Below are 57,671 nucleotides of genomic sequence, written 5' to 3' on the forward strand. Positions count from 1 at the left end.
TGTCGACCAGCCAGCGCACCGGGGAGCCCGCGTCGCTCCCACCGGCCAGCGTGCCCACCGGCGGGCCGGCGGCGAGCCGGTCGAGCACCGCCCGGGCGGGCGGCGGCGCGGCGAGCACCGTGCGGCGCAGCCGGGCCGGATCGGCGACCAGCTCGGCGGCGCCCGCGTCCAGCAGGCTCGCGGGCCGGCCGAGCCCGGCCGGGTACGGGGAGGACACCTCGTCGACCCCGACGGCGATCGACAGCGCGTTCTCGGGGCCGTAGAGCACGAACCGGGCGCGCAGCCGGTCGATGGCCGCCCGGGCGGTGTCCCGGTCGACCCCGGAGGCCAGCGTGAAGATCGTTTCCAGATCGGTGGTGTCCTCCGGCCCACCCCGGCTCAGCCGGGCGGCGTCGAGGATCTCCAGCGTGAACCGGTCGAAGCCGTCGAGCACCCGGGCGATCGACGCGCGGGTCTGGGCGCGCAGCGCCAACGCGGACAGGTCGGACGGCACGGGAACGACCAGATCCGGACGCATGCGCAGCAACGCCGCGAGCGCCTCGTCTGGGAGTGACCGGAGTTGGTCGACGAGCATGTTCATCGCCTTACCACGCTATCCGGCCGACGGCTCCGGTGCGGGCGGGGTGTGGGAGGCTCGTTCAGGTGATCACGGAACTGGCAGTCGGGTTCGACTTCGACATGACCCTGGCCGACACCCGCGCCGGCATCGCGGCGGCCTTCCGCGAGCTGACCGCCGTCACCGGCACCTATGTGGACGAACAGCTCGCGATCTCCCGGCTGGGCCCGCCGCTGCGCACCGAGCTGGGCTACTGGTTCCCGCCGGACGAGCTCGAGGCTGCGGTCAAGACCTATCGCGAGTTGTACGAGCACCACGCGATCGAGCCGACGGTCCTGTTGCCGGGCGCCCGCGCGGCCGTCGAGGCCGTACACGAGCTCGGCGGTCGTGTGGTGGTCGTCACGTCGAAGCTGGGCCGGCTGGCCGAGCTCCACCTCCGGCACCTGGGCCTGCCTGTGGACGCGGTCGCCGGCGACCTGTTCGCGGAGGGCAAGGCGACGGCGCTGACCACGTACGGCTGCGGCATCTACGTCGGTGACCACGTCGCGGACATGGTCGCCGCGCGAACCGCCGACGTGCCGGGCGTCGCGGTGACGACCGGGCCGTGCTCCGCCGAAGAGCTGAGTGCGGCCGGCGCACGGCTGGTTCTGCCCGATCTCCGGGAATTCCCGGCGGCGCTTCCGGGGTTGGTCCGGCTAGCCTTGTGACGTCAGCAATTCCGGCGCGACGTTCAGTGAGGTTGCAGTGCCGACCGGGCGAGTGAAGTGGTTCGACGCGACCAAGGGATACGGGTTCGTCACCAGTGACGAGGGTGGCGACGTGTTCCTGCCCAAGGGCGCCTTGCCTGCCGGCGTAACCGAGCTGAAAGGTGGCCAGCGCATCGAGTTCGGCGTGGTCGACAGCCGCAAGGGCGCGCAGGCGCTCGGCGTCAAGCTGCTCGACGCGCCGCCGTCCATGGCAGAGCTGCGCCGCCGTCCCGCCGAAGAGCTCCAGAGCATGGTCGAAGACATGATCAAGGTGCTCGAGGCCCGGGTCCAGCCTGACCTGCGCCGGGGCCGGTTCCCTGACAAGAAGACCGCCGCCCAGGTGGCTCAGCTACTCCACGCGGTGGCCCGCGAGCTGGAGATCTGAGGGGTCAGCCCGGCCTCTGCCGCGCGGCCGAGCAGGGCCTCGATCGCCTTGCGGCCCTCGGCGCCCAGGTCGGCGGTGAACTCGTTGACGTACAGCGCGATGTGCTGGTCGACGACCGCCTGCTCCATCTCCTGGGCGTGCGCGAGCACGTAGTCGCGGCTGGCCGCGGGGTCGGCCCAGGCCTGGCGCACCGAGTCGCGGATCCATTCGGTGGCCGCGGCCGGGTCGACCGTGCCCCGCTTGGCCAGGATCGCGCCCAGCGGGATCGGCAGGCCGGTGTCGCCCTCCCACCACTCGCCGAGGTCGACCAGCGCGGTCAGGCCGTGCCTCGGGTAGGTGAACCGGGCTTCGTGGATCACCAGGCCCGCGTCGTACCGGCCGGCCGCGACCGCGGGCATGATCTCGTGGAACGGCACGACGTCGATCGCCGCCGGCTGCTGGCCCTGCGCCCAGAGGCGGAACAGCAGGTACGCGGTGGTGCGGTCACCGGGCACCGCGACGCGGGCGCCGTCGAGGTCGCGGGGGCCGTCCTGCCTGGTCAGCACCAGCGGGCCGCAGCCCCGACCGAGCGCGCCGCCGCACGGCAGCAGCTCGTAGTCGTCCAACAGCCAGGGCAGCGCCGCGTAGCTGACCTTGACCAGGTCGAACTCGCCCTGCTCGGCCGCCGTGTTGGTCACGTCGACGTCCGCGAACGTCACCTCGACCGGCGGCGCGCCTTTCACCAGACCGTGCGCGAGGGCGTGGAAGACGAACGTGTCGTTGGGGCACGGCGAGAAAGCCAGCTTGAGCGCCATGCCTGTCACGCTAACCCCAGTGATTTCCCTGCCCTGGTGAGGGCGGCCAGGGCCGCCGGGATGCGCCAGCTCGACCGGTCGCGTGGGCCGATCACGTTGGAGATCGTTCTGACCTCGGCGAACGGGAGGCCGGCCGCCGCGCAGGCGACGCCGTAGCCCTCCATGCCCTCGGCCACCGCGTCGGGGAACCGCGTGGCGAGCATCTCGGTCGACGCGGCCGTGCCCGTGACGGTGCTCACCGTCAGCACGGTGCCGACGGCCGCGTCCGGCAGCGCCGCGCGCAGCCTCGCGACCACGTCCGGGTCGGCATCGAACCGGGCCGAGCCGAAGCCGAGGTCGTCGATCGGCAGGAAGCCGTCGGGGCTCTCCGCACCGAGGTCGGCGGCGATGGCGCGGGTGGCGATGGCGATCTCGCCGATCTCGACGCGGCCCGCGAACCCACCGCCGATGCCCAGGCAGACCACGCCCTGGTACGGGTGGCCGGCCGCCTCTGCCCGGGCGAGCAGCCGTGCGGTGCCCGCCGCGGCCGCGGCTGGACCCACACCGACGGCGGCCACGGTGAGGCCGCCGTCGAGCCCGGCCCGGACCGCCTCGGCTTCCACCTCGACGGCCGTCACGAGGAGCAGCCCGGTCACGCCGGCGGTCCCGCGGTGTCCCGCCACGGGTCCTCGGGCGGTGCGTCGACCGGGTTGCTCGGCCGGTAGACGTGGTAGCCAGGCGGCGCGACGACCGTGTCCTGCTTGGTCGTGCCTCCGGGGTCGGGGTCGACCGCCGGCATCGGCAGCGTGGGGTTGGTCTGGTCCGGGCGGGATCGGCGCCACCACCGCCGGCCCGCCTTCGGTAGCTCGGCGGTGGACGCGTCCGTCCGGGGCCGGGGCGCCCCGGACGAGCCCGGGCGCGGTGCGGAGGCACTCGATCGCTGCGCACCGGCAGCCGAGGCATCGGTCTGCGGCCTGCCTCCGGTCTGCGGCCTGTCTCCCGCGGAGGTGCCGGTCTGCGACCCGCCTCCGGCGGAGGTGCCGGGCCACGGCGTGCCACCGGTTGACGCGCCGGCCCGCGGCTCGGTCGGCGGCTCCTCGCCTGGCGGGTCGCCGACGTCGAACCGGCCGTGCAGCCGCTCCTTGCGTAGCTGGCCGGCGACGATCACCGCGCGGATCGCGGCCAGCGCCGCCACGACCCCGAGCAACCCGACCCCGACCCGGCCGGTCACCGGGATCAGGCCGAGCCCGCCACCGGCCACGAAGGCCAGCACCAGCACGGTCTCGGAGTGGGCGAACGCGCTGGCCCGCATCCGCTCCGGCACCCGTTCCTGGATCGTGGCGTCGACGGAGAGCTTGGCGATGCCGCTCATCACGGCGGTGACCAGGCAGAGCAGCGCCACCATGGCCAGCGAGTAGCCGATCGTGGTCAACACAGCCAGGCCGGCCGTGATGATCAGACCGCTGGACTGCAGGGCCACCGGGCGGTGTATTCGCAGTCGGGTGCCGATGGCGGTCGCCAGGAAGGTGCCGACACCGAGCGCGGCGCCGAGGACGCTGAGCGCGAGCCCGTCGCTCAACTCGCGGCCGAACAGGGTGGTGCCCAGGTGGCCACCCTTGATCGCGAACGCCAGGAAGAGCAGCAGGAAGCCGTAGAACGCGCGGAGCGTGGCGCTGCCGATCAACGCGGAGATCACCAGCCGCCCGGACAACGGCCGGTCGCCGTTGCGGCCGAACGCGCCGAAGATGGCCGCTATCGGCCTGGGCACGGTCTCCGGTGGGTCGGAGTCGGCCCGGCCGGGCAGCCGGAGCGAGATCACCATGCCGACGAAGAAGACCAGGGCGGCGATCCGCAGGGGCCACTCCGGGCCGATGGCGAAGGCCGCGACGCCGATCGGCGCGGCTATCGCACCGGCGACCGTGCCGTAGATGCTGGCTCTCGCGCCGGCCTGAGACAGGCCGAGCCCTTCCGGCAACAGCCGAGGTACGGCCGCCGATCTGGCCACGCCGTACGCCCGGGAAAGGGCGAGCACGCCGAACGCGGCCGGGTAGAGCCAGATCGAGTCGGTGTTGTCGGCGACGGCCCAGACCAGGAACGCGCGGCCGAGGAAGGTCGCCGCCAGCGCCCAGCGCCGGCCGTGCCGGAAGTGGTCGAGCAGCGGGCCGACCACCGGCGCCAGCAGGGCGAACGGGACCATCGTGATCAACAGGTAGAGCGCGACCTTGCTGCGGGCCTCGCCGAGCGGCACGTCGAAGAAGATCGTGCCGGCCAGCCCGATGGTGATCAAGGTGTCGCCGGCACACGAAGCGGCATGCAGGTCGAACAGGCGCATCATGCCCGTTTCGCCCCGTGCGCCCTTGGACCGGGCGGTGCCGACGCCCCGGCGGACTCCGCGGCTGACCAGGCGGCCACCCTTGACGGTCGTGCCGATGAAACGGCCGATCGTCGAGCCCGTGCGGCGTATCAACGGCATGCGCCCCATCCTCTCCCATCCCGGTGTCGGCGGCCCACACGCGTAGTGAAGAATGTCAGGGTGACCAGGAGTGCCGCCGTGCGATCCGCGAAGCTCGACCAGGTCTGTGCCTCAGCAGTCGACCTGGCGCGAGAGGCGATCACCGAGGTCGACTCCGCTGAGGTCGGCGCCCACCTCGACGTGGTTGCCGAGGGCGAGCGACTGGTCACCCACTACTTTGCCTGCGAAATGCCCGGATATCGGGGTTGGCGCTGGGCGGTCACAGTGACGCGGGTCTCCCGCAGCAAGCACGTGACGGTTTGCGAGACCGTGCTGCTGCCCGGCCCCGACGCCCTCCTCGCGCCCGGCTGGGTGCCCTGGCAGGACCGCCTGCAGCCCGGTGACCTGGGCGTCGGCGACCTGCTGCTGACTCCGGCCGACGACGACCGGCTGGTGCCGGGCTACACGCTCGCGGACGACCCCGCGGTCGACGAGGTCGCCTGGGAGCTCGGCCTGGGCCGCCCCCGGGTGATGTCGAAAGAGGGACGCGAGGAGACCGCGCAGCGCTGGTACGACGGCGACCACGGTCCCGATGCCGCGATCTCGTCTGCCGCGCCGTCCGCCGCCCGCTGCGTGACCTGCGGGTTCTACCTTCCGCTGGCCGGCGCGATGCGCCAGGCGTTCGGGGTGTGCGGCAACATGTTCGCGCCCGACGACGGCCGCGCGGTCAGCTCCGACCACGGCTGCGGAGCGCACTCCGAGGCGCTGGCCGAGAGCGCGTCGGCCGAAGAGCTGCCGACCGTCTACGACGACGGCGAAGTCGAGTCGGTCGACGACTGACCCGCGGCCAGCCGGCGGCGCCGGTTGGCATCGTGCCTGATCATGACCGCTAGGCCGGGGAATCCGAGCACGAATCCGGCCAGGCAGGTCCACAGCCAGTTTTCGCGCCCGTCGCGGAAAAAGGCGAGCACGACTAGGCCGACGGCGGCCCAGATGACGATGCCAGCCACGGCGAACGGCACCATGGGCGGGTCGAGCGGTGCCACCCGAGGTTGTTGCTGCTGCTCAGCCACTCGAAAAGGGTAACCAGGAAGATCTTTCGGTGTAACACCGGCTGTGGCAATATGCGCAGGTCAATCGATGATCTCCGCTTGGGAGCCGGCACCATGACCGAGGCACCGACCACACCGCGGCCCACGGCCGACGACCGCCCGGTGAGTGGCTTCGACCGCTACTTCTCGATCAGCGCCCGCGGTTCGAGCATCGGCCAGGAGGTCCGCGGCGGCTTCGCGACCTTCTTCACGATGGCCTACATCGTGGTGCTCAACCCGTTGATCCTGGGCAGCGCGACCGACGCCAGCGGAGTCCACCTCGCGATCGCCGCGATCGCGGCGGCCACCGCACTGGTCGCCGGCGTGATGACGATCCTGATGGGCGTGGTCGCCCGGTTCCCGCTGGCCCTCGCCGCCGGGCTCGGCGTCAACGCGATGGTGGCCTACGAGATCGCACCCCAGATGACCTGGGCCGACGCGATGGGCTTGGTGGTCATCGAGGGCGTGCTGATCGCGATCCTGGTGCTCACCGGGCTGCGCGAGAGCATCTTCCGCTCCGTGCCGACCCAGCTCAAGGCCGCGATCGGCGTGGGCATCGGCCTGTTCCTGACGATCATCGGTCTCGTCGACGCCGGCTTCGTGCGCCGGATCCCGGACGCCGCCGGCACCACCGTCCCGGTCGGGCTGGGGATCAACGGGCGGCTGGTCACCTGGCCCGCGCTGATCTTCGTGTTCGCGCTGCTCCTGACGATCATCCTGTTCGTGCGGAAGGTCCGCGGCGCCATCCTGATCGGCATCCTGTCGGCGACCGTGCTGGCGGTGATCGTCGAGGCGATCGGCAAGATCGGCCCGTCCTTCGTCGACGGCAAGCCGAACCCGAGCGGCTGGTCGCTCAACGTGCCGAAGCTGTCGGACACCATCGTCGACCTGCCCGACCTGTCGCTGTTGGGCAAGTTCAACGTGTTCCACTCCTGGCAGACGGCCGGCTGGCTCGTCGTCCTGATGTTCGTCTTCACCCTGTTGATCACGGACTTCTTCGACACGATGGGCACGATGGTCGCGGTCGGCCAGGAGGGCGGCCTGCTCGACGAGAACGGCATGCCGCCGCGTACGCGGGAGATCCTGCTCGTCGACTCGATCGCCGCGGCGGCCGGTGGCGCGGCCAGCGTCTCCAGCAACACGTCGTACATCGAAAGCGCCTCGGGTGTTGCCGAGGGGGCCCGCACCGGCGTGGCCAACCTGGTCACCGGCGGCCTGTTCCTGCTCGCGATGTTCATCGCCCCGCTGGTCACGGTGGTGCCGTTCGAGGCCGCCTCGGCCGCGCTGGTGATCGTCGGCTTCCTGATGATGACCGCGGTGCGGAGCATCGACTGGACCGACTACGAGATCGGCGTGCCGGCGTTCCTGACCATCGTGCTGATGCCGTTCACCTACTCGATCTCCAACGGCATCGGGGCAGGCATCATCGCGTACGCGGTGATCAAGCTGGCCTGCGGCAAGGCGCGCCAGGTTCACCCGTTGTTGTACGCCGTGGCCGCCCTGTTCGTGGTCTACTTCCTGCGTGGGCCGATCGAGACGTTGATCTCGTGAGGCCGTGACCGGGGCCATACTCGCTGGTTGTTAGCCGGGCTCATTAGTTAAGCTAACTACTGTGACGGAGCGGACGGTGACGGCAAAGCGCGTCTCGGTGGCGCAACTGGCCTCGTCGCTGCGCGATGCGATCACCCGGTTCAACCGGCGGGTCAGGCAGACCCGCCCGGTCGGCGATCTCACGGTTACCCAGCTGTCCGCCCTGACCAGCCTTCAGCTGGGCGGGGCGCTGTCTCCCCGGGAGCTAGCCGACGTCGAACGTGTCCAGCCACCGACGATGACCAAGATCGTCGCCAAGCTGGAAGAGCGCGGGTTGGTGCAACGAACCCCGCACCCGACCGACGGGCGCCAGGTGATCCTGGCTGCCACGGAGGCGGGTCGGGCGATCCTTGCCCAGCACGAGCGGGCCCGTGACGAGTGGCTGGCCCCTCGACTCGCCGCGCTCACCCCGGAGGAGCGCGAGACGCTCCGCCGGGCGGCGGAGATCCTGCAGAAGGTCGCGCGCGCCTGAGCTCGCGCCGCTTCGTCCTTTGTGGATGACGCGTACCTTCGGCGATCTCTTTGGGAGGCGCAACAGCCTTGCGGGCCCGGCTCAACACCACGTTCCAGTCCCTCCAGGTGAGGAACTACCGGCTCTTCGCGCTCGGTCAGCTGGTGAAGCTGATCGGCGTCTGGATGATGTTCACGACCCAGGACTGGCTCGTCTTCCTGTTGGGCGGCACCGCCGCGCAGCTCGGCATCGTCACCGCCCTGCAGTTCACCCCCGTGCTGGCGCTGACGCTGCTCTCCGGCCGGCTGGCCGACCGCTACGACAAGCGCAAGATCCTCTTTGTCGCCAACCTGGCCTGGACGCTCCTATCGGTGCTGTTCAGCATCCTGGTGGTGAGCGGTGCGGCGGAGCTCTGGCACGTGTACGTGTTCGCCCTGCTACTCGGTGTCTCCAGTGCGGTCGAGACTCCGGTGCGCCAGTCGTTCGTCTCCGAGCTCGTCGAGATCCGGCTGCTGCCGAACGCGCTGGGCCTGTCCGCGGCCACCTTCAACAGCGCGCGGGTGATCGGCCCGTCGATCGCCGGCATCGCGATCGCCCTGTTCGACGTCGGCCCCGTGTTCGTGTTCAGCGCCGTCCTCGCCGTGGCGCCGCTGATCTGCCTGGTCCGGATGCGGCCGGCCGAGCTGTACCGCGCCGAGCTGCCCGTGGCCGCCGCCCGTGAGCCGGCCCGGGTCGTCGACGGCCTGCGCTACGTCCGGCGGCGGCCCGACCTGATGTTGCCGATGGTGCTGATGAGCGTGCTCGCGTTCACGCTCTTCAACTTCCCGGTCACGCTGCAGGCGCTGGCCAAGACCGGCTTCAACACCGGCGCGGCGTCGTTCGGCCTGTTCACCACCGCCGTCGGCCTGGGAGCGCTGGTCGGCGCCCTGGTCGGTGGCACCCGCCGGGCCCGGCCCTCGGTCTACACGGTGATCGCGTCGGCGATGGTGTTCAGCGCGTTCGGCATCCTGGTCGGCATCCTGCCGGTGTACTGGCTGGTCGTCGCCGCCCTCGTACCCACCGGGTTCTTCATGGTCTTCTTCGCCCAGGCCGCCAACCAGCGGGTCCAGCTCGGCACCGATGCCGCGTACCGCGGTCGGGTCATGGCCCTCTGGGTGTTCGTCTTCATGGGCCTCAACCCGGTCTCGGGCCCGCTGGTCGGCTGGCTGGCCGACCACGCCGGCGCCGGCACCGCGATCTGGCTGGGCGGCTCGATCGCGCTGGCCGCGACCACGCTGGCGCTGGTGGTGCAGCTCCGGCACAGCGGCAGCCGGCTGTCGATGCACCTGCGTCCGGTGCCGCGGGTGCGGGTCGTGCCCGCGGTCGTCGCCGCCGAACGGGCCTGATTCTGTCGTACCTATCTGGTTTGCTTCCCACATGACTCGCGACGTGTTCCTCCGGTGCCTGGAGGCCGACTTCGCCGACCTGCGGGCGGCGGCGGTCGATCTCACCGCGCCGGTGCCGTCCTGTCCGGGTTGGACGGTCGACGACCTGGTCAGCCACGTGGCACACGTCTACCTGCACAAGGTCGAGACCATGCGGCACGGTGAGCTGCCAAAGGCCTGGCCGCCGGAGCCGACGGGGGAGAAGTCTGGCGCGCTGCTCGACCGGGCTTACGCGGAGCTGGTCGCCGAGTTCGCCGCGCGTTCTGATTCGCAAGCCTGCCCCACGTGGTACGAGCCGGATCAGACCGTCGGTTTCTGGGTCCGCCGGATGGCCCAGGAGACGGTGATCCACCGGGTCGACGCCCAGCTCGCCGCGGGTTTCGCCATCTCGCCGATTCCCGCCGAGCTGGCCGGCGACGGCATCGCCGAGGTGCTCGAGGTGTTCCTGTCCTATGCCACCCGGCAGTGGCCGGAAGACTTCGGCGACCTGCTGCGCGCCAACGGCAACCGGGCGGTGCTGGTCAGCGCGGGTGGTGCCCGCTGGTTGGTCCGCCTCGACCACGGCAGTGTCGAGATCGCGCCCGACACGGCGGGCCAGGCGGTGGCCCAGGTCTCGGGCGCGCCGCATGACGTGCTGCTGTGGCTCTGGCGGCGAGTGGGCGACAGCGCGGTCCGGGTGGAGGGAGATGCCACTGCGGTCTCCCGACTACGAGCCATGTTGGAGGCGGCGACACAGTGATCATCACGAATGCGCCATCCGTGGATTTTGACCGGTCGGTGCACCAAATGAAACCCAAATCGGTGGCGGTCGCTGCCAGAGCCGCATAGCGTCGAAGAGTGGCGATCCCGCACACACTCGTGCTGGCGGTGGCGATCCTGACGCTCCTGTGTCTGCCTGCCATCGTCGCCGCGATCGTATGCGCGGACGAGCTCATCGAACGCGCCACCCGCGCCGTGCGACAGGCGCGCCTGGAGCGCCGCGAGCGGCGGGCGATCAGCCGCCTCGACCGCTCGATCGGTGAGGTGGAGATCGAGCTGGAGCTGCCCGGTGTCGACGACGAGCAGGACCGCCCGACGATCGAGCAGATCGCCGCCGACCTGCAGCGCCTGGGCCGCCAGCGACTCGGCATCGCGCAGCGTTCGGCGATCTGGCAGACCGCTGTGCTCCGGGCCTACGACGAGCAGCTCGGCCTGGCCTGCGCCTGCCTGGGAGTAACCCAACACCTGAGCGAGCTGGTCGGCGTAGACCTGGAGATCGAACGCGTCCGGGTAGAGGGCGAGCTACAGGCGTGCGGCATGACTCTCCCGACAGCCGAAGCCGAACGCCGAGAGCAGCGTTGAGGCTGTTCGTAGCCGTCTACCCGCCAGCACCCGCGGTCGCGGACCTGGCCACCTTCGTGTCCTCCCTCCACGTAGGCCGCGCGGCAGCCGAGGGCGTCAACACCCGCCTGGCCAAGCCGGAGACCTACCACCTGACGCTGGCCTTCCTGGGCGAGGTCCCCGACGACCGCCTGCCCGACGTGAAGGAAGCGGTCGGTTCGGCGATCGACCGCTACCACGCCCGCGCGGCAACAGCGGCCCGCCGCGCGACCCGGACCCGCATCCGAGCGGAAGCAGACCTCAAATCCGACCCTGCGACTGGACCGAACCTGCGAGGGTCGGGCGGCGCCGACGGAGTTGGCGAGTCTGGACCTGATGTTCGATCCGATGCTCGGGAGCCAGGCGGCGCCGAGTCCGGACGCGAGGAAGGACCTGGTGTTCAGTCGGATGCTCGGGAGTTGGGCGGCGCCGAGTCTGGACGCGAGGGCGGACCTGGTGTTTGGTCGGATGCTCGGGCGTCGGGTGGTGTGCGGGCCGGTGGCGAGGCTCGGGGTGGGGCTTCGCGGAACGTTGGCGGGTCTGCGGGCGCTGAAGGTGATCGCGGGCATGGACATGCCGCGCGGCTTGATGCTCGGGCGTCGGGTGGTGTGCGGGCCGGTGGCGAGGCTGGCGGTGGAGCTTCGCGTGATGCGGGCGGGTCCGGCGACGCGGACGCCGGTCGCGAGTCGGGAGCTACCGCTCTGCGTGACGCGCGCCGGTCCGCGGGCGCGGAGGCCGATGGCGAGTCCGCGGCGGGTCGCGGCGCGGCTGCTGATGCGAGTGCCGACCTTCCGGCCCGTCGATCGGGCGCATTGGTCGGGGCCGGGGGTGGGCCGTGGCCGGAGGTGCCGGAGCTTTCGCTCTCTGGTGGTGGGCGGTTCGGGCGTGGGGCTTTCACGTTGATGTGGGTTGGGGTCGCGGGCGACCTCGAACCCATGCGGGAGCTGCACAAAGCCTTGCGGCGCGAGCTGAAGCGGGCACGCTTCCCCTACGACGAGCGGCCGTGGAAGCCGCATCTGACCCTCGCGCGGCCCGGAGACCGGATCCCCAGGGCCGACGTCGATGCCGACCGGGCTGCGCTGGACGCCTATGTCGGTCCGAGGTGGGCGGCCCGTGAGGTGCTCCTCATGCGGAGCAACCTCGGCCCCGAGCCCACGTACGAGCGGTTGGCGGGCTGGCTTCTCTGATCCGCCATAGTGGAGCGCTGACTGCGGGTATTTTGCGGGGGTGACGAGTGTTTTGCCCCCTTTGCCCCCGAGCCCGTCGTCTCGGCCGGGCAAGCAGAACTTCTGGATCACGGTGCCTGGGTTGGTGACCATTGTCGTCGTGCTCGCGATGGCCGCGGTCAGCGTGTGGGCCGGCGCCAAGCAGAGTCGGGCTCGGGCCGCCGAGATGCTCGTCGACGTCGTGTCCTGCGACTACGCGGGTGACAAGGTCACGGTCGAGTTGAGTGTCAAGAACACCGGGGCTACGGCGCGGTCGGCGCACATCGAGGTCGAGTACCTCGACGAAGACGGCAACCGAATCGACCGCGCCTCGGTCACAGCCCGAGACGTCGCCCCCGGCGACACCGCCAGCCTCCAGGAGAACACGCAACTCGACGCCCCGGCCACGACGGGCACCTGCCGCGTCGCAGCGGTCCGGTAACGCGCCTGGAGACACGACCGGGTCGTCTGCCGCGTGGGGGTTGGCTCGAGCAAGCAAGCAGCTCGGCGTCCTGGCGGCGACCGGTACCTTGCGGTCGCGGCAGTCCGGTGATGCGTCCGGAGAGGCGCCACCGGGTTGCCTGCCGCGTAGGGGTTGGGTCGAAAGTAGGCGGCTCGGCGTTTCGGCCGTGACCGGTCGCTGCGTGTCGCGGCGGTCGGCTAATACGTCTGGAGAGATACCACCGGTCGCCCCCGCGTGGCGGATAGCCCAAATAGAAACGCAGCTGCCTCTCGGCTGCGGTCCGGGCCCTGCCGGTCGCGGCTGTTCGGGGTGGTACGTCCGGAGAGGAACGGTGCTGCCGCGTGCCGCGTGGCGGTCAGCTCAGGTAGGCGTGGTGCTTGGTGTCTCGGCCCTACCGGTAGCGGCCGGGTCCCGGCCTGGAGAGACACCACCGGGTCGCGCCTCGGCGTAGCGGATGCCTCCAGATAGGTACGCAGCTTGGCTACCGGCCGCGACCTGGGGCCTCGCGTGTGGCGGCGGTCTGGTCTCCCCGGCTGTACATGTTCGGGCATGTGCCTACATGCTCGAACATGTACGCGCCCGAGAGACACCTACCAGGCCCAGGCCTCTGGGGCCGGCCCGCCCTTGCCTTGCGGCGGGAAAAGTTCGTCGAGTCGGCCCAGAGTGGCCTTGGAGAGCTCGATGTCCACCGCAGCCGCAGCGCCGTCCAACTGGGTCATTGTGCGTGGGCCGATGATCGGGGCCGTTACGCCTGGGCGGGAGAGCAGCCACGCCAGAGCGACGCTGCTCGGGTCTTCGCCCAGGTCCGCGCAGAGCTTCTCGTATGCCTCGATCGACTCGCGGTAGGTGGCCAGGTCGTCGGCCGCTCGGCCGGTGCGGCCCCGGCCCGCTTCGCCTGCCGCGAGTTTGCGCAGCACGCCCGACAACAGACCGCCGTGCAGCGGGGACCACGGGATGATCCCGATCCCATAATGCTGCGCCGCCGGGATCAGTTCTAGCTCCGGGCCGCGCGCCACCAGGTTGTACAGGCACTGCTCCGAGACCAGGCCCAGGAAGTTGCGGCGGGCCGCCGACTCCTGCGCCTGGGCCAGGTGCCAACCCGCGAAGTTGGACGACCCGACATAGACGACCTTGCCCTGGGTCACCAGCTGCTCCATCGCCTGCCAGATCTCCTCCCACGGCGTCGTACGAGAGATGTGGTGCATCTGGTACAGGTCGATGGTGTCCGTCTGGAGCCGGCGCAGCGAATCCTCACACGCCCGGACGATGTGGCGGGCCGACAAGCCCCGCTCGTTGGGCCAGTCGCCCATCCGGCCGTACACCTTGGTGGCCAGCACGACCTTGTCGCGACGGCCGCCGCCCTGGGCGAACCACCGGCCGATGATCTGCTCGGTGACGCCTTCGCCCACCTTGCGGCCGTACACGTTGGCGGTGTCGAAGAAGTTGATGCCGTGCTCGAGCGCCTGGTCCATGATCGCGTGACTGTCGGCTTCGTTCGTCTCCGGGCCGAAGTTCATTGTGCCCAGACACAGCCGACTGACGCTCAGGCCGGTGCGGCCCAGGTTCGTGAATTCCATGCCCTCACATTGCCACCGGCAACGAGAAGCGGAAACTCAGGAGGACTCGCGCTGCGGTGCGCTGCCGAAGAGCACGTCGTCCCAACTGGGCAGGCGCTTGCGCGGCTTGCCCGCCGGGTCGGTCTGCTCCGTGTTGCTCTCGCCCGTGGTGCGCCGCGGCCTGAGGACCGCGAGCGACGGGACCGCCGGCACCTCCTTGGGCAGGTCGGCGTCGTCGTCGAAAGCCGAACCCGGCGAACCGAGCAGCGCGGCGGCGCCACCCCGGCGCGGCTCGGACGGGCCCGCGTCGAGGCCGCGGCCGGGCGGCGTGAGCGGGCGGTCGAGTGAGGCGAGCAGGGCGTCGCGGCCGGCGCGGATCGCGTCGCGCGGCGCGCGCTGCTCGGTGGTGGCAGCGGCGGGCAAGCCGTGGCCGCCGCGGGTCGGCTCGCCCCGCGAGCGGCCGGGGAGCGCGTGGCCGCCGCGTTCGGGTGTGACCGGCTCCTGGCCGAGCAGTGGCTGCGGGCGCTCGGTGCACAGGTATTGGGCCATGTCGTCGTGCGGGGTGACGACCTGGCGTGCCCGGTCGAGATCCCACATGGCCTGGGCGGTCGCCTTGCCGGACGGCCACGTGGCGACGATGCGCCAGGTGCCGTCGTCGCGGCGGTAGGCGTCCCAGGAGATCTTCTCGCCGTCGATGCCGTGCTGGGCCAGCCGGGCGTCGACCACCTCGGCCAGCGGCGCGCCCTTCTCGGACGTCTTCAGCCGGGTGCGTCGGGCGTGCTGGGCCAGCATCGCCCGCTCCTGGAGCACCGGGCCGGCGTAGCGGAGCACCCGGTCGACGGGCACGCCGGCGATGCGGGCGACCTCGTCGGCGGAGTCACCGCTGCGGATGCGGGCCTGGATGTCGCGCGGGGACAGGGACGGCGCCTGGTCACCGAAGTGGCCGGCCCCGCTGACCGCGGCCGAGGCGGGGTCGCCGTGCAGGACGCCGTTGATCCGCTCGTCGAGTGGCAGCGCCAGGAGGCGGCCCACCTCGTCGGCGAGCACCATGGCCTGGCCGTCCTCGGAGAGGGCGACGAAGCGTACAGGCCGCATCGCGTTGCCTCCGTCCCGCTGTGGCCGACGATCCCGACCACAGTCGAGACGCTTCCGACACGGTAGCCCACTAGCACCCCGGCGCACCGCTAGGCACGCCGGGGTGTCGAGATGGAAAAGCTAGAGCCGCTCGAGTACGTAGTCGATCGAAGCGGTCAGCGCCTCCACGTCGGAGGGCTCGATCGCCGGGAACAGCGCCACCCGGAGCTGGTTGCGACCGAGCTTGCGGTACGGCTCGGTGTCGACGATGCCGTTGGCGCGCAGTGCCTTGGCGATGGCGGACGCGTCGACCGAGTCGACGAAGTCGATGGTGGCGACCACGTTGGACCGCAGGCCCGGGTCGGACACGAACGGGGTGGCCACCGACGAGCGCTCGGCCCAGCCGTAGATCACGCCGGCGCTCTCCTGCGTGCGCTTGGCGGCCCAGGAGAGTCCACCGTGCGCGTTCATCCAGTCGGTCTGCTCGGCCGCCAGGAAGATGGTCGACAGCGCCGGGGTGTTGTAGGTCTGCTCCAGGCGCGAGTTCTCCACCGCGGTCATCAGGTCGAGGAACGCCGGGATGTAGCGGCCGCTCGCCTTGATCTCGGCCGCGCGGGCCAGCGCCGCCGGCGACATCAGCGCGATCCACAGCCCACCGTCGGAGGCGAACGCCTTCTGCGGCGCGAAGTAGTAGACGTCGGTCTCGCGCAGGTCGACCTCGAGCCCACCAGCACCGGAAGTGGCGTCGACCAGCAGCAACGCGTCGGGGTCGGCGCCGGCCACGCGCTTGATCGGCACCGCGACACCGGTCGAGGTCTCGTTGTGCGGCGTGCCGTAGACGTCGACACCGGCCTCGGCGACCAGGCCGGGCGCGCTGCCCGGGTCGGCCTTGCGCACGGTCGGGTCGGCCAGGAACGGCGCGGCCTTGACCGAAGACGCGAACTTGGCGCCGAACTCGCCGAAGCTGGCGAACTGGGCCTTGTCGCGCACCAGTCCGAACGTGGCCACCTCCCAGAACGCCGTCGTGCCGCCGTTCGAGAGGATCACCTCGTACCCGGAAGGGAGGGTGAAGAACTCGGCGAGGCCCTCGCGGAGGCGCTTGACCTCGTCGCGGACCGTCTTCTGGCGGTGGGAGGTGCCCAGGTAGCTCGTCGCCACCCGGTTGAGCGCGGAGACCGCCTCCGGGCGAACCTTGGACGGCCCGCAGCCGAATCGTCCGTCAGCGGGCTTGATCTCGTCAGGAATCCGGATGCTGGTCACTTCAGCCACGAGGAAGATCCTTAGGTCGCGCTCGGGAAAGGAAGCCGGCAGCGCTGCCGAACTTTCATACTTCCATCCCAACGAGGGCGCGGGCCGGACGGTCCCACGACTGGGGGCGTGAGCCCACCCACACCTACTCGGCGTGGGGAATCTGGTTCCAGCCCTCCACGTCGGCGGGTTTGCGCTCGCCCGGGCCGACGTATTTGGCCGACGGGCGGACCAGCCGCTGCAGCGCCTTCTGCTCCATGATGTGCGCGCTCCAGCCCGCGGTGCGGGCGCAGGTGAACATCGACGTGAACATGTGCGGCGGCACCTCGGCGAAGTCGAGCACCACGGCCGACCAGAACTCGACGTTGGTGGCCAGCACCCGGTCGGGGCGGCGGGCCTGCAGCTCGTCGAGGGCGGCCTTCTCCAGCGCCTCGGCCACCTCGAAGCGGGGCGCGCCGAGCTCCTTGGCGGTGCGCCGCAGCACCCGGGCGCGCGGGTCCTCGGCCCGGTAGACCCGGTGGCCGAAGCCCATCAGCCGCTCGCCCCGGTCGAGCACGCCCTTGACGTAGCCCTCGGCGTCGCCGCTGCGCTCGACCGCTTCGATCATGCCGAGCACCCGGGACGGGGCACCGCCGTGCAGAGGGCCCGAGAGCGCGCCGATGCCGGAGGAGATGCAGGCAGCCGCGTCGGCGCCGGTCGAGGCGACCACCCGGCAGGTGAACGTGGACGCGTTCATGCCGTGCTCGGCGGCCGAGATGAAGTAGGCGTCGACGGCCTTCACGTGCCGCGGGTCCGGGTCGCCGCGCCAGCGCTTCATGAACCGCTCGACGATCGTCGCGGCCTTGTCGATCTCTTTCTGCGGCACCGCCGGCAGGCCGAGACCACGGGCCGACTGCGCGACGAAGGACAGCGCGGTCACCGAGACCCGGGCGAGGTCTTCGCGGGCCTGCGCGTCGTTGATGTCGAGGAGCTGGGAGAGACCCCAGTAGGGCGCGAGCATCGCCACGGCCGACTGCACGTCGACGCGGATGTCGCCGGAGTGCACCGGCACCGGGAACGGCTCGGCGGGCGGGAGCCCGGGCCCGAACCGGCCGTCGACGAGGAGCGCCCAGACGTTGCCGAAGCTGACCTGACCGATCAGGTCCTCGATGTCAACCCCGCGGTAGCGGAGCGCGCCGCCTTCTTTGTCGGGCTCGGCGATCGTGGTCTCGAAGGCGACCACGCCCTCCAACCCCGGTTTGAAGTCGGACATTTCGCCCTCCCGCCTATGCGCCTCGCAACATTCGGCGCCTTAGCCACGACTCAGGTTTCGTATTCGTGTCATCTTGCCTGCTGGGTCTCCGAATACGCGAGCACAGCGAGCGAGTCGGAGTCCCGCCAAACATCGCATATCACCGCTTAACGCGTGCACGAGGATGAGGACGTGACCGGAGACACACCCGACTTGGCCAACCTGCGCCGGGACTACGCGACAGACCACGGGCTGGACGTCGCCGATCTGGCGCCGAGCTGGCTCGAACAGTTCGACAGGTGGTTCGCCGACGCTCAGGCAGCCGGGCTGCCCGAGCCGAACGCCATGGTCCTCTCGACCGCCGACCCGGCCGGCTGGCCGAGCGCGCGGACCGTCCTCCTCAAGGGGACCGACGAGCGCGGCTTCGTGTTCTACACCAACTACGAGTCCCGCAAGGGCGGTGAGCTGCGGGCCAATCCGCACGCCGCGCTGCTCTTCCCGTGGCACCCGATGATGCGGCAGGTCGGCGTCCGCGGCGAGGTCGTCGAGGTCGACCGGGTGGAGACCGAGACCTACTTCGCCAGCCGACCCCGGCCGTCGCAGGTCGCGGCGTGGGCCAGCCCGCAGTCCCGGGTGCTGCCCGACCGGGCCACGCTGGACGAGCGGTACGCCGCGACGGCGCGGCGGTTCCCGGACGAGTCGGCGATCCCGGCCCCGCCGCACTGGGGCGGCCTGCGGGTGGTGCCCGAGACGGTCGAGTTCTGGCAGGGCCGCGCCGGGCGGCTGCACGACCGGCTGCGTTACCGTCGGACCGAACAGGGAGAGTGGATCATCGAACGCCTAGCACCGTGAGTCGTCGCCGTTGGGCGATCGACCTGAGGCCGCTCGCCACCCCCAGCTACCGGCGGATGTGGATCGGCACCGCGTTCTCCAACTACGGCTACCAGTTCACCGCGGTGGCCGTGCCGGTCGAGATGTTCGCGCTGACCGACAATTCCCTCTGGGTCGGCCTGCTGGGCATCGCGGCCCTCGTACCCCTGCTGGTCTTCGGTCTCTGGGGTGGCGCCCTGGCCGACGCGATGGATCGCCGCAAGCTGCTCGTCATCGGCTCGCTGGTGATGTGGCTGGGCACCCTGGGCTTCCTGGTCCAGTCGCTGGCCGGCTGGGAGGAGCCCTGGCTGCTGCTGGTGTTCACCGCCGTGCAGTCGTGCGCGTTCGCGGTGACCAACCCGACCCGCAGCGCGATCATCCCGCGCCTGGTGCCAACCAACCTGGTGCCCGCGGCGAACACGCTCTCCTTCACCACCGGCGAGGCCGCGGTCGTGCTCGGCCCGCTGACGGTTGGTGTGATCCTCGCGACCTGGGACCAGCACATCGCACTGCCCATCGCGTACGGCGCCGACGCGCTGCTGTTCACGGTCGGTCTGTGGTCGACGCTGCGGCTGCCGCCGATCCCGCCGGCCGAGCAGGCCGTGCGGGCCGGGCTGCGCAGCGTCGTCGAGGGGTTCCGCTACCTGGCCGGCGCGCCCGTGCTGCTGCTCTCCTTCGCCATCGACATCATCGCGATGACCATCGCCATGCCCCGCGCGCTGTTCCCGGAGATCGCGGACGAGCGGTTCGGCGGCGGGGCCGCGGTCGGCTTCCTGTTCAGCGCGATCGCCATCGGCTCCGTCCTGGGCGGGCTGACCTCGGGCTGGATCGGCCGCGTACGCCGGCAGGGGCTGGCGCTGGTCGGCGCGGTGGTCGCCTGGGGTGTGCTGGTCGGTCTCGCCGGCTTCGCGCACAGCCTCGCTCTGATGGTGGTCGTGCTGGCCCTGGCCGGAGCCGCCGACCTGGTCAGCGCCGTGTTCCGGCATTCGATCCTGCTGGTGTACGCGCCGGACCAGATGCGCGGGCGGCTCCAGGGCGTGATGACCGTCGTGGTCGCCGGCGGGCCCCGCCTCGGCGACCTGCGGGCGGGCGGCACGGCCGCGCTCTGGGGCGCCGGTGCCGCGTTCAGCGTCGGCGGGTTCGCCGCCGCCGGCCTGGCCATCGCCCTCGCGCTGGTCTTCCCGGCGCTGACCCGCTACCGCCACGCGGATCCGCAGGTCGAACCGGACCCGCGGCCCGCCGCCAAGCCGGAACCGATATCGTCCGGCCCATGAGCAACAGCACCGTCGCGCCCCTTTCCGGAACACAGTGGACGATCGCCGCCCACGGCCAGGAGGCCGTCGTCGTGGAGGTCGGCGGTGGGCTGCGCGCCTACCGGGTCGGCGGGGTCGACTACCTCGACGGCTACGCCACGGACGAGCTGCCGCCGGGCAGCTCCGGGCAGGTGCTGGCGCCGTGGCCGAGCCGGATCCGGGACGGCCGCTACAGCTTCGGCGGCTCGACCTACCAGCTCCCGCTCACCGAGCCGGCCAAGCACAACGCGATCCACGGCCTGGTCGCCTGGCAGCGCTGGCGTCTGGTGGAACAGGCGGAAGACTCGGTCACCATCGAGCTCGACCTGCCGGCCCAGGTCGGCTACCCGTGGCAGCTCACCCTGCGCACCCGCTACACGCTGGGCGCCGACGGGCTCCGGGTCGACCACGAGGTGACCAACATCGGCGCGGAGGCGGCGCCGTTCGGGCTGGCCGCGCACCCGTACTTCCGGCTGCCCGGCACTCCCGTCGACGACCTGACGCTGACCGTGCCCGCGCGCAGCCGGGTGCTGTTCGACGCCCGCCTGCTGCCGATCGGCGCGGCCAAGGTCAGCGGCGGCGAGCACGACTTCACCGTGCCCCGGCGGATCGGCGCGCAGGTGCTGGACAACGCGTTCGGTGACATCGACCGGGACCCCGACGGCACCTCGTCCGTGCGCATCTCGGACGGCACCCGCACGCTGTCGGTCTGGGCCGGCGAGGCGTTCAAGTGGTGGGTCGTCTTCACCTCCGACACGCTGCACGGCGACCGGCAGCGCCGGGCGGTGGCGATCGAGCCGCAGACCTGCCCGCCGGACGCGTTCCGCTCGGGCCACGACGTGATCGTCATCGAGCCCGGCTCCTCCTGGACGGCCACCTGGGGCGTACGGGTCTCGCTGGACGGATAGCCCGCGCGGCCGATAGGTTGCGAGACCAGCCAGCGGGGAGGCTAGTGATGGAGTTCGGCGAGGTCGTCCGCAGACGGCGGATGGTCCGCGACTACGACCCCGACCGCCCGGTGCCGGAGGCGGTGGTCGAGCGCCTGTTGCGCCACGCGACCCACGCGCCGTCGGCCGGTTTCGCGCAGGGCTGGGGCTTCCTGGTCCTCGATGACGCCGAAGGCCGCGACGCGTTCTGGTCCGCGACGACGCCGGCGGGAAACAAGCCGACCGGCTGGCTCGCGGGCATGCGCCGAGCGCCGCTGGTGGTGGTGCCGCACTCCAACCGGTCGGCCTACCTCGACCGCTACGCGGAGCCCGACAAGGGCTGGACCGACCGCGACCCGGGCCGCTGGCCGGTGCCGTACTGGGACATCGACACCGGCATGGCTTCGCTGCTGATGCTGCTCACGGCCGTCGACGAGGGGTTGGGCGCGTGCTTCTTCGGCATCCCCGGAGAGCGCGTCGAGCACTACCGCCAAGCGTTCGGGGTGCCGGCGGAGTTCACCCCGATCGGGGCCTTGACGATCGGCTACCGGGCACCCGATCGGCTGTCACCGTCGCTGAGAAGAGGCCGGCGTTCAGTTGATCAGGTGGTGCATCGCGGGCGATGGTCCCAATCGATAGGCTGAGCCAGCTGGCGGTGAGCCACCTAGCCAAGAGAGGAGCGGCGCGTGATCTTCAAGTCGGTGCGTGACGGCCGCCCCTACCCCGACCACAACTTGACGCTCAAGCAGTGGTCCGAGATCCCGCCGCGGCCGCTGCGGCTCGACCAGCTCATCACGACCAAGCGGGAGCTGGCGCTCGACAAGCTGCTGGCCGAGGACTCGACCTTCTACGGCGACCTGTTCCCGCACGTCGTGCAGTGGCAGGGCGGCCTCTACCTCGAAGACGGCCTGCACCGTGCGCTGCGGGCCGCGCTCCAGCAGCGCAACCAGATCCACGCCCGGGTGTTGGTGCTGCCCACCGAATAAGGTGAGCGGCATGGACCGCGTCGCCCCGCTGGAACTGCTCGACCTCGACGGAAACCTCTCGCCCGAAGACCGGGACATGCGCGCCGTGGTGCGCCAGGTCGTCGACGACCGGGTCCGACCGCACGTCGCCACCTGGTACGAGGAGGGCCGCGTGCCGGTCCGCGAGCTCGCGGCGGAGTTCGGCAAGCTCGGCCTGCTCGGCATGCACCTGAGCGGCTACGGCTGCGCCGGGGCCAGCGCGACGGCATACGGTCTGGCCTGCCTGGAGCTGGAGGCCGGCGACTCGGGCGTGCGCTCCCTGGTCTCCGTGCAGGGCTCGCTGGCGATGTTCGCCATCCACCGGTACGGGTCGGAGGAGCAGAAGCAGCGCTGGCTGCCGCGGATGGCGGCCGGCGAGGCCATCGGCTGTTTCGGGCTGACCGAGCCCGACCACGGCTCCGACCCGGCCGGCATGGCCACCCGGGCCCGCCGCGACGGGGGCGACTGGGTGCTCACCGGCGGCAAGATGTGGATCACCAACGCGCCGGTCGCCGACGTCGCGGTGATCTGGGCGCGCACCGACGACGGCGTACGCGGGTTCGCGGTGCCGATGGACACGCCGGGCGTGACGGCCCGCGAGATCAAGCACAAGATGTCGCTGCGGGCCTCGTCGACCGGCGAGATCGTGCTCGACGACGTGCGGCTGCCCGAGACGGCCCGGCTGCCCGGCGTCGAGGGGCTCAAGGCCCCGCTGTCGTGCCTGACCGAGGCGCGGTTCGGCATCGTCTGGGGCGCGCTCGGCGCCGCCCGGGAGTGCCTGGAGACGGCGATCGACTACGCCTGCTCCCGGGAGCAGTTCGGCCGCCCGATCGCCGGCTTCCAGCTCACCCAGGCCAAGCTCGCCGACATGGCGCTCGAGCTCCAGAAGGGCTACCTGCTGGCCACGCACCTGGGCGCGCTGGCCGACGCCGGCCGGTTGCGACCCGAGCAGGTCAGCGTCGGCAAGCTCAACAACGTACGCGAGGCGATCGCGATCGCCCGGCAGTGCCGCACCATCCTCGGCGCCAACGGGATCAGCGCCGAATACCCGGTGATGCGGCACGCCAACAACCTGGAGAGCGTGCTGACGTACGAGGGCACGAGCGAGGTGCACCAGTTGGTCGTCGGCCAGAAGCTCACCGGAGTGTCGGCCTTCGTTTAGGGGTGGCGCGCATCGGGGAAACTGTTCGCAGAAGGACGGTGAGGTGGACAAATGGCCAATATCGAGCCGACCCGCGAATACCCCGACGTCAGCACGCGGACCGAGGAACGGCAGCCGGACGACTCGGCCTGGGCTGACCAGGAGCAACGCCGGCCGCGGTGGCGCGGTCTGATCTGGTTGGCCGCGATCGTCGTCGTGCTCGTGGCCGGCGGCTTCGCGCTCAAGGCCGCCGACCTGCTGCCGAGCTGGCGCAACCCGTTCGCCCAGGAGACCACCGACCGCAGCCAGCCGCCGCTGCTCAAGTCGATCCAGGACCTGAGCCGCTACGTCGCGGCCGAAGGCAACTTCCAGGTCATCGTCGACAAGCAGACGAGCCGCGACAACATCCCGGAGTTCCTGCTCAACGAGCGCACCCTGTTCGTCGGGGTCGGCTCGGTCGAGGCCTACGTCGACTTCGGCAAGCTGGCCGAGGGCGCGATCGTGGAGTCGGCCGACGGCAAGTCCGTCGAGGTCAAGCTGCCCGCCCCGCAGCTCGCCGAAGTCAACCTCGACACCGAGGCCAGCTACATCTTCGCCGAGGAGCGCGGCCTGGCGAACCGGCTAGGTGACCTGATCAAACGGGACCCGAACCAGCAGCAAGAGGTCTACACGCTCGCCGAGGAGAAGATCAAGGCGGCGGCGGTGGACAGCGGTCTGCAGGACCGGGCCCGCGCCAACACCAAGTCGATGCTGGAGGGCATGCTCCGCTCCCTCGGCTACGAGACCGTCACCATCACCTACACCGCCCCGTAGCGGCGCTCGTCGGGCATCAGCACCCACAGCACGATGTACACCAGCACCTGCGGGCCGGGGAGCAGGCACGACAGCAGGAACAGCAGGCGCATCGTGTTGGGCCGCATCCCGAAGCGGCGGGCGAGGCCGCTGCACACACCGGCGATCCATCGGTCGTCGCGAGGGCGGACAAGTCTGGCGCTCATCGGTAGGTTCCCTTCCCTTCATTCGGTCCTGATATCAACGCTAGAAACGGACAGTCCGGCCGCCCTCGGTCCGTAGGGGGATTCGGGGCACCCGCTTCCCGTAGGGAGTACCCCGATTGCGCGCGTATGCTCGCGCGCGCGGCCCTCAGAATGGAGCACCCCCGGTGATCAGCGCTTTCGACCTCTTCACGGTCGGTATCGGACCGTCCAGCTCGCACACGGTCGGCCCGATGCGGGCCGCGCGCACGTTCGCCGCCGGGCTCGCCGCCGACGGCGTCCTCGCCGCCACCGCCCGGGTCCGGGCTGAGCTGTTCGGCTCGCTGGGCGCCACCGGCCACGGGCACGGCAGCGACCGCGCCGTGGTGCTCGGCCTGGCCGGCGAGACGCCCGAAGGGGTCGACACCGACGAGGTGCCCAAGCTCGTCACCCGCACGGCCGAGAGCAAGCGGCTGGCCCTGCTCGGCCAGCACGAGATCGACTTCGACCCGTCCGACGACGTGGTCCTGCACCGGCGGCGGTCGCTGCCCTACCACCCGAACGGCATGACCTTCGCGGCCTTCGACTCGGCCGGCGGCACGCTGCGGGAGCGCACCTACTACTCGGTCGGCGGAGGGTTCGTCGTCGACGAGGAGGCGGCCGGGGCCGACCGGATCAAGCCCGACACCACCGTGGTCCGCTATCCGTTCACGACCGGCGCCGAGCTGCTTGCCCGTACCGCCGAAGCCGGGGGTTCGATCTCCGACGTGATGCTCGCCAACGAGCTGTCCTGGCGGTCCGAGGCGGAGGTCCGCGCCGGCCTGCTGGACATCTGGCGGGTCATGCGGGAGTGCGTCGAGCGGGGCTGTGAACGCGACGGGACGCTCCCCGGCGGGCTCAAGGTCCGCCGCCGGGCGGCCGAGCTCAACCGCAAGCTGCGCTCGGAGATCGCCGGTGACCCGCTGCGGGTGATGGACTGGGTGACCCTGTTCGCGCTGGCGGTCAACGAGGAGAACGCGGCCGGCGGACGGGTGGTGACCGCGCCCACCAACGGCGCCGCCGGCATCATCCCGGCCGTCCTGCACTATTACACCCGGTTCGTCCCCGAGGCGACCGCCGACGGCGTCGTCCGGTTCCTGCTCTCCGCCGCGGCGATGGGCGTGCTCTTCAAGGAGAACGCCTCGATCTCCGGTGCCGAGGTCGGGTGCCAGGGCGAGGTCGGCTCCGCCTGCTCGATGGCGGCCGCCGGCCTGGCCGAGGCGCTGGGCGGCACGCCGGAGCAGGTGGAGAACGCCGCGGAGATCGGCATGGAGCACAACCTGGGTCTGACCTGCGACCCGGTCGGCGGCCTGGTGCAGATTCCGTGCATCGAGCGCAACGCCGTGGCGAGCATCAAGGCGATCACCGCGGCCCGGCTCGCGCTGCGTGGCGACGGGGTGCACCACGTCTCCCTGGACAAGGTCATCAAGACCATGCGGGAAACGGGCGCTGACATGAAAGTGAAGTACAAGGAGACCGCGCGGGGTGGCTTGGCCGTCAATGTCATCGAATGTTGACCTTGGCCGCCGAACGACCGCTGGGCTTATCGCGATGTTTAACCGACTGCTAACCTATGGCGCGTCAGCGGGCCGCGTCGGCGCCCCCAGCCGCCGCGACGCGAGCGCCGCCAGGGCAGCCCTCGCAAAGACCATGAGCTGACGCCGATGGGTTGCCCGTCGCAAGAGAAACGCAGGTGGAGGCGGCTTTGACATCGAGCGTGACGACGTTGTGGGAAAACCGCAACGCCTTGGGGCTGCTGGTCCGCCGGGACCTCTCGGTGAAATACCAACAGTCCATTCTTGGTTACTTTTGGTCACTGATCGAGCCGCTCGGCGTCGCCGCGATCTACTGGTTCGTCTTCGGTGTGCTCTACGGCACGGGCGCCGACCGCCACCTCGGCGACGCCAACAACTCGTACCCCCTGTTCTTGATCACCGGCATCTTCGCCTGGTCCTGGGCCAACGCGGCGATGGGCGAGGCCACCAGCGCGCTGACCGGCCAGGCCCGGCTGATCACGACGATGAAGGTGGCCCGCCAGGTCTTCCCGATCGGCCGGGTGCTGGGCCGGTTCGCCGAGTTCCTCGCCGGCGTGCCGATCCTGATCGTCCTCGCGATCGTCTTCGGCGAGCTGCACTTCGACTGGCAGTTGCTCGCGCTCCCGCTCGCGGTGCTGCTGCAGACCGTCTTCCTGATCGGGATCGCGCTGCTGCTCTCCTCGCTCAACGTGCTGCTCCGCGACGTCGAGAAGCTGATGCGGCTCGGCCTGCGCTTCCTGTTCTACGCCACGCCGATCATCTACCCGCTGGCGCTGGTGCAGAACGCGGACATGCCGCACTGGGTCAAGACGGCGTACGAGCTGAACCCGCTGGTCGGCATCATGCAGCTCTACCACGCCATCTGGTACCCGGAGATGTTCCCGAGCGGCCAGCTGCTCGGCGTCACCGCCGGCATCAGCGTCGTCCTGCTGGTCGGCGGCTGGTGGGTGTTCCGCCGCCTCGAACCCGCCGTCCTCAAGGAGCTGTAAGTGGCCACCCCGATCATCGAGGCCGAGGGGCTCGGCGTCCGGTTCGTCCGCAACCGCCGTCGGCAGATGCGCATCCGCGAGATGTTCATCCACCGGAGCAACCGGTCGCCGAACCCGGGCGAGTTCTGGCCCCTGCGCGACGTCAACTTCAGCATCAACGCGGGCGACGCGCTCGGCGTCATCGGCCGCAACGGCACGGGCAAGAGCACACTGCTGCGCCTGATCGCCGGCGTGCTGATCCCCGACGAGGGCAAGATCACCGTGCGTGGCCGGGTCGCTCCGCTGCTCGAGCTCTCGGCGGGCTTCTCCAACGACCTGACCGGCCGGGAGAACGTGCACCTGGTCGGCTCGCTGCACGGCCTGTCCAGCAACTTCCTGAAGAAGAACTTCGACGAGATCGTCGACTTCGCCGGTGACCAGGTGAGCTCGGCGATCGACACCCCGGTCCGGCACTACTCGTCCGGCATGAAGGTGCGGCTCGGCTTCTCGGTGATCGCCCGGTTGTCGCACCCGATCCTGCTGGTCGACGAGGTCATGGCGGTCGGCGACGCGGAGTTCCGCAAGAAGTGCTACGCCACCATCGAGCGGCTGCTCGCCGAGGGCCGGTCGCTGGTGCTGGTCTCGCATAACGAGGCCGACCTGACCCGGTTCTGCAACCGCGGGCTCTACTTCGACAAGGGCAAGCTGGTCACCGACGGCTCCGTCCAGGACGCGCTCGACTCCTACAACTCGGTAGCGGTTCGTTCGTGACGGTAGCCGTCCTGTTGCCGGGCTCCGACCCGGCTCTGCTGGATCGGCTCACCGCCCAACTCCGCGCCGCCGGCGCCCGCGAGGTCCGGGACACTCTCCCGACCGACCTCGCGGAGCCGGTGTTGATCTGCTCCGGCGACCTGGTCGCGCACGACGCGGTGATCCGGCACGTGGCCACCGCGCCGGGCGCCGGCAGCGTCGCTCTCGTGCTGCCCGACGGCCCCGGCGAGCCGGTCCGGGAAGAGCGCGGCCAACTCGTGCCGGGTGAGCCGACCGGGGTGTCCGGCGGGCTGGTCCGGGTCGGTGTCGCCGACCTGCCGGCGCTGTCCGGCGGCCTCTCCGTCGCGGACCTGCTGGCCGGGGGCGCCATCGTCACCGCGCAGCGGGTCCGGCTGCTGGTGGCCCGCCGGGTCGAGAGCCCCGCCGAGACCCCGGCCGCGCTGGCCGCCGTGGCCGAGGTCGACTCCGACCGCGCCGAGCTCAAGCTGGCGGTCAAGGAGCAGGACGACTTCTTCACCACCTACTTCGTCAGCCCCTGGTCGCCGCGCGTGACCAAGCTGGCGGCCCGGCTCCGGCTGAGCCCGAGCCAGGTCACCGCGGTGTCGATCGTGGTCGTCGCGGCCGCTGCGGCGCTGTTCGCCTTCGGCGGCAACCGGCTCGCCTGGGTGCTCGGCGGCGTCCTGCTCTACCTGGGCTTCGTGCTGGACTGCGTCGACGGCCAGCTCGCCCGCTACACCCGCAACTTCAGCGTGTTCGGCGGCTGGCTCGACACGATCGCCGACCGGGGCAAGGAATACCTCGTCTACGCCGGTCTCGCGGTGGGCGCCGAGGCGGCCGGCCTGGCCGGTGCCTGGCCGCTGGCGATCGCCGCGATCGGCCTGCAGACCGTTCGGCACATGACCGACACCTGGTACGGCACCCTGCACGACGTCGCGGTCCGCTCGGCGAGCGCGGCCCCGGCCGCCGACGGCGGCGTGGCGGGTCGGCTCGGCGCCGTCTCGGCCCGGGTGCGGGCCGACACCGGCTCGGTCGCCTACTGGCTCAAGCGCACGGCCGCGTTCCCGATCGGTGAGCGGTGGGCGGTGATGGCGCTGCTCGCGGCGCTGTTCGGGCCGCGGATCGCGCTGATCGGCGTGCTGGCCGGCATCGTGGTCGCGTTCGCGTACACCCTCGGGCTGCGCACGTTGCGGGCCCTCGGCATGCGGGTCTCGGCCTTCGCCGGCGTCCCGGCCGCCGTGCAGCGCGACGACGGGCCGTTCGCGCGGCTGGTGCCGGAGTCCAGCGTCGGCCGGCTGCTGACCCGCTCCGGCGGCCGTCCGCTGGTCGGCGCGGTGGCGGCGGCCCTCGTCGGCGCGGTGCTGGTCGGCCTCGCCTACGCCGGGCAGACCCCGGTCGAGCGCGCCGTGGCGACGATCAGCGCGGCCGTCGCCATCATCCTGGTCGCCGGCCTGCCCGCCGGGGCCGCACACCGCCGTCCGTTGGACTTCCTGGTGCCCGCGGCCCTCCGGGCCGCCGAGTACCTCTTCGTGATCGCGGTCGGGGTGTCCTACGACGTGCCCGCCTGGGCGACTTTCCTCCTGTTGTTCGCGCTCGCGCTCTGGCATTACGACCTCACCGCGCGGCTGGAGAAGCGGGAGACCGGCGGCTGGCTGCAACGCTGGGGCCTGGGGTGGGACGGCCGGATCCTGGTGCTCGGCCTCGGCTGCGCTTCCGGGCAGGCGGCCGCGATGACGGTTACGATCGCTGCTTACCTGCTGTTTACCTTCTTGTTGGGCAGTGTGATCTGGTGGCGGAATCGGGCGGCAGCCGCAGCCCTTTGATCAGTTTCATCGTTCCGGTCTTCAACGTCCGGCCATATCTGCGGCAGTGCCTCGACTCGATCCTCGCGGACGAGTCTGTCCCGATCGAGCTGATCGCCATCGATGACCGGTCGACGGACGGCAGCGCCGACATCCTGGCGGAATATGCGGCCCGCGACCCGCGGGTCGTCCTGCTGACCATGGAGCGCAACAGCGGCCAGGGCCCGGCCCGCAACCGTGGCCTGACCAAGGCCACCGGCGACTACGTCTGGTTCGTCGACAGCGACGACTGGCTGGCCGAGGGCATAGTGGCGGCCGTGGCCGCCCGGATCGCCCACCTCGACCCGGACGTCGTCGTGGTCGACCACGTCCGGGCGCACTGGGACGGCACCGTCGACCGCTCGGTGAACCAGTTCGCCGGCGCGCCGGAGGTCTTCGCGCTCCGCGAGTGGCCACGGGCGATCGAGATCCTGCACACCCCGTGGAACAAGATCATTAGGCGTTCGCTGCTGCTCGCCACCGGGTTCGAGTTCAAGACCGGCTGGTACGAGGACGTCCCGTTCACGTACCGGGTGCTGCTCGCCGCCGACAAGATCACGCTGCTCGACCGGGTCGGGGTCAACTACCGGCAGCGGCGGATCGGCGCGGCCACCCGGACGGTCGGCGAGGGCCATTTCGCGATCTTCCCCAACTGGTCCGAGGTCTTCGACACCTTCGACGACAGCCGGCCGGGCGCCGACAAGCTGCGTGGGCTGCTGTTCCGCCGGATGATCTGGCACTTCCTCATCGTCCGGGGCAACGACGACCGGCTGCCCGACGAGCTGCGCAGCCGGTTCTTCGAGGAGATGACCGCGCAGTACCACCGCTACCTCCCGCCCGGCGGTTACCCGGTGCCCGGTGGCCTGGACGGGATCAAGCACCGACTCGTCGCGGGCGGCCGCGAGCGCACCTTCCAGACCCTGAGGTTCGGCTTCCGGCGTGCGCAGGACGCCAAGGCGACCGGTGCCGTCGCCAAGCGGGCGGGCCGCCGGGGCCGGCGGTTGGCCCGGCTCGGTCGGGCGGCCGCGCTGCGCGCCTACTACCACGCCGAGCTGCGCCGCCCACGGGATCCGCAGCTGGCCCTGTTCGCGGCCTACTGGTACCGCGGCTACGCCTGCAACCCGGCCGCCATCTACGAGAAGGCCAAAGAGCTTGAACCGGGCGTACGCGGTGTCTGGGTGGTGCGCCGTGACAAGGTGGGCACCCTGCCGCCGGGCGTGCCGTACGTGGTCGCGGGCACCCGGGCCTACTTCCAGGCGCTGGCCCGGGCGACGTACCTGGTCAACAACGTCAACTGGCCGAACTACGTGGTCAAGCGCGAGGGCAGCACCCACGTGATGACCCACCACGGCACGCCGCTGAAGGTGATGGGGCTCGACCAGCGCGACTACCCGGGCGGGGTGCAGGACGCCGACTTCGCCGGCCAGATGCGCCGGGCCGACCGGTGGGACTACAGCATCACCGCCAACGCGTTCACGACCCAGATGTGGGAACGCGCGTACCCGTGCCGCTATCGCACGCTGGAGACCGGCTACCCGCGCAACGACCGCCTCGCGCTGGCGACGCCCGACGAGGTCGCCCGGGTCCGGGCGTCGTTGGGCATCGCGCCCAGCCAGCGGGTCGTGCTCTACGCGGCGACGCACCGCGAGCACCTGCCCGGCTACCACCCGCCGTTCGACCCGGAGCGGGTGCGGGCGGCCGCCGGGACCGACGCGGTGCTGTTGATGCGCAGCCACTACTTCCACGACCGCCGGGGTGCCTCGGCGGATCCGGTCGACCTGCCCGGAGTGCGCGACGTGTCGGGCCATCCGTCGGTGGAGGACCTCTACCTGGCTGCCGACGTGCTGGTCACCGACTATTCCTCGGTGATGTTCGACTACGCCGTGCTGGATCGGCCGATCGTCATCTACGCGCCGGACTGGGAGGCGTACCGGATGATCCGGGGCGTCTACTTCGACGTCGTGGCCGAGCCGCCGGGTGCCGTCGCGCAGACCCTCGACGACCTCTACGAGGTGCTCTCCTCGGGCGCGTTCGAGAACGACGCGGCCACGAAGGCCCGGGCGGAGTTCCGCCGCAGGTTCGCCACGCTCGACGACGGCCACGCCGCACAGCGGGTGGTCGACACCGTGTTTCGAGGCTGATCATGCTGAGTGTCGTCGTGCCGGTGCACAACGTTGCCCGCTACCTGGACATTTGCCTTGAATCGCTCGCGGCACAGACGTATCGCGACCTCGAGGTGGTGCTGGTCGACGACGGCTCCACCGACGGCAGCGGCTCGCTCGCCGACGCGTGGCCCGCACGGGATCCGCGCTTCCGGGTGGTGCACCAGGCCAACGCCGGGCTCGGTGCGGCACGCAACGCCGGGGCCGCGCTGGCCACGGGTGACTACCTCGCTTTCGTCGATGCCGACGACGTGCTGCCGCCGTACGCGTTCGAAGTGTTGGTCAACGCCCTCGAACAGACCGGGTCCGACTTCGCCAGCGGCAACGTCTCCCTGCTGACGGACGGCGCGCTGACGCCCTCGCCGCTGCACCGGGGTACCCATCGGGAGACCCGGCTGGCCGTCAACCCGCGTTCGCACCGATATCTCGTCTACGACCGGCTCGCCTGCAACAAAGTGTGGCGGCGGTCGTTCTGGGGTTCGACCCGGTTCCCGGAGGGCGTGCACTACGAGGACATCCCGGTGACCGTGCCGCTCTACGGGCGGGCCAGCAGCGTGGACGTGATCGACCTGCCGGTCTACTACTGGCGGCAGCGGCCGGCGGGCGACCCGTCGATCAGCCAGCGGCTGGCCGAGCAACGCAACCTCGACGACCGGTTCGCGGCCGTGTCCTCCGCACTGTCGGCGCTGTCCGCGTTGGACGGTCCATTCGCGACCTGGTACGCGGAGACGGCACTGCAGAGCGACCTGCGCCTGGTGCTCGAGGTGCTGCCGGACGTCGACGACGCGTACCGGGCGCGGTTCGCCAAACTCGCGACCGCCTTCCTGGCCGGGGTCGACGCCGACTCGCTGAGCCGACTCCCGCAGCGCCTTGCCGCTGCCTGGAAGCTGACCCGCGACGGCGACCTGGACGGTCTCGTCCGCCTGGTCTCGTCGGTGCGCGCGTCGGCCGCCCCGGGCGCGGGCATGGCCGCGTGGCGTGACCCGGTCACCCCGGCCGTGCGGGCGACGGCCGTCGACTGGGTCGGCGGCTGGCTGCGGATCTCGCTCGCCGACTCGCTCGTTCCGCTGGCGCTGCTGTGGCTGCGCGAGGGTTCTCCGGGTGACCAGGTTGTGGCGTTGCCCAGCGCTGGCGGGTCAGGCCTGTTGCGGCCGTCGCGGCTGCGCGGCCGGCAGGGCTGGCGGCCGGCGGAGTGGACGGTCAACGTCGCGCCTGCCCGGGACGCGCTGCGGGCCCCGGTGCGGGTCACCGAGCCGCTCCCGTTCCAGGCCCGCTGGGTGGACCAGTCGACGCTGGTGACGCCGTTGGCTCGGTCCGGGGTGCTGCGGGTCGTGGTCGAGCGGCCGGCGGTGGTCGCGGCCGAGGCCGGCGAGGACGCCGGGGACCTTTACGTCGACGGGTGCGGTGAGCTCGCACCCGGGACCCTGCTGCGGCTCGAGCGGGCTGCCGGGGTGCCGTCGCTGGCGTACCCGGTGGTGGCTTCCGGTCCGAAGTGGATGGGGCGGGTGCCGTTGGCGGACCTGGTCGCGGCGATCGCCACACCCGGCGTGCCGGACGAACCGCCGGCGGTCTGGCGGGTCGCCCTCGGCGAGCCGGGCGGTCCGAGCGTGCCGTTGCCCGCCGGCCCCCGACTGACCCCGGCCACGGCCGGACCCGTCCGGATCGACATCGACCCGCGCGGCATCCTGCGCGTCACCGCGGCCCGCTAGGAGCACGGGCCGCCCGAGCGGCGGCTACGGGTTTCGGCTCAACTTTCCGCGTACGCGGCGGGTGGCTTCGGCGGCGTAGCGGCGGAACACGAACCGCGTCGCGGTCGCCAGCGAGCGGGCGCCGCCGACCGGAATCGTGTCGACTCCGAAGAAGCTGACCCGGCGGCCGAGGGTCGGTCGGGCCACCAGGCGCGGCCCGGGCGACACCAGCTCTTCCTGCTGCCACTCGGCGAGGTTGGCGACGGCGAAGTCGCGCCCGCTGACCCAGCGCTCGCCGAACACCGACAGCACGGCCTTCTCCCAGGACTCGTCGGCCCGCTTGACCCGGGCGGCGCGGCGCAGCGCCGCGGTGCGCCACAGGGCCACGGTGTGGTCCTTCGAGCCGGACTTGGGCGGCAGCACCCGGACCAGGCCGACCCGCCACTGGTTGCAGACGCTGACCAGCCGGCGGACGGTGTTGGCGTCGACGCCGGTGGTGACCGGCACCTGGAGCAGGTACGGCGACGGGTAGACGTCTTCGGGCGCCGACGAGACCAGCGCGACCCGCGGCTCGTGTCGGTAGGTCGCCTCCACCAGGCGCAGGTCGAGCTGCGGGTCGGCCAGCACCGACCTGCGCCCTTCGCCGATCGAGGCCCAGTCGGCGACCAGCATCACCCGCAGGTCGGTGAGGTCGCTCATCAGCAGCAGGTCGACGCAGGTGCGGATCTGCTCGAAGCTGCCCTCGGCCCGCACGACCGCGGTGACCAGCGGCACCTTCCAGGTGCGGTTGCCGGGCGGGCGCAGCCAGCGCGGCTGCGGCATCAGGTCGGCCAGGAACGGCCAGTTGTAGCGGCGCAGCGCGTCGCCCCGCTGCATCATGTTGGTCGGGCCCATGTGCCAGCTGCCGGCCTTCGGCTCCGGCACGTAGGCCGCGCCGGCCTGGGTCAGCCGGAAGCCGAACTCGGTGTCCTCGCCGAGGCGCAGGTTGGTGTCGAGCCCGCCGCTCTCCTCGTAGAGCCGCCGGGTCAGCGCCGCGGTCGCGCCGACGTGCGCGCGGAAGTTGAGGTGGTCGCCCTTCCGGAGCTGGTCGGTCTTCTCGATGATCTCTTCGACGTAGTCGTGCGGCTCGGTGTCGTCCAGCGCGAAGAGCGTGTCGATCGTGCCGGCGGCGCAGCGCTCCGCGACCTCTTCCGGCGTCGACCAGGCGGTGACGAACCGCTTGTAGCCGAGCGTGACCACGTCGTCGCTGAGGTGGTGCCAGCGGACCTGGGCCTCGACGTGCTCGGGGAAGACGACCATGTCGGCGTCGAGCCAGTGGATGATCTCGCCGGTGCTGTTGGTGGCCCCGACGTGCAGCGCGTTGGCGCGCCCCCAGCCACTGGAATGGTCGCCGACCCGGACGATCCGGCAGTTGGCCGGGCGGATCTTGGGCAGCTCCAGCGGCGGCTCGCTGGTGTCGTCGGCGATCACGACTTCCAGCAGGTCGGCCGGGTAGGTCTGGTGTGCCAGCGCCGCCAGGGTCAGGTTGAGCGACTCCTGGCAGTTGTAGGCCGGGATGACCACGGAAACAGTGCGGGTGGGCGTCCAGGCCCCGATTTCCGGCGGCTGCAGAACGCTCCAGTCGTTGCGGAAGATCCGGACCGGCTCGTTTGCGTCGTTCGGGGTTGGCACGGTCGTGAGTGTATCTAGCCAAAATCAGCGCCGCCTGGACGCTACGTTAATTGTGCCGGTTGACGGGGGGTTGCCGGCTCGAAACGACGGGAGCGTCGCGTGGCGGCGGACCATCGACACCGGTGGCGGATCTATGCGGGGCCACGCGCGACACGTACCCGCAGGTGGCCGGCCTCGATGTGGCGCGCGAGGCTCAGCGTGATCGAGTCGCCGGACAGCCCGGCCCCGTTCCTGGGCGCTGGCACGTCGATCAACTCGATGTGCGTGTCCGCCGCCTCGCTCGCCGACCTGCGCGTTCTGCTCGACCATCCGGCCGGCGGCACCATGGTCCGCGCGCTGACCGTCTTCGTCGAGCGGTGGCAGAACCCCGAGGGCACCTGGTCGGGCCGGCTCGGCGCGCTGCCGCACCTGCTCTCGCACCGCATCCGGCTGCCCGCCGCCGGCCCGGGCCGGGCCGGGGTCGCCCTGGAGGTGCGCCGGCCGGCGCCGCTGCGCCAACTGATCATGGCCGTGCTGCCCGTGTTCACCTCGGTCCGGCCACTGCCCCGGGCGGTCAGCGCCGACATCACCGTGCAGGACGTCGCGCCGCCCTGGGTGGGCTCGACGGCCAACGTCGCAGTGGTCAGCGGGACGCTGCCGACCGACGACGACATCCGCCCGCACGACCTGGTGCTCAGCTCGGACGGCACGCCGCTGCCACCTGACGGGGCTTCGACGGCGCAGGAGCTGCTCTTTGGCGGGGTGATCCAGGCGGGCACGGCCGGCGTCGGCGGCACGGTGCTGGTCGACGTCGAGCATTCGGCCTGCATCGGCCGCTACGGGCCGTTCGGGCCGGCCACGCCGGTGGCCGGCCTCGTCTTCGCCGGCGACGACTGGCGGATCGACGGGCCCGACGGGCCGCTGGTGTCCGGCCGGACCGACGGCCAGCGACTCGCGCCCGAGGAGATCGCGGCGCTGGCCAAGATCGGCGTGGTGCGCTGCGCTTCGGTGCCGTGCATTTACCCGGCAGGGGAGGCGGCCGTGCTGGTCCGGCTGGCGGCGGCCGGGGTCCTCGTGCACGCGCCGGACCTGCGCCCGCCCGTCGCCGCCCACCTCGCCGACGAGCTTCGTCCGCTGGTCGTCGGGGAACTGCCGACGGACGACCTCGAATGGGAGGTACGGGCGGTCCGCCAGCGCCGCGCCGCACTGCGCCAGCACGCCACCGCTTTCGCGCTGCCCCGCCTGGCCCGCGACACCTTCCCGGCGCTGGTGGCCCCGCCGTCGGTCAGCGTCCTGCTGGTCACCCGGCGGTTGGAGCACGTCGCGTCGACGGTCGCGGCGATCGAACGGCAGACGTATCCGGACCTGGAGATCGTGCTCTGCCTGCACGGGGCGCACCCGTCGGCCGAGCTGCTCGGGCAGGTGGCCCGGTGCAGCCGCCCGGTCGAGCTGGTGGCCATCGGCCCCGAGCAGCGGTTCGGCTTCGGCGAGGCGATCGGCCGGGCCACCGCCCGCGCCCGCGGTAGCCTGATCACCAAGTTCGACGACGACGACAACTACGGCCCGGAGCACGTCTGGGACCTGGTGCTGGCCCGGTTGGTCTCCGGCGCCACGCTGGTCGGCAAGGCCGCGGAGTTCGTACACCTGCATGCCCTGGACACCACGGTCCGCCGGCAGAACGGCCGGGCCGAGCACTACGCGGGCGTGGTGGCCGGCGGGACGATGCTGATCAGCCGCGGCGACCTGGAGGAGGTCGGCGGCTGGCGGCCGGTGCCGCGGTCGATCGACCGTGGACTGATCTCACGAGTGACCCGTTCGGGCGGCCTGGTCTATCGGACGCATCCGCTGGGCTACATCTACCACCGCCGGGCGGCCGGGCACACCTGGGACCCGGGGCTCGAATATTTCCTGCGAGACAACGGGCCACAATGGCCGGGGCTGCCCCGGCACAGCGAGTTCGGCACGGGCGTAGCGGAGCTTCCGTTGGGGTAATTGGCGGCCATGGATTCCAAGGTCGCGGTGGTGGCACACAAGCGGAAGAGCCTCGACGGCGGGCTGCCGGAGCTCCGCCGCCGGCTCGCGGACGCGGGGGTGGTCGACCCGCTCTGGTACGAGGTGCCCAAGAGCCGAAAGGCACCCAAGCGGGTACGCCAGGCGCTGTCCGCCGGCGCCGAGCTCATCTTCGTCTGGGGTGGCGACGGCATGGTGCAGCGGACCGTCGACGCCCTGGCCAGTGCGGGCGCGTCGGACGTGCCGCTGGCCATCGTGCCGGCCGGCACCGCCAACCTGCTGGCGACCAACCTGGACATTCCCGAGGACCTGGCGGCGGCGGTCGAGATCGGCCTGCACGGCCGACGCCGGGCGTTCGACCTCGGCCGCATCAACGGAGAGCACTTCGCGGTGATGGCCGGCGCGGGCTTCGACGGTGAGCTGATCCGGGACGCCGACGGGGGCCTCAAGGACAAGCTGGGCCGAGTCGCGTACGCGTGGACGGGCGTCCGCCACGTCCGCGACGGCGCGGTGCCGATGACCGTGACGGTAGACGGCTCGCCCTGGTACAGCGGCGCGGCCAGCTGCGTGCTGTTCGGCAACGTCGGCACGATCACCGGCGGCATCCGCGCGTTCGACGACGCCAGCCCGCACGACGGCCGGCTGGAGGTCGGCGTAGCCACTGCCGAGGGAGCCCTCGAATGGGCGCGCACCCTGGGCCGGATGGCCACCGGGCGCTCGGAAGGCTCCCCATTCATCAAGATCACAGCAGGCCGCAAGGTACGGGTGAAGCTGGCCGACCCACTCGTCTACGAACTCGACGGCGGCGCCCGGGGGACCGCCGGCAAGCTCAAGGCCCGCGCGGTCCCGGCCGCGGTCACGCTGTGCCTCCCAGCCGAAGGCGCGCCGGGTTAGTAAGCGCTCACCACCCGCAGGGTGAGTGAGCGCTTACTGCCGGCAGGAGAATCAGCCCAGGGCGGGCTCGGTGAAGGCGGCCGGCGGCACCGGATCGTCGGCCGGGCAAGCGCCGCGAGCCACGTACCGTTCGATGAACGTCTCCACCGCCCCCCGGATCTGCTTGCCCGCGCCCGCCCGGTCGAGGGCCGCCGCGGCGGCCTCGAAGCAGGACAGGGCCGCCGTGGCCAGTTGTGGGTCGGACAGCCCCGTGCGCGCGGCTGCCAGCCAGTCACGGTGCCGCCGGAGCGGCGAGCGCAGGTGCTCCGTGGCCGCCGCGGCGGCATCGGCGGCGATCGGGTCGTCGAGCAGCGCCGTCACCACCGCGAGCGGCACCACCCAGCCGTCGCCCGGCTGCTGGTCGATCATGCGGAACTCGAGATAGCCCCGAGGTCGGATCGGCGGCACCAGGGTGCCGAGGTGCCGCTCCAGGTCGTCCAGCGTGACCGGCCGTGGCCCGTGGCCGCGCAGCCACGACCGCATGGTCAGGCCGGTGGGCACCGACCAGGGCGTCGGCTCCGGCTCGGCGATCATCGCCACCTTGGCCCGCAGCGCGTAATGGGCCCAGTCGACGCGGGGCTCTCCGGTGCGTCGCGGTGCGCGGGTCCGCGTGGCATCCGTGGCGAACCGCAAGGCCTGCCGGTAGGACACCCAGCGGGTGCCGCGGACGACCCGGGGTGAGTTGGCGAACGCCGCGAGCAGCACCGGGCCGATCGCGTCGGCCAGCCACCAGCGCATCCGGTAGCCGGCCCAGCCGTCGGACTCGTCTCCCGAGTCCAGGCAGACCTGCACCGAGGCGGAGTTGCACATGACCGCCAAGCCCTTGCCGCCCGAGCGACCGTGGTATTCGGCGAGTGCCACATAGCGCGGGTGCGTGGTGATCAGCTCGGGTGTCCGGTGCGCGTCCAGGCCGGTGCCGTCCAGCTGGAGGCCGTCGGCGGACAGTGCGGCGCGCGTCTGGGCCAGGTCGGTTCGCGTCCGCTCGACGCAGTCCCGCAGGGACGCGCCGACCGCGGACGAGATCTCCAGCTGCCCTCCGGGCTCGATGGTGATCTGCCCGCCACCCGGCAGCGGCGCCAGGCCGGCGGTCGCGGCGGTGACCCGGGCGATCGACGGGCGCGTCAACGGCGCGCGCGGATCACGCACGGGGTATTCCAGCTCGACGCCGACCCGCCCGATCGGGCCGACCCGAAATCCCGCGGCCGCGACGTAGGTCTCGGCCGCGCGCTCCGTGAGGACGGCGATGTCGTCCACGGCGCCTCCGTTGAAGTGCGGTTGTCCGCGCGCCGTCGGCCGAAGCTCCCGGGGGCGCGGTTTTGGGTGGGGTGGTCTGCCGCCCGGGAAGCCGGTCGGGGTGACTCCATTAGCGGTCTCGTGGGCCGGCTTGTCCAGCGAAACCGGCCAACTCGAAATGAACACCCGATTGACCACACGTTCGGCTGACATGCGCCAACGGAGCCGGTTCTTTCACGTTTTTCCGTGCGCTTTCTTAAGCACTCCTTACGTCACCGAAAGTCGTTGGTACGTAACGCATTTCGGCCCTAAGTAAGAGGCATCCGATCCTTGCGGAGAATAGGTCGGGATCGGTTAAGCTGACTGCGGCTTCCGCCGGATCATCCCCCCGGTGACACCGGCGCCGCTGCTGCCTAATCGCCGAGAGGCGAGCCGGGGACCCGTGTTCCATGGGGTGAGTCCGCGAAAGCGGTAGGGGTTGTTCCGTCCCGAACCCGTCAGCTAACCCGGTAGGCGGCCCTACCGAAGGAACGTGAATGACGCGCAAAGGACGTCCGCGCGCTGTCGCTCGGCGCGCCACCCTGGTCGGGACCGTGACACTGCTGATGGGGCTCGCGCTCGCCCCGGCCGCTGTCGCGGCGCCCAACCCGACCCCCACCCCAGCCGCGCCCGTCGAGGGCGGAAAGAACGTCAAGCTGGACGACTTGATCGAGCGGACGAGCAGGGCCTTCGTCGAGGCCAAGAACGCCGTCGCCGACTCGCGCAAGAAGCAGGACAACCTCAACAAGGAGATCGTAAGGCTAGAGGTGCGGCGGGCGGCACTGGCGCCGCAGGCCGTCGAGATCGCCCGGCACAACTACATGAACGGCCGGATCGGTCCCGCCCTGATGCTGCTGAACGCCCGCACGCAGAACGACTTCCTGGACCGGGCCGAGCAACTCGAGCGGTTGTCGGAATATGACAACGAGCGACTCGCCGAGCTTGCCGCGACGCAGCAGCAGGCCCAGGCCGCCAAGAGCCAGCTTGACCTCGAGGTCAAGCGCGAAGCCGCTCAGCTCGCCGTGATGAGCAAGCAGAAGAGCGACGTCGACAAGGCGTTCAAGCTGGCCGGCGGCAAGACGGTCAACGGAAACGTGTACGCCAACCAGCCGGTCGCCCGGCAGTCGCCGCGTGGTGCGGACGGCGGGTTCCCGGGTCAGTCGTGCAGTGTGGACGATCCGACCACCGACGGGTGCATCACCCCGCGGATGCTGTTCGCGCTCAAGGAGACCCAGCGCCTGGGCTTCAAGCGGTTCGTGTCGTGCCACCGGAACGGCGGCCCCTTCGAGCATCCGAAGGGGCGCGCCTGCGACTTCTCGGTGTTCAAGACCAACGACTTCGGCAGCGGTGACGCCCAGGGCGACGCCCGGTTCTACGGCAACAACCTGGCGGCGTTCCTCGTGAAGAATGCCGACAAGCTCGGCATTCTCTACGTCATCTGGTACCGCCAGGTGTGGCTACCGTCCACGGGCAACTGGAAGCCCTACAGCGGTGTGGGCGGCGACCCGTCCAGCGACCACACCAACCACGTGCACCTATCGATCCTCTGAGGGTCGCCGCCGGGTGTCGGGTGCCGGCCTTCTGGCCGGTGCCCGACCCGCCGGCTGGCGGGGCTGGCGACGGTGCGGTTCGAGCCGCGGAATCGGCATCCGCATCTCCTTCTCGCAGGTCACCGTGATCGGCTCGCCGAAGTGGCTGAGGTCGATGCTGGCGTCCGCGTCGCCGTCGTCGCGCAGTGAGTAGCTGACCTCGTGCTGGCGGACGTCGACCCGCAGCCGCTTGCCGCGCCACATCAGCGCGAACTCCAGCCGGCTGATCCGGGCGGGCAACCGGGGCGCGAACGTGAGGTGGTCCTCGTGGTCGCGCATGCCGCCGAAGCCGGCCACCAGACCCAGCCACGCACCCGCCAGGGCGGCGATGTGCAGCCCTTCGCGGGTGTTGTTGTGGATGTCGTGCAGGTCCATCAGCGCGGCTTCGCCGAGATAGTCGTGTGCCAACTCGAGGTAGCCCACCTCGGCCGCCACCACCGCCTGCGTGCAGGCCGACAACGACGAGTCGCGGACCGTACGCCGCTCGTAGTAGTCGAAGTTGCGCAGTTTCTGCTCGTCGGTGAACGCGTCGCCGCACCAGTGCATGGCCAGCACCAGGTCGGACTGCTTGACGACCTGTCGGCGGTAGAGGTCGAAGTACGGGTAGTTGAGCAGGAGCGGGTAGTCCTCCGGCGGCGTGTTGTCGAAGTCCCACTCCTGATAGCGGGTGAAGCCCTCCACCTGCGGGTGCACACCGAGCTCGTCGTCGTACGGGATGTGCATGTTGGCTGCCGCGTCCCGCCAGGCGGCGGTCTCCTCGTCGTCGACGCCGAGCCGCCAGGCCCGCTCGCTGTGCCGGTTGACGCAGTCGGCGGCGACCAGCATGTTCCGCTGGGCCATCAGGTTGGTGTAGACGTTGTCGTTCTTGACGGCGGTGTATTCGTCGGGCCCGGTGACCCCGTCGATGTGGAACTTGCCGTGCCGGTCGTGGTGGCCCAGCGAATGCCACAGCCGGGCCGTCTCGACCAGCAGCTCGAGCCCGATCTCGCGCTCGAAGTCGTCGTCGCCGGTGGCCTGCACGTAGCGCCGGACCGCGTCGGCGATGCCCGCGTTGACGTGGAAACCGGCGGTGCCGGCCGGCCAGTACCCGGAGCACTCCTGGCCGCGGATGGTGCGCCAGGGGAAGGCGGCACCGCGCAGACCGAGCTGTTTGGCCCGGTCACGGGCCATCTCCAGGGTGGCGTGCCGCCAACGCAAGGCATGGGCAACGGCGACCGGCTGGGTGTACGTGAGCACCGGCAACGCGAACATCTCGGTGTCCCAGAAGACGTGGCCGTCGTAGCCGGGCCCGGTCAGGCCCTTGGCGGCGATCGGCCTCAGCTCGGCCCGGGCACCGGCCTGGAGCACGTGGAACAGCCCGAACCGGACCGCCTGCTGCACCTCCGAGTCGCCCTCGACCCGCACGTCGGCGGCGTCCCAGAAGGTGTCGAGGTATTCGCGCTGCTCCCGGACCAGGCCGTCCCAGCCCGAGAACTCGGCGGCGGCCAGCGCGGCGCTGACCTGGTCACGGATGGCCGGCAGCGAACGCCGGCTGGACCAGCCGTAGGCGAGCAGCTTGACCACGACCAGCTTCTCGCCCGGCTTGAGCACGCAGGCGATCGTGGTGCGGGCCCAGTCGTCGTGCGCCTCGGTGTTGATGTTGGTGCGCGGCGGCCCGCTGATCTCGTGCGCCATCGCGGCGCCGACCCGCAGGCCGCTCCGCTTGGTGCGGTGGATCAGCTGCGCCCGGTCCTTGTCGGTGAGCCGCTCCTCGATCTGCAGCGGGCGCTCCAGCACCGCCGCGACCCGCGGGTCCCGGCTCTGCCCGGGCAGCTCCTCGTTGGCGACGAGCTCCGACTGCACGATCAGCCGCAGCGGCTCGTCGACCGCCTCGACCTCGTAGCGGATCGCCGCGATCGAGCGCTGGGTGAACGAGACCAGGCGGGTGCTGTGCACCTTGACCGCCCGGCCAGCCGGTGAGCGCCACTGCACCACCCGGTCGAGGGTGCCGGCGCGCAGGTCGAGGATCCGCGTGTGCGCCTCGAGGTCGCCGTATCGCACGTCGAAGGGCTCGTCGTCGACCAGCAGGCGGATCGGCTTGCCGTTGGTCACGTTGACGACGGTCTGGCCCGACTCCGGGAACCCATACCCCGCTTCGGCGTACGGCAGCGGGCGCAGCTCGTAGAACGAGTTGAGATAGGTGCCGGGAAGGCCGTGCGGCTCACCCTCGTCGAGGTTGCCGCGCATCCCGATGTGCCCGTTGCCGAGCGCGAAGACCGACTCGGCCTGCGCCAGCACGTCGACGTCGAGCCTCGTCTCCCGGACGTGCCACGCTTCGACCGGGTAGGCCCGCTCACGGATCATGCCGTGCCCTCCAGCAGTTCAGAAAGGTCGCGCACCACGACGTCGGCGCCGTGTGCTTTCAGGTCGGCGCCATGGGTGCCACCCACCCGGTCAACGCCGATAACGACGCCGAAGTTGCCGGCCCGACCGGCCGCCACCCCGGCGAGTGCGTCCTCGAATACGGCCGCGTTCTTCGGTGCCACGCCCAGCAGCTCCGCGCCGCGCAGGAAGGTGTCGGGTTTCGGTTTCCCCGGCAGCTTCTCGGCCCGCGCGACGTTGCCGTCGACCCGGGCCTCGAGCAGGTCGCCGAGCCCCGTGATCCGCAGGATGTCGGGGGTGTTGGCGCTCGCCGAGACGACCGCGGTCTTGAGCCCGGCCTTGCGGGCGGCCCGCAGGTAGTCGACGGAACCGTCGTAGACCGCGACGCCGTCTTCGCGGATGCGGCGCACCAGGATCACGTTCTTGCGGTTGCCGACGCCGTTGACGGTGTCGGCCTCCGGCGAGTCGTCGGGGTCGCCCTCCGGCAGGGTGATGCCGCGAGACGCGAGAAAGGTGCGCACGCCGTCGGCCCGGGTGCGGCCGTCGACGTATTTGGGATAGTCGGAATGGGGGTCGAAGGCCGTGAACGGCTCGCCGGTGCGCTCACTGCGCCGGCGAAGGAAATCGTCGAATGTCTCGGTCCACGCCGCGTTGTGAACGGTCGCGGTTTGCGTGAGTACGCCGTCCATATCGAACAGACAGGCGGTCACGTGATCGGGTAGCCCCAGCACGGGTCAAATCTAGTCGAACCCACATAGCCATGCTCATGCGCGCCCACTACGCGGAACGCACGAAAATGATCATTGAATTCGCATTGTCATTTGACATGTGACTGAGTCACACATATGTTGGAGGGCATGACCGAGATCATGGAGACGAAGCTCGAGATCACCTCCTGGGATGAGAAGCCTTATCGGGAGTTCGACGACGGCCGGAAGTTCTCTCGGGCCGAGGTCGTGCTCGCCGGGACCGGTGATGGGTTGACCGGTGGGTTCTTTGAGTCGTTGCTCTACTACCGGGCTGATGGGACCAGCGACTACGTGTCCGTCATGGAGATCAACGGGACTTTGGGTGGGCGGTCCGGCAGCTTTGTCCTGCAGGGGTCGGGGAGCTATGACGGCACTACGGCCCGGGTCGAGGTTGCTGTGGTGCCGGGGTCTGGCACCGGTGAGCTGGTGGGGATCTCTGGCACGGCCGAGAGCGTTTCTACGCACGCCGACTATCCGCACATGCCATTGACGATTCGGTACGAGCTGGCGTGAGCGAACTCGATCACCAAGCCAATCTGCTCGGGGCGTTCGCGCTCGCGGTCGCTGATCGGGCTGGGGCGGCGATGGCGTCCGCGGGGAACCCGACTGCGGCTGCGGCGCTGTCGGCGTTGCTGCACTTTCTTGATCGGCCTTCGATCGATCAGCTTCGGCGGGTGTTGGGGTTGACGCCGTCGGGTGCGGTGCGGCTGGTCGATCGGCTGGCTGATGCGGGGCTGGTGACGCGTGGGGCGGGCTCGGATGGTCGGTCTCGATCGGTGGCCCTTACGCCGGAGGGCCGCGCGGCCGCGGAGCGGCTTTCGGGCGCTAGAGCCTCGACGCTACGGGACGCGTTGGGCGCGCTGTCGCCCTCCGAACGCTCCACATTGGATGGCCTGATCGGCAAGGTGATGGCGGGCATCGTCCAAGAGAAGGACGGGGGTGCGTGGATCTGCCGGCTCTGCGATCTTGCCGCTTGTGGGCGGGATGTGGGCAGCTGTCCTACCGCTAACGCTGCCGTTGCCAAGTATGGGGCTGAGGTTGTTCGTCGGGATCTGTAGGGGGTTTCCGGGGCTCTGCCCCGGTCCCCGCCCGAGCTGCGGAGGCCCAGGGGGAGGGGCCCGCCCCTTCGGGGCGCGGCGTTTAGAGATTGGCGATCGTTCGGATGATCTCCGCGTAGAAGTTGCCCTCGATTTCTCGGAACAGGGCGAAGGGGGAGTCTGGGTTGCCGAAGAACGGACGTAGGGTCCAGCCGAGTTGGGTGCCTACGAAGCCGAACAGCAGGATCCAGATGTAGAGCAGGGTCATGCTCGCGGGGCGTTCGGTCGCTACGCCCGCTGGGCGTGCGGCCTGGTAACGCTGTAGCGCCGGGTTCCAGACGACATGCTGTTGCTGGGGCGCCGGCGGGGCGACGAGCACGGGCAATGCGCGCTGGGGGCACTGCTGCCGGGGCCGCGGCGCCGTCGCCGTTGGCCGTCGGTGCGCCGACCGTGACCGGCGTCTTCTCCTCCACCGCTGGCGCCTCGGCGGGGGCCGGCTTCTCGGCGACCGGCGTGGCCTCTGGAGTCTTCGCGGGGGTGAGCAGGCCGTGTGCGTGCAGGATCTGCATGCCGCCCGTCAGGAAGCGCAGCCCGACGATCGCCGACAGGGCCAGGATCGCTACGTTGAGCAGCTTGAAGAAGCCGTAGTCCGGCGCGGTGATCAGGAAGAACAGGCTGATCAGGGCGAACGCCACCGCCAGCATCGCGGTCACCGTTACCGCGACCATGACCAGCGAGACCGACTGCCGGATCGAGAGCCTCGCGCCGAAGACCAGGTTGAACAGGTAGAGCGTCGGCAGGCAGATCGCCAGCGTGACCAGGAACAGCAGCGGCAGCTTGAAGGCCGAGGTGAGTGCCATCAGTGGGCTGACGCTAGACCACCGGTGTGGTCAGCGCCACCCCACGTCGATGCGGTCGCCGCGTTCGTCGAAGAAGTGCAGGGCGTCCATGCGCACGGAGACCGAAAGGGCAGTGCCGGCCTGCACGTTCGGGTACGGCGCGAGCCGGACCGCGAGCTCGGCCGCCCGCCGGTGGTGCCGGCCGGGATCGCTGAGCACGCTCGTGCGGGTGCGCGAGCCGGATTCCTCGATCGCGGCCGGGGCGCTCGAGGCCCGGCTTCGCAACCGCTGCATCGCGTGCCCGAAGCGGCGCAGGGCGCCGCCCTCGCCGGAGTGCTCCGTCGGAGCCTTGCCCATCTCGTCGACGACGACCGCCGTGGCGCCGATGTCCAGGAAGGCCAGGGACTCGTGGCCGTGGTGCTCCAGATAGCGGATCCGGCCCTGCAGCACGTCGCCGGGAGTGTTGGGCGCGACCGGGGTCAGCGCCTCCGCGCGCAGCCCGACCACGATGCGCTCGCCGTGGTAGTGGGCGACCGCGCGCGCCCGGATGTCGTCCCACGGCAGGTACAGCGCCTGGTCGCCGAGGTTGAGCGTGACGTACCGGTCCAGGTGCACGTAGACCGACGCTTCCAGCAGGTTCATCCGCGGGCTGCCCAGGAACGCGGCGACATACAGGGTGGCCGGGCGCCCGTACACCTGCGTCGGGGTGCCCACGTCCTGCAGCACGCCCTTGCGCATGATGGCGACGCGGTCGGCCATGGTCAGGGCCTCGGCCTGGTCGTGGGTGACATAGATCGTGCTGACACCCAGCTCGCGCACCAGGCCGGAGATCTCCGCGCGCAGCTCGGCCCGCAGCCCACTGTCCAGGTTGGACAGCGGCTCGTCCATCAGGAACAGGCCGGGCCGGCGGACGATCGCGCGGCCCATCGCGACCCGCTGGCGCTGGCCGCCGGAGAGCTGGTTGGGCTTGCGGGCCAGCACGTCGCCGATGCCGAGCGCGCTCGCCACGTCGGCGACGCGCTCGCCGCGCGCCAACGCCTCGACCTTCGACAGCCGCAGCGGGAAGCCGATGTTGTCGCCGACCGACATGTGCGGATAGAGGGCGAAATCCTGGAATACCATCGCGATCCGGCGTTCGCGTGGCGGCAGGTCGTTGGCGAGGTCGCCGTCGAGCATGATGGCGCCGGTGGTCGGGTCCTCGAGGCCGGCGACCATCCGGAGCACGGTGGACTTGCCGCAGCCCGAGGGACCCAGCAGCACCATGAACTCGCCATCGTTGACGTCCATACTGACGTTGTCGACCGCGATCGTTCCGTCAGGAAAGATCTTGGTGACGTCTTTGAGCGCGACGGTGGTCACCGTCTCCTCCCCAGCAGTCGGTTCCCCGGTGAATGACTGTGACGAGAGTTACTAGATAATCCCATCGGGTAAACGTGCCATGTTCAGCCTGTGACAATCCGACTACGCACATCGACGGCGATGGTTTCACGGCCGACGGGGAGTCTCCGGGCGGAAACAATCTGTTGATCATGTAGGCCCCGCGCAGCTAAAAGATCTTCGTTTGTCAAGCCGCGCCGTCATCCTGTGGCGAACGGCTTTCGGCATTAGCGTGGGATGCATGACTGACGTGACGGCTGGGACTCTTTCGGTGCAGCCACCGGATCCGGCCGAGGGCAGTCACGTCGAGCGCGGCATCGTCGAGCATCCGACCTCCGACGACTTCCACCACGCAAGAAACGTGCCGGTCGACTCGACCTGGTTCCAGCGGGCGGTGTTCTACGAGGTCCTGGTGCGCGCTTTCGCCGACTCCGACAGTGACGGCTCCGGCGACCTGCGCGGGCTGATCGACAAGCTCGACTACCTGGCCTGGCTGGGGGTCGACTGCCTCTGGCTGCCGCCGTTCTACGACTCGCCACTGCGCGACGGCGGCTACGACATCCGCGACTTCTACAAGGTGCTGCCCGAGTTCGGCACCGTCGACGACTTCGTCGCCCTGCTCGACGCCGCGCACAAGCGGGGCATCCGGGTGATCACCGACCTGGTCATGAACCACACGTCGGACCAGCATCCCTGGTTCCAGGAGTCGCGCCGGGATCCGGACGGGCCGTACGGCGACTTCTATGTGTGGAGCGACAGCGACGACCGGTACCAGGACGCCCGGATCATCTTCGTCGACACCGAGGAGTCCAACTGGACGTTCGACCCGGTGCGCCGGCAGTTCTACTGGCACCGGTTCTTCTCGCACCAGCCGGACCTCAACTACGCCAACCCGGCCGTCCAGAACGCCATGCTCGACGTCCTGCGGTTCTGGCTCGATCTCGGCATCGATGGGTTCCGGCTGGACGCGGTGCCCTACCTCTTCGAGGCCGAGGGCACCAACTGCGAGAACCTCCCCGAGACGCATGCCTTCCTGCGGCACTGCCGCAAGGTGATCGACGACGAGTTCCCGGGCCGGGTGCTGCTGGCCGAGGCCAACCAGTGGCCGGCCGACGTGGTGGCGTACTTCGGCGACGTCGAGAACGGCGGCGACGAGTGCCACATGGCCTTCCACTTCCCGCTGATGCCGCGCATCTTCATGGCCGTCCGGCGCGAGTCCCGCTTCCCGATCTCCGAGATCCTCACCAACACGCCGGCCATTCCGGCCAACTGCCAGTGGGGCATCTTCCTGCGCAACCACGACGAGCTCACGCTCGAGATGGTCACCGACGAAGAGCGCGACTACATGTACACGGAGTACGCCAAGGACCCGCGGATGAAGGCCAACATCGGCATCCGCCGGCGGCTGGCTCCGTTGCTGGAGAACGACCGCAACCAGCAGGAGCTGTTCACCGCGATGCTGTTGTCGCTGCCCGGTTCGCCGGTGCTCTACTACGGCGACGAGATCGGCATGGGTGACAACATCTGGCTCGGTGACCGCGACGGTGTACGCACGCCGATGCAGTGGACGCCCGACCGCAACGCCGGCTTCTCGACGTCCACGCCGGGCCGCATCTACTTGCCGGTCAACCAGGATCCGATCTACGGTTACCAATCGGTGAACGTCGAGGCGCAGCGGGACAGCTCGACCTCGTTGCTCAACTGGACCCGGTTGATGCTGTCGGTGCGCCGCCGGCACGACTCGTTCGCCGTGGGCACGTTCCAGGAGCTCGGCGGCTCCAACCCGGCCGTGTTGGCGTACCTGCGTCACCATGAGGACGACGTGGTGCTCTGCGTCAACAACCTGTCCCGTTTTCCCCAACCCATCGAGCTGAACCTGCAGGCGTGGTCGGACTATTCGCCGATCGAGCTGACCGGACGCGTGCTGTTCCCCCGGATCGGGCGGCTACCCTACCTGCTGACCCTGCCCGGATACGGGTTCTACTGGTTCCAGCTCACCCCACCGTCCGATGAGGATGACCCGGCCCGCGCGGCCGAACAGCACATGGAGGAGTCATGACATTGCCGTACGCCGACTGGCTGCCGCATCAGCGGTGGTACGCCGGGCGCGGCCGGACTCTCCACAGTGTCACGCCCGTCGCGGTCACGGCGCTCCGCGAGGCGCTCGACCACGTGCTGCTCGACGTGGTCTACGAAGACGGCGGCAGCGAGCGATACCAGGTCTACGTCGCCTGGGACGACGAGCCGCGCCCGGAGTTCGCCGGCACGGCCACGATCGGCATCGACCACGAGGCCGACCGCGCCGGCTTCGACGCCCTCTACGCCGAGTCGGCCGCCCACACGCTGCTCGAGCTCATCGAGCAGGACGCGGTCGTCGGCCGCCTGCTGTTCCGGCGCGAGCCCGACGCCAAGCTCCCGCTGAAGGCGCCGGCCCGGGTGGCCGACACCGAGCAGAGCAACACCAGCGTCGTGTACGACCGGGCGGCGATCCTCAAGGTGTTCCGCCGGGTGGTGTCCGGCATCAACCCCGACGTCGAGCTCAACGGGGTGCTGGCCCGGGCCGGCTGCCCCAACGTGGCCCAACTGCTGGGCGCGGTGGAGACCACCGACGAGCGCGGTGAGCCGGTCTCGCTCGGCATGCTGACCGCGTACGCGGAGAACTCGGCCGAAGGCTGGGCCATGGCCACCACCAGCGTGCGCGACCTGTTCGGCGAGGCCGACCTGGCCGCCAACGAGGTGGGCGGCGACTTCTCCGGCGAGTCCTACCGGCTGGGCGAGGCGGTCGCGGTCGTGCACCGCACGCTCGCCCAGGAGCTGGGCAGCGAGACCGTCGACTTCCCCGTCGACCGGATGCTCGCCCGGCTCGAACGCGCCGCGGCCTTCGTACCCGCGCTGGCACCTCATGTCGACGCGGCGACGCACGCGTTCCGGGCGGTCGGCGGCGAGAAGATGACCGTCCACCGCGTGCACGGCGACCTGCACCTCGGCCAGGTGCTGCGCACGCCGAAGACCTGGCTGCTGATCGACTTCGAGGGCGAGCCTGGCCAGCCGGTCGAGGAACGCCGCCGCCCCGACTCGCCGCTGCGCGACGTCGCCGGCATGCTCCGGTCCTTCGAGTACGCGCCGCACCATCTGATCGTCGACCAGCCCGACGACGCCCAGGTCGTCTACCGGGCGCGCGAGTGGGCCGACCTCAACAGGGGCGCGTTCTGCGACGGCTACGCGGCCGCCTCGGGCGAGGATCCGCGGAGCCGGGCCAACCTGCTCGGCGCCTTCGAGCTCGACAAGGCGATCTACGAGGCGGCCTACGAGGCCCGGTTCCGACCGAGTTGGCTGCCCATCTCCCTGCGCTCGGTGGCCCGCCTGCTGAGCTAGCGTGGTCCGGGTGCTGGTCACGCTGGCGGTGGAGAACTACCGGTCGCTGCGCCGGATGGTGCTGCCGTTGCGCCGGCTCAACGTGGTGACCGGCGCCAACGGCAGTGGCAAGTCGAGCCTCTACCGGACGCTGCGGCTGCTGTCGCACTCGGCGCGCAACGGTGCCGTGGCTGCGCTCGCCCGCGAGGGTGGGCTGCCGTCGACGCTCTGGGCCGGTCCGGACGTGATCGGCCGCGCGGTCCGCGAAGGGGAGCACCCCGTGCAGGGCACGGTGCGCACCGGGCCCGTCTCGCTGCGCCTGGGGTTCGCCACCGACTCGTTCGGCTACGCCATCGACCTCGGCATGCCGCAGATGCCGGGTCACCGGGGACTGTTCGGGCTCGATCCGGAGATCAAATCCGAGTGCACCTGGTCCGGACCGGTGCTGCGGCCGAGCACCCGGCTCACCGAGCGGATCAACGCGGCGGTCGGCGTACGCGGTCCCGGCGGGAAGTGGCAGCCCACCGAGCTGCGGCTGCGCCCGTACGACAGCATGCTCGCCGAGTTGGTCGACCCGCAGCGGGCGCCCGACGTCATGCTCCTCCGTGAGCGCATCCGGTCCTGGCGCTTCTACGACCACCTGCGCACCGACGCGGACGCCCCGATGCGCAGCGCGCAGCTCGGCACCCGCACGCCGGTGCTCGGCCCGGACGGCGCCGACCTCGCCGCCGCGTGCGAGACGATCCGCGAGATCGGGGACGGCAACGCCCTCGACGCCGCGGTCGAGCTGGCCTTCCCCGGCAGCACGCTGGACGTCACGGCGACGGCGGGCCGGTTCGAGCTGCTGTTCAGCCAGCCCGGCATGCTCCGCCCGCTCACCGCGGCTGAGCTCTCCGACGGAACGCTGCGTTATCTCGCCTGGGTGGCCGTGTTGCTCACACCGCGCCCGCCGGAGTTGCTGGTGCTCAACGAACCCGAGAACAGCCTGCATCCCGAGCTGATCCGGCCGCTGGCCTCCCTGATCGCGGGCGCGTCCAGCCGGATGCAGATCGTGGTGGTGACCCACTCGCGGGCGCTGGCGTCCGCGTTGGACACCCACGCCGACGAGGCCGACCTCCAGTCGGTCGAGCTGGCCAAGGACCACGGCGAGACCTACATCGTCGGGCAGGGAAAGCTCGACGAGCCGCCATGGCACTGGCCGAAACGCTGAGGAAGGATGATCGTATGAGTCTCGAACGTCCCGTACCGCCGGATCCCTATGACCTCCTGCCGCCGAAGCCGTCGTTCACGCTGACCAGCGACGACGTGACCGACGGCGAGCAGATGGCCGACACCTTCGCCGACCCGAGCGTCGGTGGCGGCGGCCGGTCGCCGCAGCTGTCCTGGTCGGGTTTCCCGGACCACACCAAGAGCTTCGTGATCACCTGCTACGACCCGGACGCGCCGACGCACAGCGGCTTCTGGCACTGGGTGCTGGTCAACGTGCCCGTGTCGGTGACCTCGCTGGAGCAGGGCGCCGAGCCTCCGGCCGGCGCCTACTGCGTGCGCAACGACTACGGCACCAAGGAATACGGCGGCGCCGCACCGCCGAAGGGCGACTACCCGCACCGCTACGTGTTCACGGTGCACGCGGTCGACGTCGAGCAGCTCGACGTCACGCCGGACGTGTCGCCCGCGGTGGTCAGCTTCAACCTCACGTTCCACGACCTGGCCCGCGCGGTCATCCGGCCGACGTATCGGGTTGCCTGAGGTTGACTCGCACCCCTAGCAGGCGCACGGGGCGCTTCCACTCGAACTTCGTCAGCAGGCTCAACGCGGCCTGCTCGACGACGTCCGGGTCGGTGGTCGGCCCCGCGCGCAGCTTGGTCTCGCGGGTCGGCGTGAAGAAGCTGACGTAGCGCACCTTCACCGCGACGTGGGTGACCTCGCGGCCGTCGGCGACGACGTCGGTCGTCAGGGCCCGGGCCATCGCGCCGACCTCCCGGGAGATCTCGGCCAGGTCGGAGAGGTCCTCGGCGTACGTGTTCTCCCGGCTGCGCGACCGCGCCACCCACGGCTCCGTGGTGATCTGGGTGTCACCGCCGCCGGCCGCCGCCGCCGGCAGCCATTCCGCCTGCCGGGGGCCGAAGCGTTCCACCAGCGCGGCCGGCGGCGTGGCGGCGAGCTGGGCGATCGTGTGCAGGCCGAGCTCGTCGAGCTTGCGGGTGGTCTTCGGGCCGACACCCCAGAGCTCGGCGGCCGGCCGCTCGCCCATGACGGCCATCCACGTCGCGGTGGTGAGCGTGTGGATGCCGCCGGGCTTGGCGAACCGCGCCGCGATCTTCGCCTGCTGTTTGTTGTCGCCGATGCCGATCGCGCAGCTCAGCCCGGTCTCCGCGAACACCGCGGCCTTCAGCTCCGCCGCCAGCGCCTGCGGGTCGGCGATGTCGCCGCCGACGAACGCCTCGTCCCAGCCCCAGACTTCGACGTCGACCGGGAACCCGCGCAGCACGGCCATCACCCGCTCGGACGCTTCGCTGTAGGCGGCTGGATCGGTGGCCAGGAACGTCGCCTCCGGGCAGAGCTGCGCGGCCCGGCGCAGCGGCATTCCGGAGTGGACACCGTGAGCGCGGGCCTCGTACGATGCGGTCGAGACCACCTGCCGCCGAGCCGTCGGGTCGCCCGAGCCGCCGACGACCACCGGAAGCCCGCGCAGCTCCGGCCGGCGCAGAATCTCCACGGCGGCCACGAACTGGTCCATGTCGACGTGCAGCAGGGTCGTCATACCGCCGCCAAGCGCCTTGCCCTGGAACGCAGGTAGCGCTGTTCCGGCTCGCTGCCGGTGCGGTCGGCGGCTGTTCGGTAGGCCTCCGCCGCGCCGGTCGCGTCGCCGGACAGCTCCAGCAGGTGTGCGCGTACCGCGGCGAGCCGGTGGTGTCGGGCCATCCGCTCGTCGCCGTCGAGCTCCGCGATCAGGTCGAGGCCCGCGCGCGGCCCGGCCACCATGGCCACCGCGACGGCCTTGTTGAGCCGGACCATCGGGCTGTCGGAGACCCGCTCGAGCAGGTCGTACAACGCCAGCACCTGAGGCCAGTCGGTGTCGGCGGCGGTCGGCGCCTCGTCGTGCACCGCGGCGATCGCCGCTTGCAGTTGGTAGGCGCCGGGCCGGGTGCTGGCCAGCGCGCCGGACACCAGCGCGACCCCCTCGGCGATCGCGGTCTGGTCCCAGCGCGACCGGTCCTGCTCCTCCAGCGGGACGAGCTCGCCGTCGGGGCCGGTGCGGGCCGGGCGGCGGGCGTCGGTGAGCAGCATCAGCGCGAGCAGGCCGGCGGCCTCGCCGTCGTCGGGCAGCAGCCGGTGCAGCATGCGGGTCAGCCGGATCGCCTCGGCGGACAGCTCGACCCGGGCCAGCTCTGGCCCGGACGAGCTGGTGTAGCCCTCGTTGAAGATCAGATAGAGCACGTGCAGCACGGCGTCGACGCGGGCCACCCGGGACTCCGCCGGCGGCAGCTCGAAGCCGATCCCGGAGGACTTGATCTTCTGTTTGGCCCGGCTGATCCGTTGCCCCATGGTCGGCTCGGGCACCAGGAACGCGCTCGCGATCTCGCCGGTGGTCAGCCCGCCGACGGCCCGCAGGGTCAGCGCCACCTGGGCCGGCACCGCGATCGCCGGGTGGCAGCAGAGGAACAGGAGCACGAGTGAGTCGTCGCCGTCCGGCCGTTCCGCGTCGGCCGCGGGGGCCACCCGGGTCGCCGCCGGGTCGCGGAGGTAGTCGTTCTCCTCGCGCTGCCGCCGGGACTCCTCGCTGCGCAACTGGTCGATCAGCCGGCGCGAGGCCACCCGGATCAGCCAGGCCCGCGGGTCGTCCGGCACACCGTCGGCCGGCCACTGCGTAGCGGCCGCGAGCAGCCCCTCCTGCACCGCGTCCTCGGCGGCGTCGAAATGGCCGTAGCGGCGCACCAGCGCACCCAGCACCTGCGGCGCCAGCTCCCTGAGCAGCTCTTCCGTGCCCGTTCCCACGCCCCGAAGCCTACGACCGCCCAGGGCAGGGCTCGTGGATCAGGGCCGGCACCCCGCCGGGCCCAGGCGACGTCCGACCGCACGCGGAGCCGGGCCGGATACAACACCGGTATCCGACCCACCTCCGCGCACGCCCGGACGCCGCCTGGACCTCGCCGGGGCACCACCCTGATCCACGAGCCATGCCCTAGACCAGCGCCGCCGCCCGCGCGATCACGCTCACGAGATAGGCGAGGGCGAAGACCAGGGCGAGGATGGCGGCGGTACGCAGGCGTGGGTCCGCCCGTTGGTGGCGCGATCGGGCCCGGGCCACCCCGAACACCAGGAAGCCCAGCGGGAGGATCAGGAAGATCGGGTTGATCAGCACGGCGAACGCCAGGATGAACGAGATCAGGCCGGCCGTCGTGGTCGGGTGGAGCGCGTCCGCGTCGGTGATGCCGAGCTCGTACACGCCGTACCGGGCGCGTTGTAGCTCTGGAAGTCTGGTGTTGAACCCGGCCGGGCCGTTGTCGCGCATCTCGACCGCCAGATCGGCCTGGGCCCGTTGGAGCTGGCGGACCCGCCCGTAGGCACGCAGGCCGCCGTAGACATAGGCGTTCCACCGGGCCCGACCCCGGCTGCGCCAGCCACGCAGGGCGACGATCTCGTTGTGCGTGGCGATCCACGGGTTGTGCAGGCTCTCCAGCGGCCCGGCCACGCCCTCGTACTCGTCCTTGCGGAAGAAGTGCAGCAGGACCAGGAAGGTGCCGAGGATCAACAATCCCTTGATCAGCAGTACGAGCAGCGTGCCGTAACTGCCCGCGTAGTCGGTCAGCGAGGCCGCCGCCGGGGAGTTCCACAGGAAGTGCATGAGCCAGGCGAGGGCCAGGGCGCCGAGCGCGACCCCGATCCGGTTGAACCAGGAGCGTTCCCGGTGCAGCACGGCGTACGCCACCCCGGCGCCGGCGATCGCGCTGTAGACGGTGTGGCTCCACAGTCCGGCCAGCAGGCCGCGTACCAGGAAGACCTGCAGGACCGCCGCGACGCTGTCGTCACCCGCCGCGGCGACCGCGTTCAAGCTGTAGGTGATGTTCTCGATCTCCTGGAAGCCCAGGCCGACGAAGGCGCCGTAGACCACACCGTCGAGCACGCTGTTGATCTGGCGGCGGGCCAGCAGCACGATCATGACGATGCCGAGCGTCTTGAGGATCTCCTCGTCGGTCGGCCCTTCGATCGCCGCCGCCCAGTCCCGCACGAAGCCCAGCGACGTGATCTTGACGAGGATCGACTCCAGCGCGGTGTTGGCCCGCAACGCGTTGGCGCTGGCCACGAACCCGCCCCAGATCAGCGCGGCGGCGAACAGCCAGCGCGGCTCGGGCTCCAGCCAGTCGACCGCCCGGATGATCGTCACGAACACCGCGCCGTGGATCGCGAACAGGACCGCGGCGAGCACGAACGCACCGGGTGACTCGGCGATGGCCGGACCGAACGCGATGCCGAGGATCACGATGCCGGCGATGGTCAGCGCGACGAAGAACCAGACCGCTGGCCAGCGGGCGGCGGCACCCCAGGAGGCGAACACCCGCCGGCTGCCCGGCGCCGGTGGTGGCGGGGTGGCCGCCTGGTCGACGCTCACGTGGTGCGGTCGATCACGACGGTGCGGACGCTGGCCTCGAGTTCGGCGCGGTGTTCGGTGACCCCCGCGTCGTTGCCGTCGACCACCGCGGTGACGCCGGTGCCGTCGAGGAGATAGACGGTGTACCAGCCGGTGCGGTTCTCACCGACGTACGTGGCCTGGAGCCCGGGTATGCCGCCGTTGGACGTGACGGGCTGGTCGAGCGAGATGGCCTGGATGCCGGCCACGTTCTGGACCACCTCGCGGATCCGGTCGGCGAGCTGTTGCAGCGTGCCGGGGAAGCTCTCGGCGCTGAGCCGGTAGCGCACGCCGTCGACCGCCATCGTGATCACGCCCTGGTCGGGCGAGGTCTGGTCGGAGACGACGACGGCGTCCGGTGGGGGCACGACGCTGGCGTTGTCCGCGAACTCCAGCGGCTTCGTGCTGGACACGGTCGCGTCCGGCACCGCGCGGTCGATCGCCGGCACGCCGAACGACAGCGCGAACACTCCGGCGGCCACCGCGATACAACCCACGAGGTTGCGTCGCCACCCCGATGCCCCGCCGCTCATCCGGACATTGTCCGCGATCTTCCGAGCGGGTGCACCATCCCGTCAGCGCGTGGCGACTCCTCCGCCGGCCAGGAGGGCGTGCATCAGGTGGGTCAGCTCGCAGACCGACGCGACCGGGCGCTCGAAGCCGAGCCGCAGCCGTGGGCCGCGCCCTTCACCGCCGACGGTCAGCCCGTATCGGTCGAGCCGCAACGCGCGGCACTCCTGCGGCGCGGCTCTCTTGGAGACGCGCTCGACCAGGTCCGTGAGCTGGGGCAGGTGGTGGTCGTTGAGGTCGGCGAGCAGCCGGCCTTCGTCGGCGGCCAGCGGATCCGGGTCGGCCGCACGGAAGTCGGCCGGGTCGACCTCGATCAACTGCCGGCCGTTGGCCATCCGTACCTCGGTCGGGACGATCCGGAACAGCACCTGGCCGCGGCCGACGTCGAGCAGATCACCAAGGGGCCTGACCCGGGCGTACGCGTCGGCGGCTGTTCGTGCCTCGGCGCCGTCGAGCAGGTGCGCGGTGCCGGTCAGCCAGAGCCGGCCGCGGGTGGGTGAGCAGGGCACGGGCGGCAGGTCGTCGACGCTGAGCACCACCGGTCCGGTCGCCAGCCGCCCGGCCAGCTCGGTGCCGAGCGCGGTCAGCACCAACGGGTGGCCGTCGGGGGGCGTGGCGTGGCGGACCTTCACCCGGGCGGGGTAGCCCCGGACGTGCGCCGTGCCCTCGAGCCGGCCACTCGCCAGCGTGCGCGCCACCTCTGCCGCCGTCGGCCGCATGATGCCTCCTTGGAATGCTTTCGGATCAACTTAAGTTAGGCTCACCTAATTCTCAAGCTCCCCCGATCGGAGGATCCCCGGCGCGCCGTACGGCCGGAGACGTTCAGGAAAGTCACATAGCGGCCTCAGGTTCAGGGCAGATATGGGGAGCACGGTGGACCCATGACCGATTTGCTGAGCCGCACCGATCCCCAGAACCCCTGGCCGCCGCACCAGCCGGCCGCGGCCGGTCCGGCCGGCCCCGGCGGGCCGGTCCCGCCCTGGACGCCGGGCCCTCCGGCCTCCTCCGGGCCGGGCCGCCATCGCGGTGGGCGGCGCCTTGCCGTTGCCGCCGGTGCGCTCGTGCTCGTCCTCGGCGGCGGCGTCGCCGGTGGCGTGATCGGCGCGCACACCGACCAGTCCGCCGCCCCGACGGCCAGCGCCGCCGCCAACGCCACGAACGTGTCGACCTCGTCGGCGACTCTGGCGTCGGTCGCCGCGCGCACCTCGCCGAGCGTCGTCACGATCATGGTCCAGGTGCCCGGCGGCACGGTCGAGGGCTCCGGCGTGATCGTCGACGACCAGGGCCGGATCATCACCAACAACCACGTGGTCGAGCAGGCTGCCGGGGGCGCGACCGTGCAGTTGTCCGACGGCCGTTCGCTGCCGGCGCAGATCCTGCGCACCGACCCGAGCCACGATCTCGCGCTGCTGCAGGTGGACTCGTCCGGCCTGACCCCGGCCACGCTCGGCGACAGCTCCACCGTGCAGGTCGGCGACACCGTGCT

At 71.0% G+C, this 57,671-nt stretch carries 53 protein-coding genes, 1 pseudogene and 1 riboswitch (2 of these 55 only partly in view); of the genes and pseudogenes, 33 read left to right on the forward strand and 21 right to left on the reverse strand.

All coding sequences use genetic code 11. From position 1 onward, the window contains the following. A protein-coding gene (locus CHC05_RS24040) for a helicase-associated domain-containing protein (protein WP_089252587.1) crosses the window boundary here: on the reverse strand, positions 1-580 show its beginning. The gene continues 1,823 nt to the left of window position 1, outside the view; 580 of the gene's 2,403 nt are visible here — the first part of the coding sequence; the start codon lies at positions 578-580; the stop codon falls past the left edge of the window. Between the two features lie 65 nt (positions 581-645). On the opposite strand from CHC05_RS24040, the gene CHC05_RS24045 reads away from it, so the two are divergent. Both CHC05_RS24045 and CHC05_RS24050 read left to right on the forward strand, forming a co-directional pair. Next, positions 646-1,263, forward strand: coding sequence for an HAD family hydrolase (locus tag CHC05_RS24045; protein ID WP_089252813.1), 618 nt, complete (start codon positions 646-648; stop codon positions 1,261-1,263). A gap of 37 nt (positions 1,264-1,300) precedes the next feature. Next, the gene (locus CHC05_RS24050) at positions 1,301-1,687 is read left to right on the forward strand and encodes a cold-shock protein (protein WP_089252589.1); all 387 of its coding nucleotides are present in this window, start codon (positions 1,301-1,303) and stop codon (positions 1,685-1,687) included. Here the strand turns inward: CHC05_RS24050 and CHC05_RS24055 are convergent. The 3 genes from CHC05_RS24055 to CHC05_RS24065 are packed head-to-tail and all read right to left on the reverse strand — an operon-like array spanning position 1,648 to position 4,933. Further along, positions 1,648-2,481, reverse strand: a complete 834-nt coding sequence (locus CHC05_RS24055; protein WP_089252591.1) for a 1,4-dihydroxy-6-naphtoate synthase — start codon at positions 2,479-2,481, stop codon at positions 1,648-1,650. The genes CHC05_RS24050 and CHC05_RS24055 overlap by 40 nt on opposite strands. A 5-nt stretch (positions 2,482-2,486) precedes the next feature. Then, the gene (locus tag CHC05_RS24060; protein ID WP_089252815.1) at positions 2,487-3,116 is read right to left on the reverse strand and encodes a futalosine hydrolase; all 630 of its coding nucleotides are present in this window, start codon (positions 3,114-3,116) and stop codon (positions 2,487-2,489) included. Beyond that, positions 3,113-4,933 (reverse strand): MFS transporter, encoded by a 1,821-nt coding sequence (locus CHC05_RS24065; protein WP_089252593.1) that lies wholly within the window; start codon positions 4,931-4,933, stop codon positions 3,113-3,115. The genes CHC05_RS24060 and CHC05_RS24065 overlap by 4 nt, the downstream gene beginning before the upstream one ends. 45 nt (positions 4,934-4,978) lie before the next feature. Between CHC05_RS24065 and CHC05_RS24070 the strand changes: the two genes are divergently transcribed. Further along, the gene (locus CHC05_RS24070; protein WP_425426838.1) at positions 4,979-5,752 is read left to right on the forward strand and encodes a DUF3027 domain-containing protein; all 774 of its coding nucleotides are present in this window, start codon (positions 4,979-4,981) and stop codon (positions 5,750-5,752) included. Here CHC05_RS24070 and CHC05_RS24075 read toward each other — a convergent pair. After that, complete coding sequence (locus CHC05_RS24075; protein ID WP_089252817.1) at positions 5,716-5,937, reverse strand: DUF2530 domain-containing protein; 222 nt, start codon at positions 5,935-5,937, stop codon at positions 5,716-5,718. The two genes, CHC05_RS24070 and CHC05_RS24075, sit on opposite strands and share 37 nt — an antisense overlap. Before the next feature lie 141 nt (positions 5,938-6,078). Between CHC05_RS24075 and CHC05_RS24080 the strand changes: the two genes are divergently transcribed. The 7 genes from CHC05_RS24080 to CHC05_RS24110 all read left to right on the forward strand — a co-directional run bounded on the left by CHC05_RS24080 (position 6,079) and on the right by CHC05_RS24110 (position 12,474). Beyond that, positions 6,079-7,554 carry an NCS2 family permease gene (locus CHC05_RS24080; protein WP_089252597.1) on the forward strand — a complete coding sequence of 492 codons (1,476 nt, stop codon included), beginning with the start codon at positions 6,079-6,081 and terminating at the stop codon, positions 7,552-7,554. Between the two features lie 61 nt (positions 7,555-7,615). Next, positions 7,616-8,065 (forward strand): MarR family winged helix-turn-helix transcriptional regulator, encoded by a 450-nt coding sequence (locus tag CHC05_RS24085; RefSeq protein ID WP_179266342.1) that lies wholly within the window; start codon positions 7,616-7,618, stop codon positions 8,063-8,065. A 68-nt stretch (positions 8,066-8,133) separates the two neighbouring features. Beyond that, positions 8,134-9,429, forward strand: a complete 1,296-nt coding sequence (locus tag CHC05_RS24090; protein ID WP_089252601.1) for an MFS transporter — start codon at positions 8,134-8,136, stop codon at positions 9,427-9,429. A gap of 31 nt (positions 9,430-9,460) precedes the next feature. After that, the gene (locus tag CHC05_RS24095) at positions 9,461-10,207 is read left to right on the forward strand and encodes a maleylpyruvate isomerase family mycothiol-dependent enzyme (protein ID WP_089252603.1); all 747 of its coding nucleotides are present in this window, start codon (positions 9,461-9,463) and stop codon (positions 10,205-10,207) included. A 98-nt stretch (positions 10,208-10,305) separates the two neighbouring features. Next, a complete protein-coding gene (locus CHC05_RS24100) occupies positions 10,306-10,809 on the forward strand; it encodes a hypothetical protein (RefSeq protein ID WP_425426839.1) in 504 nt (167 codons plus the stop codon). A 56-nt stretch (positions 10,810-10,865) separates the two neighbouring features. Beyond that, positions 10,866-12,014: a 2'-5' RNA ligase family protein gene (locus CHC05_RS43120; RefSeq protein WP_281257716.1), complete on the forward strand. Its 1,149-nt coding sequence runs from the start codon at positions 10,866-10,868 to the stop codon at positions 12,012-12,014. Positions 12,015-12,138: 124 nt separating this feature from the next. Continuing rightward, positions 12,139-12,474, forward strand: coding sequence for an FxLYD domain-containing protein (locus CHC05_RS24110; RefSeq protein WP_144022740.1), 336 nt, complete (start codon positions 12,139-12,141; stop codon positions 12,472-12,474). A gap of 611 nt (positions 12,475-13,085) precedes the next feature. Here CHC05_RS24110 and CHC05_RS24115 read toward each other — a convergent pair. From CHC05_RS24115 to CHC05_RS24130, 4 genes are all read right to left on the reverse strand, one after another. Then, positions 13,086-14,072, reverse strand: coding sequence for an aldo/keto reductase (locus tag CHC05_RS24115; RefSeq protein WP_089252607.1), 987 nt, complete (start codon positions 14,070-14,072; stop codon positions 13,086-13,088). A 36-nt stretch (positions 14,073-14,108) separates the two neighbouring features. Beyond that, a complete protein-coding gene (sepH, locus tag CHC05_RS24120) occupies positions 14,109-15,146 on the reverse strand; it encodes a septation protein SepH (protein ID WP_089252609.1) in 1,038 nt (345 codons plus the stop codon). Between the two features lie 120 nt (positions 15,147-15,266). Next, positions 15,267-16,394 carry a phosphoserine transaminase gene (gene serC / locus CHC05_RS24125; RefSeq protein WP_089252611.1) on the reverse strand — a complete coding sequence of 376 codons (1,128 nt, stop codon included), beginning with the start codon at positions 16,392-16,394 and terminating at the stop codon, positions 15,267-15,269. Between the two features lie 124 nt (positions 16,395-16,518). Beyond that, positions 16,519-17,625, reverse strand: coding sequence for a citrate synthase 2 (locus tag CHC05_RS24130; RefSeq protein WP_089252613.1), 1,107 nt, complete (start codon positions 17,623-17,625; stop codon positions 16,519-16,521). A gap of 171 nt (positions 17,626-17,796) precedes the next feature. Between CHC05_RS24130 and pdxH the strand changes: the two genes are divergently transcribed. From pdxH to CHC05_RS24165, 7 genes are read left to right on the forward strand one after another with little or no spacing between them, the layout of a single operon-like run. Further along, the gene (gene pdxH, locus CHC05_RS24135) at positions 17,797-18,456 is read left to right on the forward strand and encodes a pyridoxamine 5'-phosphate oxidase (protein ID WP_089252821.1); all 660 of its coding nucleotides are present in this window, start codon (positions 17,797-17,799) and stop codon (positions 18,454-18,456) included. Further along, positions 18,453-19,748: an MFS transporter gene (locus CHC05_RS24140; protein WP_281257712.1), complete on the forward strand. Its 1,296-nt coding sequence runs from the start codon at positions 18,453-18,455 to the stop codon at positions 19,746-19,748. The genes pdxH and CHC05_RS24140 overlap by 4 nt, the downstream gene beginning before the upstream one ends. Next, on the forward strand, positions 19,745-20,674 hold the full coding sequence (locus tag CHC05_RS24145) for an aldose 1-epimerase family protein (protein WP_089252617.1): 930 nt from the start codon (positions 19,745-19,747) through the stop codon (positions 20,672-20,674). The genes CHC05_RS24140 and CHC05_RS24145 overlap by 4 nt, the downstream gene beginning before the upstream one ends. A gap of 47 nt (positions 20,675-20,721) precedes the next feature. Beyond that, positions 20,722-21,336, forward strand: a complete 615-nt coding sequence (locus CHC05_RS24150; protein WP_089252619.1) for a nitroreductase family protein — start codon at positions 20,722-20,724, stop codon at positions 21,334-21,336. Positions 21,337-21,378: 42 nt separating this feature from the next. Further along, a complete protein-coding gene (locus tag CHC05_RS24155) occupies positions 21,379-21,678 on the forward strand; it encodes a type II toxin-antitoxin system VapB family antitoxin (protein WP_089252621.1) in 300 nt (99 codons plus the stop codon). A gap of 10 nt (positions 21,679-21,688) precedes the next feature. Beyond that, entirely contained in the window at positions 21,689-22,858 is a 1,170-nt protein-coding gene (locus tag CHC05_RS24160) for an acyl-CoA dehydrogenase family protein (RefSeq protein WP_089252623.1), read from the forward strand. A 51-nt stretch (positions 22,859-22,909) separates the two neighbouring features. Beyond that, the gene (locus tag CHC05_RS24165; RefSeq protein WP_089252625.1) at positions 22,910-23,650 is read left to right on the forward strand and encodes a DUF4230 domain-containing protein; all 741 of its coding nucleotides are present in this window, start codon (positions 22,910-22,912) and stop codon (positions 23,648-23,650) included. On the opposite strand, the gene CHC05_RS24170 is transcribed toward CHC05_RS24165, so the two are convergent. Further along, positions 23,635-23,835, reverse strand: coding sequence for a PspC domain-containing protein (locus tag CHC05_RS24170; RefSeq protein WP_089252627.1), 201 nt, complete (start codon positions 23,833-23,835; stop codon positions 23,635-23,637). The two genes, CHC05_RS24165 and CHC05_RS24170, sit on opposite strands and share 16 nt — an antisense overlap. Before the next feature lie 164 nt (positions 23,836-23,999). Between CHC05_RS24170 and CHC05_RS24175 the strand changes: the two genes are divergently transcribed. From CHC05_RS24175 to CHC05_RS24200, 6 genes and pseudogenes are all read left to right on the forward strand, one after another. Beyond that, entirely contained in the window at positions 24,000-25,367 is a 1,368-nt protein-coding gene (locus tag CHC05_RS24175) for an L-serine ammonia-lyase (protein ID WP_089252629.1), read from the forward strand. A gap of 188 nt (positions 25,368-25,555) precedes the next feature. Next, complete coding sequence (locus CHC05_RS24180; RefSeq protein ID WP_089252631.1) at positions 25,556-26,374, forward strand: ABC transporter permease; 819 nt, start codon at positions 25,556-25,558, stop codon at positions 26,372-26,374. A gap of 141 nt (positions 26,375-26,515) precedes the next feature. Next, positions 26,516-27,124: pseudogene (locus CHC05_RS24185) on the forward strand (ABC transporter ATP-binding protein); the annotation flags it as partial. Next, complete coding sequence (locus CHC05_RS24190) at positions 27,121-28,944, forward strand: DUF5941 domain-containing protein (protein ID WP_089252635.1); 1,824 nt, start codon at positions 27,121-27,123, stop codon at positions 28,942-28,944. The pseudogene CHC05_RS24185 and the gene CHC05_RS24190, both read left to right, overlap by 4 nt. Continuing rightward, complete coding sequence (locus tag CHC05_RS24195) at positions 28,941-31,103, forward strand: bifunctional glycosyltransferase/CDP-glycerol:glycerophosphate glycerophosphotransferase (RefSeq protein WP_089252823.1); 2,163 nt, start codon at positions 28,941-28,943, stop codon at positions 31,101-31,103. Before CHC05_RS24190 ends, CHC05_RS24195 begins: the two co-directional genes overlap by 4 nt. 2 nt (positions 31,104-31,105) lie before the next feature. Next, entirely contained in the window at positions 31,106-32,833 is a 1,728-nt protein-coding gene (locus CHC05_RS24200) for a glycosyltransferase (RefSeq protein WP_089252637.1), read from the forward strand. A 24-nt stretch (positions 32,834-32,857) separates the two neighbouring features. Here the strand turns inward: CHC05_RS24200 and CHC05_RS24205 are convergent, their stop codons facing one another. Further along, positions 32,858-34,483: a glycosyltransferase family 2 protein gene (locus CHC05_RS24205; RefSeq protein ID WP_089252639.1), complete on the reverse strand. Its 1,626-nt coding sequence runs from the start codon at positions 34,481-34,483 to the stop codon at positions 32,858-32,860. 198 nt (positions 34,484-34,681) lie between these two features. On the opposite strand from CHC05_RS24205, the gene CHC05_RS24210 reads away from it, so the two are divergent. Both CHC05_RS24210 and CHC05_RS24215 read left to right on the forward strand, forming a co-directional pair. Then, a complete protein-coding gene (locus tag CHC05_RS24210) occupies positions 34,682-36,454 on the forward strand; it encodes a glycosyltransferase family 2 protein (protein WP_144022741.1) in 1,773 nt (590 codons plus the stop codon). 30 nt (positions 36,455-36,484) lie between these two features. Next, positions 36,485-37,366 carry a diacylglycerol/lipid kinase family protein gene (locus CHC05_RS24215; protein WP_245871184.1) on the forward strand — a complete coding sequence of 294 codons (882 nt, stop codon included), beginning with the start codon at positions 36,485-36,487 and terminating at the stop codon, positions 37,364-37,366. Positions 37,367-37,417: 51 nt separating this feature from the next. Here the strand turns inward: CHC05_RS24215 and CHC05_RS24220 are convergent, their stop codons facing one another. After that, positions 37,418-38,659, reverse strand: a complete 1,242-nt coding sequence (locus CHC05_RS24220) for a glutamate-cysteine ligase family protein (RefSeq protein ID WP_218824662.1) — start codon at positions 38,657-38,659, stop codon at positions 37,418-37,420. A 379-nt stretch (positions 38,660-39,038) separates the two neighbouring features. Continuing rightward, a riboswitch (cyclic di-AMP (ydaO/yuaA leader) is annotated at positions 39,039-39,170 on the forward strand. Positions 39,171-39,174: 4 nt separating this feature from the next. Between CHC05_RS24220 and CHC05_RS24225 the strand changes: the two genes are divergently transcribed. Further along, on the forward strand, positions 39,175-40,227 hold the full coding sequence (locus CHC05_RS24225) for a coiled-coil domain-containing protein (protein WP_089252645.1): 1,053 nt from the start codon (positions 39,175-39,177) through the stop codon (positions 40,225-40,227). Here CHC05_RS24225 and CHC05_RS24230 read toward each other — a convergent pair. Beyond that, positions 40,213-42,609 (reverse strand): glycoside hydrolase family 65 protein, encoded by a 2,397-nt coding sequence (locus tag CHC05_RS24230; protein ID WP_089252647.1) that lies wholly within the window; start codon positions 42,607-42,609, stop codon positions 40,213-40,215. The two genes, CHC05_RS24225 and CHC05_RS24230, sit on opposite strands and share 15 nt — an antisense overlap. Continuing rightward, positions 42,606-43,358, reverse strand: a complete 753-nt coding sequence (locus CHC05_RS24235) for an HAD family hydrolase (protein WP_089252649.1) — start codon at positions 43,356-43,358, stop codon at positions 42,606-42,608. The genes CHC05_RS24230 and CHC05_RS24235 overlap by 4 nt, the downstream gene beginning before the upstream one ends. A gap of 126 nt (positions 43,359-43,484) precedes the next feature. Between CHC05_RS24235 and CHC05_RS24240 the strand changes: the two genes are divergently transcribed. Beyond that, positions 43,485-43,889 (forward strand): DUF3224 domain-containing protein, encoded by a 405-nt coding sequence (locus CHC05_RS24240; RefSeq protein WP_179266343.1) that lies wholly within the window; start codon positions 43,485-43,487, stop codon positions 43,887-43,889. Continuing rightward, complete coding sequence (locus CHC05_RS24245) at positions 43,886-44,434, forward strand: MarR family winged helix-turn-helix transcriptional regulator (protein ID WP_089252653.1); 549 nt, start codon at positions 43,886-43,888, stop codon at positions 44,432-44,434. Before CHC05_RS24240 ends, CHC05_RS24245 begins: the two co-directional genes overlap by 4 nt. An 82-nt stretch (positions 44,435-44,516) precedes the next feature. Here the strand turns inward: CHC05_RS24245 and CHC05_RS42685 are convergent, their stop codons facing one another. Beyond that, positions 44,517-44,792, reverse strand: a complete 276-nt coding sequence (locus CHC05_RS42685; RefSeq protein ID WP_245871185.1) for a hypothetical protein — start codon at positions 44,790-44,792, stop codon at positions 44,517-44,519. A gap of 511 nt (positions 44,793-45,303) precedes the next feature. After that, positions 45,304-46,611 carry an ABC transporter ATP-binding protein gene (locus CHC05_RS24255; protein WP_089252655.1) on the reverse strand — a complete coding sequence of 436 codons (1,308 nt, stop codon included), beginning with the start codon at positions 46,609-46,611 and terminating at the stop codon, positions 45,304-45,306. 259 nt (positions 46,612-46,870) lie between these two features. Here CHC05_RS24255 and treS point away from each other — a divergent pair, with 259 nt between their 5' ends. From treS to CHC05_RS24275, 4 genes are read left to right on the forward strand one after another with little or no spacing between them, the layout of a single operon-like run. After that, positions 46,871-48,688 (forward strand): maltose alpha-D-glucosyltransferase, encoded by a 1,818-nt coding sequence (gene treS, locus CHC05_RS24260; RefSeq protein ID WP_089252657.1) that lies wholly within the window; start codon positions 46,871-46,873, stop codon positions 48,686-48,688. Further along, positions 48,685-50,004 (forward strand): maltokinase N-terminal cap-like domain-containing protein, encoded by a 1,320-nt coding sequence (locus CHC05_RS24265; protein ID WP_089252659.1) that lies wholly within the window; start codon positions 48,685-48,687, stop codon positions 50,002-50,004. The genes treS and CHC05_RS24265 overlap by 4 nt, the downstream gene beginning before the upstream one ends. Before the next feature lie 10 nt (positions 50,005-50,014). Next, positions 50,015-51,193: an AAA family ATPase gene (locus CHC05_RS24270; protein WP_089252827.1), complete on the forward strand. Its 1,179-nt coding sequence runs from the start codon at positions 50,015-50,017 to the stop codon at positions 51,191-51,193. A gap of 14 nt (positions 51,194-51,207) precedes the next feature. Further along, complete coding sequence (locus tag CHC05_RS24275) at positions 51,208-51,732, forward strand: YbhB/YbcL family Raf kinase inhibitor-like protein (RefSeq protein ID WP_089252661.1); 525 nt, start codon at positions 51,208-51,210, stop codon at positions 51,730-51,732. Here CHC05_RS24275 and CHC05_RS24280 read toward each other — a convergent pair. From CHC05_RS24280 to CHC05_RS24295, 5 genes are all read right to left on the reverse strand, one after another. Beyond that, positions 51,704-52,747, reverse strand: coding sequence for a DNA polymerase IV (locus CHC05_RS24280; RefSeq protein WP_089252663.1), 1,044 nt, complete (start codon positions 52,745-52,747; stop codon positions 51,704-51,706). The two genes, CHC05_RS24275 and CHC05_RS24280, sit on opposite strands and share 29 nt — an antisense overlap. Beyond that, positions 52,744-53,982 (reverse strand): RNA polymerase sigma factor, encoded by a 1,239-nt coding sequence (locus CHC05_RS24285; protein WP_089252665.1) that lies wholly within the window; start codon positions 53,980-53,982, stop codon positions 52,744-52,746. The genes CHC05_RS24280 and CHC05_RS24285 overlap by 4 nt, the downstream gene beginning before the upstream one ends. 187 nt (positions 53,983-54,169) lie before the next feature. Next, positions 54,170-55,597, reverse strand: a complete 1,428-nt coding sequence (locus CHC05_RS24290) for a PrsW family intramembrane metalloprotease (protein ID WP_179266344.1) — start codon at positions 55,595-55,597, stop codon at positions 54,170-54,172. Next, entirely contained in the window at positions 55,594-56,148 is a 555-nt protein-coding gene (locus CHC05_RS41630; RefSeq protein WP_179266345.1) for a hypothetical protein, read from the reverse strand. Before CHC05_RS41630 ends, CHC05_RS24290 begins: the two co-directional genes overlap by 4 nt. 42 nt (positions 56,149-56,190) lie before the next feature. Continuing rightward, positions 56,191-56,904 (reverse strand): DUF2470 domain-containing protein, encoded by a 714-nt coding sequence (locus CHC05_RS24295; protein ID WP_089252669.1) that lies wholly within the window; start codon positions 56,902-56,904, stop codon positions 56,191-56,193. Between the two features lie 162 nt (positions 56,905-57,066). Here CHC05_RS24295 and CHC05_RS24300 point away from each other — a divergent pair, with 162 nt between their 5' ends. After that, a protein-coding gene (locus tag CHC05_RS24300) for a S1C family serine protease (protein ID WP_089252671.1) crosses the window boundary here: on the forward strand, positions 57,067-57,671 show its 5' portion. It continues 268 nt past the right edge of the window; only the first 605 of its 873 coding nucleotides appear in the window; its start codon is at positions 57,067-57,069; the stop codon falls past the right edge of the window.

Source organism: Asanoa hainanensis (genome assembly GCF_900188485.1).
In the GTDB taxonomy this organism is placed as follows: Bacteria; Actinomycetota; Actinomycetes; order Mycobacteriales; family Micromonosporaceae; genus Asanoa; species Asanoa hainanensis.

Coding starts and splice junctions, on each gene's coding strand:
- CHC05_RS24055 (WP_089252591.1), bottom strand. CDS start 2,481: ATGGCGCTCAAGCTGGCTTTCTCGCCGTGCCCCAACGACACGTTCGTC.
- CHC05_RS24065 (WP_089252593.1), bottom strand. CDS start 4,933: ATGCCGTTGATACGCCGCACGGGCTCGACGATCGGCCGTTTCATCGGC.
- CHC05_RS24075 (WP_089252817.1), bottom strand. CDS start 5,937: ATGGTGCCGTTCGCCGTGGCTGGCATCGTCATCTGGGCCGCCGTCGGC.
- CHC05_RS24080 (WP_089252597.1), top strand. CDS start 6,079: ATGACCGAGGCACCGACCACACCGCGGCCCACGGCCGACGACCGCCCG.
- CHC05_RS24095 (WP_089252603.1), top strand. CDS start 9,461: ATGACTCGCGACGTGTTCCTCCGGTGCCTGGAGGCCGACTTCGCCGAC.
- CHC05_RS24115 (WP_089252607.1), bottom strand. CDS start 14,072: ATGGAATTCACGAACCTGGGCCGCACCGGCCTGAGCGTCAGTCGGCTG.
- sepH (WP_089252609.1), bottom strand. CDS start 15,146: ATGCGGCCTGTACGCTTCGTCGCCCTCTCCGAGGACGGCCAGGCCATG.
- CHC05_RS24130 (WP_089252613.1), bottom strand. CDS start 17,625: ATGTCCGACTTCAAACCGGGGTTGGAGGGCGTGGTCGCCTTCGAGACC.
- CHC05_RS24145 (WP_089252617.1), top strand. CDS start 19,745: ATGAGCAACAGCACCGTCGCGCCCCTTTCCGGAACACAGTGGACGATC.
- CHC05_RS24150 (WP_089252619.1), top strand. CDS start 20,722: ATGGAGTTCGGCGAGGTCGTCCGCAGACGGCGGATGGTCCGCGACTAC.
- CHC05_RS24160 (WP_089252623.1), top strand. CDS start 21,689: ATGGACCGCGTCGCCCCGCTGGAACTGCTCGACCTCGACGGAAACCTC.
- CHC05_RS24165 (WP_089252625.1), top strand. CDS start 22,910: ATGGCCAATATCGAGCCGACCCGCGAATACCCCGACGTCAGCACGCGG.
- CHC05_RS24170 (WP_089252627.1), bottom strand. CDS start 23,835: ATGAGCGCCAGACTTGTCCGCCCTCGCGACGACCGATGGATCGCCGGT.
- CHC05_RS24200 (WP_089252637.1), top strand. CDS start 31,106: ATGCTGAGTGTCGTCGTGCCGGTGCACAACGTTGCCCGCTACCTGGAC.
- CHC05_RS24225 (WP_089252645.1), top strand. CDS start 39,175: ATGACGCGCAAAGGACGTCCGCGCGCTGTCGCTCGGCGCGCCACCCTG.
- CHC05_RS24230 (WP_089252647.1), bottom strand. CDS start 42,609: ATGATCCGTGAGCGGGCCTACCCGGTCGAAGCGTGGCACGTCCGGGAG.
- CHC05_RS24240 (WP_179266343.1), top strand. CDS start 43,485: ATGACCGAGATCATGGAGACGAAGCTCGAGATCACCTCCTGGGATGAG.
- treS (WP_089252657.1), top strand. CDS start 46,871: ATGACTGACGTGACGGCTGGGACTCTTTCGGTGCAGCCACCGGATCCG.
- CHC05_RS24265 (WP_089252659.1), top strand. CDS start 48,685: ATGACATTGCCGTACGCCGACTGGCTGCCGCATCAGCGGTGGTACGCC.
- CHC05_RS24275 (WP_089252661.1), top strand. CDS start 51,208: ATGAGTCTCGAACGTCCCGTACCGCCGGATCCCTATGACCTCCTGCCG.
- CHC05_RS24280 (WP_089252663.1), bottom strand. CDS start 52,747: ATGACGACCCTGCTGCACGTCGACATGGACCAGTTCGTGGCCGCCGTG.
- CHC05_RS41630 (WP_179266345.1), bottom strand. CDS start 56,148: ATGAGCGGCGGGGCATCGGGGTGGCGACGCAACCTCGTGGGTTGTATC.
- CHC05_RS24295 (WP_089252669.1), bottom strand. CDS start 56,904: ATGCGGCCGACGGCGGCAGAGGTGGCGCGCACGCTGGCGAGTGGCCGG.